The organism is Bdellovibrio sp. HCB2-146 (genome assembly GCF_047345725.1).
In the GTDB taxonomy this organism is placed as follows: Bacteria; Bdellovibrionota; Bdellovibrionia; order Bdellovibrionales; family Bdellovibrionaceae; genus Bdellovibrio.
In genome coordinates this window covers 740,626-798,296 of sequence record NZ_JBLEQP010000001.1, presented here as the reverse complement: position 1 = coordinate 798,296, position 57,671 = coordinate 740,626, and the positions used below count along the sequence as shown (strand labels likewise).

The following is a 57,671-nucleotide window of genomic DNA, read 5'->3' as shown; positions in this document are numbered from 1 at the left end:
CGTTTGTTTTCAGAGCCATCGAGTAGTCGGCAACGCAGGTAACCTTCGCCCAGTTGCTCGCGGAACCTATTTTTGTCAGGGAGGATCTGTTTGTATAATCAGATTGTCCAAGTTGCCCATAGAGGTTTTGTCCAGCTGACCACATGGTGCCGTCTGACTTGATGGCCAAGAAATGCGTCGAACAACCTGCAATATCAATCCAGGTATCCGTTCCATATTGAACAGGCGTTGAGGAATAAGTTGGTTGAACTATATTTCCATATGGAGTTGATCCCCAGAACCAAAGGTCTCCATTTGATTTGAGTCCCGCATAATAATAATTGCTCGAGGCTCCAGCTACGGAAATGCGAGACCAATCGGTGTGGGAGCCAACCTGAACAGGAGTTGAGTAAGAGCCAGAACCATTACGAGCTCCCCAGATCCAAAGTGTCCCATCACTTCGTATTCCTGCATTGCTACGCCCAGATGAGCAAATACTTAACCAAGTCGTTGTGCCCACTCGAATCGGAGATTTTGTTCCAATGGATTGGCCGATACCCACGCTACCCAGATACTGATTATAGTAGCAGTTGTACCCCCACGCCCACAGACTGCCGTCTGTTTTGATTGCGCAAGCAACGCCATCGGAAAGAGAAATTTTGCTCCAATCGGTTCCAGAGACCACTTGAATAGGTGATGAAACTTGTGAGCGCATTGAAAAATTGTCGTTGTATCCGAAGAAGGCCAGTTTGTTGCTGGTACTCATCCCAAGGATGCCGATATGAAAACTTCCGTTTGCATTCCGGGTGGCGCAAACTTTTTGCCACGGATACCCTGATGTTAAGAGGACGGGTGTCGAAACGCCGCTACTGAATGGACGGCCGGTCGTCATACCATAATTGTATCCACACCAATACATATCGCCATTCGTTTTTAAAAAGACCGTACTTGAGGACGCGAAAGCGACCGATGCCCAATCGCTGGCTGTTCCAATTTGAGTAGGCGTTGAAATGGGATTCGTTGTATTGCCGATTCCCATCGCTCCATAAGAGTTTGAGGTTCCCCAGACACGAAGTGTTCCGTCGGTCATTCTGGCAAAAACATTTCCTTCATAAAAGTCCGAAAATAGTTCAGACCATGTGGTGAGCGCACCGACTTGCACCGGACTGATTGCGGGCTTGTTTGCGTTTATCATAAGAGGGCCACCCCAATGCCAGAGTGTTCCGTCATTTTTGATGCCGAAGAACTGTGATTGTGAAGAGACGTGAATGCTTTTCCAGGTGCTTGCGGCGCTCACCAGAGTCGGTGAAGAGATCGTACAGCTAATACCGAGACCCAAATTTCCATAGTTGCTGAGTCCCCACGACCACATGCTGCCGTCATTACGAATTGCGAAGTAGGAACCGTTGGAGCCAGACAGACTGCTCCAGGTATTAACGGATCCGATTTGAACGGGGCTTGAGTATTCAGTGACGGCGAGTGTTCCGGCTATTCCTAAATCATTGCGTCCCCATGTCCAAAGAGTTCCATCGGGCTTTAATGCGTGAACACAGCCAACGCCACCATAGTCTGAGCTTTCTGTGGTGTTGAAAGAGCAAACTGTTGTCCAATTTGCCGACCCTTGCTGAACAGGTGACGAATACGAAGTGGCATTGTAAGTCGGATTTCCCGAGTACCGAAAGACACCGTTGTATCCTGCAAAATAAACTTCACCCGTAATGGTCTTCATAAAAACGTTATCGGCACCCGCAAAAACACGAGCCCAATAAGTGGCGGATCCAATTTTTACGGGCGTACTTCGCGTGAGCGACTGTGAAGTTCTTCCGCGATCAGAAGTTCCCCAGCTCCAGAGAGTTCCATCGCTTTGAATTGCAAATGAACTGTAACCGCCGGCCGAGATATCCGTCCAAGTTGTGCCGACGCCAATTTGAGTGGGTAGGGAGACGTTGTTCGTGTTGCCGTGCCCGAGTGGATAGTTGTATCCATATCCCCATGACCATATCGTACCGTTCGACTGAAGTCCCAGTGCGTGCGACAGGCCCATACTAATTTTTGTCCAAGTCGTATCTGATCCGAATTGAACGGGAGTACTTTTGCCGTCCCAATCATCGATGTAAGTTCCATATCCCCAGCGCCACAACGTCCCGTTTGTTTTGAGTGCAATGGCACTTCCGCTCGAACTGCACTGCACGTCCATCCAATCTGTGTCTGTGCCAACTTGAACAAACGTCGAGCGATGAATGTTGTCTCCAACTCCCAGTTGCCCTTGGAAATTTTGGCCGGTGGCGTAAAGTGCGCCAGTCGTACTAATTGCAAGTGTGAAGTTTGGTCCACCAGAAGAAACTTTGCTCCAAGTTATTCCTCCCGGAACAAGGGTAGGACTGCTGACGTGATAATTGGGCCAGCTGTAACCAGAGAAGGTGCCCGATGCGTAGAGAGATCCATCGTCACGAAGGGCATAAAATTGCTCCATCCCTTGCCCACGAGTTAAAATACTTTTCCAACCACCAAAATTGAAAATCTGAACAGGAGTTGAAACTTTTGTTGGGAGGCCCGACTTTCCGAGTCCTCCGGAGTAATTTTCGCCCCATCCCCAAAGTGTGCCGTCTGACTTTTGAGCATGACAGATCTGTGATGAGCCAAAGATTTTTGTCCAAGTAGTCCCAGGAATTTGCACCGGAGTCGAAAGAATCGTACTGGATGAATATCCAAGACCTAACTCCGCACCGCCGGTTCCCCACGACCACAACGTCGAGTCTGATTTCAGAGCCACATGATTATTGCTGTAACTCGATTCATTCGAATAGACATCAAGCCAGGTTTCTGTGGAAATTTCTGTTGCTGATTCGGCAAACGATGCAATAGGAAGGCGAAGTTGGCCATTCCAATCTTGTCCCCATCCCCAAATCGTACCGTCTTGTTTGAGGGCTAAAGCCGTCTCGGCTTGGCCCGCAATAACATTGATGGAAGACCATGTGGTGTCGGTTCCGATACGTGTCGGGTTGAGTACGCTTGAAGTGTGGCCCTGCCCAAGAACTCCATCAGTATTTAATCCCCAAGAGTAAAGACCCGGAGGAAGAGTTGAAATTTTTCGTTTGGATAAGCGCGCTCGTAAAAAACCCCAAGCGGATTGAGTTACTAAAAGCTGATTGGTCACGGCTGATGCAGTGAATAGAGAAATTGCCCTCAAAAACGTGCGACGTGGAATGGGTTTTGACATTGAGAAATTTTCTCAAAATTCAAAGACTAACCAAAACAAAATTTAAATTAGGTGGACTGAATATTTTTAAAAAGTGTTCCCCAAAAAATGTGTTTAGGGACTTATCTCGCGCAAAATAAAAAAGACGGCCATTACAGCCGTCAGAATACTTGATTACGGTCTCTGTTCTGGTCTTTGTTCGGCGACCCTTGTTTGTTGGGGACCTTGTTGTGGAATTCTTAAACTCTGTCCTGGATAGATTTTGTCTGGATGAGAAAGCATCGGGCGGTTGGCTTCAAAAATTTCGGGATATCTTTGGGAATCGCCATAAAATTTCAAAGCAATTTTTGAAAGTGTGTCGCCGTTTTGAACAGTATAGTATTGCGACGGCGGGGTTGGAGTATTCACGGTCAAGCGGTCATCGACGCCTGAGACTCCGTAGATGTTACCGCAACAAAGAATCAGTTTTTCTTTTGTCGCCTGATCAGGAACCGTGCCGGCAATAGTGATTCGATTGGATTTCGGATCGTATTGCAGATCAAGTCCTTTTGTCGAGAGACCCTGTTTCTCAATGTATTTTTTAATGTCGTCCACGCTTGGGTTGTGACCAAAAAGTTTTTCGCCGGCATCTTTAAAAAAATCCATCAGTCCCATAAATGCATCCTTTCGTGTGATTTCGTCTAGGAACTCATAGACTACTGCGACAGCAGAAAGAAGGGGCTGGACCTCGTAAAAAAACAAGGGGTCGCGGATGACAGGAATCGTCTACCTCAAATGTTTTTTGCCTATAAAGGTGGGACAGGAACGAACGTACTTCGCTCCGGGGCGGCTTCTTTTTTGCAAGTTCATGGATGTTACACATCAAAACCCAAGGAGAATTATGAAAAGCGCCTTTTTTGTGACAGTAGCGTGTTTAGTGTGCCTGTCTGCATTTGCAGGAAATGTCGAAATTCAGGGAGAAGGCCTTATGGATTTGGTTACCAACGAAAAGCTGGGCAGCCTTATTGCTGTTCACGATCTCCAATTCGAGCACCTTGCTGCAGACTGTACAGCTGAAGAGATGAAATCGGCGGCCTCAACGTCTGTGCTTGGTTGTCAAAAGTCGAATATCGACGCGATAGGTATCGAAAGCGTTGGCTTTGATCAGGTTCGATTAAGTTTAGAGTACGGCAGGACTCAGGCCGGCGAGATGATCCAAGAAGGATATATGGTCACAGTAGGCGCAACCTGCCAGGTGGAAGAGTTTGTGGAAACTTCTTTGTCGGGTTTTGTGAAATACGTTTTTACTTCCGAAATCGCAATGTCTAAGAAATTAGTCTGTCGTATTCGGGAAAATGGCAGCGGAACGGTTGAGTTTAAGATCCTCGAATAGAAGTGAATTGATTTAGTCTCTTTCTAGGCCAATGATCGTTCGCTGAAATAAAAAACCCGCTGCTCGTAAAAACAGCGGGTTCTCAAAAAACATTTTAAAAGCAAAAACTATTGGAAGTTTTGAACTTGCGCGATGTACGGAAGGTTGCGGTAGTAGCCTTGGTAGTCCAAGCCGTAACCCACTACGAAGTCATTTGGAATTTTGAAACCAACGTGATCCAACTGGCATTCAACTTTCAATGCTTCTGGTTTTTCCAAAAGCGCGATTGTCGTCAAGCTTTTCGGATTACGAGATAGGATCGAACCTTTTAGGTAATTCATTGTCAAACCTGTATCGACAATGTCTTCGACAAGAACGACATGCTTGCCTTCAACTGGGCTTGCAAGGTCCAAAGTCACTTTCACTTCGCCAGATGAAGAAGTTCCACCGTGATAACTTGCTACACCGAAGAATTCGCAAGTGATGTCAGCGTCGATTGCGCGAACAAGGTCAGAATAAAACATAAAAGAACCTTTAAGCACACAAACCGCGACAACTTTTTCGCCTTTAAACTTTTTCGTCAAAGTTTGGCCAAGCTCTTTAACTTTTTGTTGGATCTGTTCTTCAGAGATATAAGGTTTCAAACTAAGGTTTGTCATGGCGGTTCCTTTCAAAAAAACACGAGCCAAAAGTTACACAAAAGAGTTGTTCATGATCTCTCCGAAACCACCACCACCGGGTACGATGTAGTGCTTTTCGTTAAGACCCTTTTCCTGATCCCAATACTGTCCTGGTGTTGAATCTAAAACTGCCTGAGAGCTAAGGCCTCGGTCAAGTCTTAAGGCATAGATAACGACCTCTGGATGTGCTTTCAGGACAGCCTTCAAATACTCCGGCGTTACAATAAGATTTAATGCGATAAATTTTTTAGCAGGACCTGCAATATGCTTTTTATAATAATCAATCGCAGTCACCATGGTATTGCCAGTCGCACCCATTGGGTCTGGGAAAATCACATGGGCATCGCGCACATCGCCACCGATTTTCATGCCACCAAACTCAGAACCAGTGACTTTGTCTTTGCTGTCTGTCACGCGCGCCGAAAAAATATGGTCCTGGCGAACGTTTTGATAAGGCAATGAAAAGTGGAGGAAGTTGTAGCAGATATGACTCGGATAAGTTCCGGCACGAGCCAGGTTTACGCTCACAGCCTTTTGGTTTGCTGACACACGATGGCCCTTTAAAAGATTATCGGGATGATAATCACTCATGCGGGTTTTTTGTTCGAAGGCTTCAATATCGAACTCATTGTTCATCGCAATTGAAATCAAATGCGTATAGAGAACTTCGACGATGCGATTGATTTCAGGTTGAACGGACTCATGGGAGCACAAGCGAGCAAGCAGGCCTCCCAAAAAAGGACTATCAATAATATGAACTTGAGGACCGTAAAGGTGCCCTAATTCTTGTTGAAATTGTGCCATGGGAAAGTCTTAGTTGGAGTCGCGCGCGAACTCAACAAAAATCACAAATTCGCTCTCGCCACGTTGGAATGCAGTAGAGCGTAAAATCTTAAACACATCGATAGCTGTGAGTTCGTCATCGTTTGGAATATTTGAACGAGGAGGCATGACACCAACCATAAAGAAACCGGTGCGTGGTGTGATCTCGAATTCAGCAGGGAATGAACGGCGCTGGTATTCAAAGCCATTAGGTCCTACTTCTCTCCATCCGCGTTGCACTTCCATCGTCCCACGCAAAGAATTGTCGTTTGGATCTGGATCATTCAATGTCACAAAAGTAGTAAAACCAATTTCAGCGGGACTGCGCGGGTCTTTAAGACCTTGGAACCATTGTAAAGTTTTCGTACCACTGAGGCTGCGAGTTTCTTTGTGGAGAACTGTCATTTTGAAATTCCCGGAATTCAAGCGATCACGCAATCCCGGCAAAAGACCCGCTGAGTACATATTAAAACTCATGTAGTTGCCGCCAGAATGAGTGGCATCAATCAGAGTTTGGAGAGCTGCTTGCGGAACTTCCGCATATGTCACAACCAAGGACGGACCCGAGGCAGATGCAACTTTACGCTTTTCTTCGCCACCTGTCGTTTCCGTGAGGGCTGCGGCAGGAGCCGCGATATCTGCACGAGTCGCAAGCTCGTTTGAAGCCGCGTCAGTTTGTTGCGCTTGTATATCAGCTTGAACAGGCTCCATTTCTGTTTCGACATTTGCTGAAGCAGGGGCTGGCGCGCCTGTATCTTTATTAATTTGCACAAGAGATCGCGAGTTTCCGCTTTGTTCAGCAAGTTTGGGTGTGCGTGAGCTGTAAAGGTAGGTGCCTACGCCGCCGGCAATAACGGCAAGGAGTCCTAACTGGACAAGGTAGTTGCCGAAAATGCGTTGGAAAAGCGGCGGTGTCGCTGGCTTAAATGTCTCCATATCCACGCCACACTGAGCGCAGTATTTGTCTTTAGGTTGTTGAAAACCACATTTGGGACAGTTAATCAGCATTCAAATTCTCATCCTAAAAAGTATTTGAGGAGGCCTTAAAAATAGACTAAGGCAAAGGAACTTGACGCTCAATAGAATTGTTTTTAAGTTGAGTTTTTTATATAGCAAGGTAGGCCTCGCAAATGGTCCAGTCTCCTCTGGAATTTTCCCCTGAACATTACCCGGTTATGCTGAATGAAGTGCTCGAAGCCTTCGCTCCTTACAAGGAAAAAGCAGCTGTACGTTACTTTGATGGAACTTTTGGTCGCGGCGGTCATTATCTCGCAATCAAGCATCACATTCCGCAGATGAAAGCCGTGGTCATGGACCAAGATCTAGTTGCGATTGATTACGCTAAGACGCGCTTCCAGACTGAAGTCCAGAGTGGTGATCTTGAGATAATTCATGGTAATTTCTCGCAGTTTTCAGAACACAATCTGCAAAACTTTGATATGATGCTCTTAGATCTAGGAGTGAGCTCTCCGCAGTTAGACCAGGCAGACCGAGGCTTTAGTTTTTATAACGATGGTCCACTGGATATGCGGATGAATCAGCAACAAGGATTGACGGCTGAGATGATTGTAAATACGGCATCAGAGAATGACCTCATTCGAATCTTTAAGGAATATGGCGAAGTCCATAGTCCTTTCCGTGTCGTTCGCGCGATCGTTCACGATCGCAAAACCAAAGCATATCAATCAACAAAAGAACTCGCGGGCCTTATTGAGCGCGTGGATGGTTGGAGACAAAAAGGTCATCATCCAGCGACGAAGTATTTCATGGCTTTGCGTTTGGCGGTGAATTCAGAATTGGAAGTTGTGTCAGCGGCATTGTTGCCAATGATGAAAGCCCTGAACCCAGGCGGACGCTTGGCGGTTATTAGCTTCCATTCTCTCGAAGACCGCATCGTTAAAAATATTTTTAGAGATCATAAGGATCTGGGTCGTCAGACTCACAAAAAAGTTATTGTGCCCACTCAGGAAGAGTGTGACAGAAACTCTCGCTCGCGTAGTGCGAAGATGAGAGTCTTTGAGAAAGGTGCTCAGGATGAGCTCGGAGAATCTTAGACAGTTAAAACCATTTTTTAGCATCTTGCTAATTATCCTGACGTTGTTCTCCATCGTGTTTTTACAGATGGAGGAACGCCGTATCGGTTACTCCGTTTTAAAACTCACACGCCAACATAAAAAAGTTCTAGAAGAAAAAAGAGCCAAGGAAATCGCGTTGGCGAAAATCACGCGGCCGCAACTCTTAGAGTCCGTGGCGCAACAAAAGTTCACACTTAAAAAAGTTCAAGCCAATCAGATCATTCATCTGACGGGCCCATTGCCAGAAGATCTTCAGAAAGCTGTCGCGAAAAGCGGAACTGATAAAAAGGAACTTTGATTGAAATCACGTATTGTTGCAATTTTTGTAGGTATTCTGATTTTGTGGTCATGCTTGATCTTGCGCGCGGGTTATCTTCAGTTCTTACCGAACGATCGTTTGAACTCTCTGCAAAATCGTCAGTTCCAAACTAAGGTGACGTTGCAAGCGCGCCGTGGTGCGATTGTCGATCGTGAAGGTCGTGATCTGGCGATGTCAGCAACAGCCTACTCTTTGTATGCCGATCCAAAAATTTTGGAAAACCGCAAAGTCGTGGCAAAAAAATTGGCGAAGGTCTTAAATCAATCCTATGAATCCGTTTACGCGAAGATCAAAGACGGCAATCGTCGTTTCGTGTGGATTCAGCGTATGCTTGATCAAGCTAAAGCTGACGAAATTAAATCTTGGGATTTGCGTGGATTGTCATTCGTAGAAGAATGGCGCCGTGTTTATCCAAATGAAACTTTGCTGGCGCAGACTTTAGGTTTTATGGGCAGCGAAGGCCAAGGCCTTGAGGGATTAGAGCTTGCTTACGAACAAGCGATGGTCGGAAATCCCAAAAAGGTCATGGTGAAGCGTGATGCTCGCGGTCGCCCTCTTATTAATGACGGCTTGATGTTCACAGAAAATCCAGATGGTAATGAGCTTCGTCTGACGGTTGATTCTGATATTCAGTATAACTTGGAAAGTGAACTGGCGAATGCCGTCACGACATTCGAAGCTGATCACGCCGTAGGAGTTGTCTTAGATGCAAAAACATCTGCCATTGTGGCTTTGGCCTCGGCTCCAACCTTTGACGTGAATAAGGCGATGAAGACACCTGCAGAGTTCCGCCGCAATAAAGTGGTGACGGATGCTTTTGAGCCGGGTTCGACGTTGAAAACTTTTGTGATCGCATCCGCACTCCGCGAACAAATGGTTCAACCGAATACAAAATTTTTCTGTGAATACGGAAGCTTTAAGGTCGGCGATCGAATCATTAAGGAAGCGGAGACAAGAGAGAAATTCGGCGACATGACAGTGGCGCAGATTTTGGCCGTGTCGTCAAACGTTGGAACTACGAAGATTGCTTTCAAGATGGGTTCTGAAAAATTGCGCCAAGGTCTTTTGGATTTTGGTTTTGGTCAACGTGCGGGTGTAGATCTTCCGGGTGAAGCGCGCGGCATGGTGCAAGCTCTGCCTTGGCGTCAGCACTTACTCAGTAATATTTCTTTCGGTCATGGTATCTCCTCGACACCGATCCAAATGGCGAATGCTTATGCGGCCATTGCCAATGGGGGTGTTTTGAATACTCCTTATATCGTGGAGTCTGTTCGCGACTCGGAAACAGGTCAGTTGACAGAAACTCAAGTGAAACCGATCCGTCGTGTTTTGACTCCTGAGCAAGCCGCGCAAATGCGTGCGATGCTGGTAGGTGTAACAACTCAAGGAATCGGGACAGGTGTGAATGCACGTGTCGAAGGTTTCATGGTGGGGGGAAAAACGGGAACAGCGCAAAAAGTTAATCCAAACGGTCGTGGATATCTAAAAGGTGCCTACGTTTCTAGCTTTGCTGGATTTATTCCTGCGAATGATCCAAAGTTTGTGATCTATATCGCTCTCGATTCTCCGAAAAAATCTTACTACGGTGGTGCAGTGGCAGCTCCGATCTTCTCGCGAGTGGCTTCATACGCTGTTCGTAAAGCGGGAATTGCGCCATTACCATTAGCAAGCGATGTTGTGCCGACGAAATCTCGTAAGATGGCTTCATTAGAAAAAATCTTAGAGAAAGTCGATACAACCCCGGCACTCGATACGACAACAGTGCCTGACTTAATGAATTTAAGCACACGTGAAGTTTTACGCCGCCTTCGTGGCCATGACTTAAATGTGAAATTCGTCGGTCAAGGAATGGTATCCGAGATCATTCCATCAGTAGGCTCTGAATTGCCAGCTGATAAAAATATCACAGTCATTCTTCGTTAATTCGCGGGTCGGACATCGGCCCGCTTCTTTGACTTATTTATCTTCAATGACGACGGCATAGAAATTCCAGGCCGTCGTTCTCATGGAATATCAAAATATCAAAAAGACGCGATGTTGTCATCGCTTGTACGAACTTCTCGTGCGGAGATCGGAACAACCGCTTATTGGAGAGCCTTGGTTTCGATTCGTTTCGGGAGGCTTATACTTTAGCTCTCGAACGAAATCCGAAATGGTTGCGAATTTAGAAATCGGGAAGCGCGGATTGGATAACTATCTCGTATTGAATCCTATTGTCGAAACTTCGGACTATGCTCCGATAAAAAATGTGTTGTTTGAAGAGGATAGGAATCTAGGAACGAAAGATTTGTCGAAAAAGCAAAAAGACATAATTTTATGTCGAATCTTAGGAGACTTTTTTCGTCTGCATTACCAAAAGTTGGGTTAGCTTTTCGATCGCTCGAGCAGCTTCTTTTGGTGTTGGAAATACGACTTTGGATCGTTCCCATTCAAGAACGATATCACGATAAGCAAGGCGTTCCCATTTACCGTCTACCATGTGTTCGATAGCTATTAAATAGCCTGAATCAATTTGCACTTTGTGCGGGCGCTTGTCGCACAAGTGAATGAGCAAGCGAGGACCTGGGAATGGAATTTCGTAAAGGGCTTCGTCCATCGTTTGAGCGTCGTCGAACTTAATAAATCGTTCGTAACGAAACACCAGGGGCATTTTCTGCTCGACGTACTCGACAAAGTAAAAGCCATCTTCGAGATCAAATTCTTGATCGCGCAGGCTCAGGAGGAGATCCCACATCTCCAGCTCTTCGAAGAAAACCTTGTCCTTAAAGTACTTTTCCATTGGGGATTTATCGGTCATTTCCGAGGCTTAGTTGAGATCCAGCGACGTCTAGACCTGTCTAAATTGCTGACATTAGGGGAGCTTTTTCAAAACGTGTCAGGGTTTGACACGTTTTGTTTCAAAAAACTGGACCCTTCGGGGGGCGGGTGGTACCACCTTTACCCGATGGAACCCAGCCGCGATCGCCGCAAAATCACCACAGCTACAAGTTTTAGACGCCTCCTTCAAGAGGAGCTAGTCGAGCGTTGTCGGGCAAATCCTAATTATTCTTTGCGCTCCTTTGCACGTTCACTGCAAGTCGAGCCTTCCGCGCTCTCTCAGATGATCAATGGCAAGCGTCCGATCACGGAAAAAATGAAGCTGCGTTTGGGATCGGCATTAGGTCTTTCCACAGATCAATTGCACCGCTTGCCAACAACGGATGAAGTCGCCGGAGCGACCAGCAACTTAAAGCAAATTCAAGCTCTGACACTTGATACCTTTGCGGTCATTTCCGATTGGTATCACTACGCGATCTTAGAGCTCACTCATGTTCAAGGCTTTCAATCGGATGCTCTATGGATCAGCCAACGCCTCGGAATTACGAAATCAGAAGCCAACATTGCCATTGAACGTCTGTTGCGCTTGGAGCTTTTAAAGAAAAACGCACAAGGCAAATTGATCGATGCTTCCGAAGCGGGGGAGCTCACAAGCTTAGAGCCGCAGACATCTTCAGATGCCGCTCGTAAATACCAAGTTCAACTGCTTGAGCTTTCCAAAAAAGCAGTGCAAGAGATTCCGCTGGAAAGCCGCAATCACACATCCGCGACGATGTGTTTTGAACCAGAGGATTTGCCTCAGGCGATTGCTCGAATCACCGAATTCCGTCGTGCCTTTGCTCGGGATTTCCAACCGCGCAAGGCTAAAGAAGTTTATCAAATGCAGATTAGTTTTTTTCCTCTATCTAAAACGAAAGGTTAATGTATGAACAAAAGATTTATTTTTTCATTTCTCTTTGCTTCTTTGTTCTTGTCTCAAGCAAGCTTTGCGGGTTTCAAAGAGGCGGGTGGCGATGATTCACTTGTTTTCAAATGCAAAAACGCTTCATCATCTGTGGTGATTTCGGGTTATCAAAGCCTGTATGAGAGTTTGATGGAAGTTTTCATCGAAGCAAATGGGCAAGTGGTGGGTGAAGATATCGGTGTGTTGTCAGAAACTCAGTACGAGGGCGACCAAATCACTCTGGCTTTCACGGAAGGTGAGGGTAAAGTCGTCTCTTCTTCATTTAAGAAATTGCGTAACGAGAAATTTGAGTGCTCGTTTTCTTCTGAATATACGTTCTAATTCCTCACGCTACATTTTGCGTATCCCAAGCTGCTGACCCACAAGGTCGGCAGTTTTTTTATCTGTGCCTTCATCTTGCTAAGTTGAAATATTGTAGAAATCTCCTGTGTCTTTGCCTGACACACTTCGTGTCAAAATAGCTGGCCTTTTAAAATTTGTCGCGATATCAAGGTCTCAATTCGAACGAATGAATTTTTAAACAAAAACAAAAAGGAGAGAGATATGAAAATGAAAACGATGATCGCAACAGCAGCTTTGGTTATCTTGGCGGGTTCACAAGGAATGGCGCAAGACGAATCAAACGTTATTTTTTCTTGCAACAGTTTGCCAAACGTTGATTCTTCATTGAGCGTTGTGGGCGTAGCTGATGAGCAAACAGGTCAAATGAATGTTTTGGTTTACATTGCTGGCCAATTGATGGCTCAAGACCAAGGCGCTTTTGTTGAAGGCACGACAAGCTGGGATGGTTCTATCTTCAGAATTGATTTCGATCAGGTTTCAACAATCACTGCGAAATCTGAAAACCCAGTGTTGAGTGTGGGTCAAGCGGACTCTTTGATCTGCCAATACCCAGGCGCTCAATAGTCTATTAAGTTCAATGTTTCTTGCATAAAAAAGGCGCCACGAAGGCGCCTTTTTTTATTTAGAGAAGTCCTGGTTGAACAATTTCAACCCAATAATTATCGGGATCCTTGATAAAGGCAATGTTCTTCATCCCACCTTCACCTAAGCGTTTTTGAAATGGCACTTGCAGCTTTTCAAAACGTGCGCAGGCTTCTTGGATATTTGGAACCGAAACGCAGATATGGCCAAAGCCACGCGGTTCGGTATTGCCATTGTGATACGGAGTTTTTTCTTCGGTTTCAGTGCCCCAGTTGTGGGTGAGTTCTAAAACGGATTCACGATTATTGGTGTAGCGCGCATTCTCTCCATTTTCAGTTGGCACAATTGTGCCGTCTGGAACGTAAGCCAGAAAGTATAAAGAAAATTTCCACTCGGCGAAATCCACCTTGCGAATCAAACGCATTCCAAGAACACGTGTATAAAAATCTAATGACACCGCTGGATCTTTAATTCGCAACATCGTGTGATTAAAAATATATTTTTGTGTTTCTGAGTCCGGCTGGGTGCAGACGCCCTTGATGTTATTCATAAATAAAATCCTTACTTATCAAAGCTCAACGAATCGAGATACTGGCCGATCTTAGTCATCACGACAGGCGGAATCTCGTGTCCTCCGCGGAAGCCGACGAGCGAACCCTTCATGCCATTTTGATTTAAAAGTGTTTCGAGCTTTTGTGCTTGTTTAAACCCTAAAATTGTATCGGCTTCCCCGTGGCTCTGGAAAAATCTTTCACCCGCGCGAGCTGGTACTAATTTTTTCCATTCTTCTTGGTGCAAAAGAGTTCCTGACATGATGACCAGGCCTGCGGGTTTATGTGGAGCGCGCAGATATAGTTCTGTCGCCAACATAGCTCCTTGGCTAAAGCCACCGAGCACGATTTTGTTCCAAGGCACTTTCAGCTGATTGATCATCTCCATGGTTTTGTCGAAAGCTTTATCGAGGCCTTTGGGCGTGTCATTGCTAAAGTCGCGGTGTTCGCCGCGCTCCATGGCGCGTTGAACTTCCATCATGTCGATTGTCCACCAAGCGCGTCCAGTCCAAGCAGGTCCAATAGGAACTTCTAGGGGGCCGTTGGGGAAAAGCCAGTTGAAAGTTTTCTTAGTAGAAATCATTTCTCCGAGGGAAAAGAGATCGTTACAGTCCGCGCCGAAGCCGTGGAAAAAGATGACCCAGGGCGCATCGTCGTCGTGATTTATTTCTTGGCAATGTATCTTTCCGAGTTGTCTCATGGATTTAATCTACGCTATCCTGACACTCTAGTACAGCGTACGAGTCAATGGCACTGGGCGGAATATGAATTTACAATCCCTTTTATCTGTCATCCCTGGAATTCCAGATACCATCTACTCCTCAGAAGAGGTGACGGGACTTTTTAATGATGCCCGTCGTGTAATTCCGAATTCTATTTTTGTTGCGATTCGTGGGACTCAACACGATGGTCATAAATTTATTCCTGATGCTATTGCGAAAGGGGCTCTGGTTCTTGTGGTTGAAGACAAGACTCAGGTGCCAACGGACTTCAAAGGTCTTGTTCTAAATGTTCCGAACACACGCGAGATTTTAGACACTTTGGCTTGCCGTTATTATCTCAATCCTGGCCAAGAGCTTTTCTGTGTCGGCGTTACAGGAACAAATGGAAAAACCTCTGTCACGTATATGACGGAGTCGATTCTTAATGCGGGTCATATTCCCACTGGCGTGATTGGAACCGTCAATCATCATCTTGGCGACAAAGTGTGGCCCTCGGAAATGACAACTCCAGATCCACTTTTTTTACAAAAACGTCTGCGTGAATTTCGTGATGAAGGTGCGCTTGCTGTGGCGATTGAAGTTTCGTCGCATGCCTTAGATCAGCGTCGTGTGGACAGCGTTCCATTTAATGCGGCAATTTTCACAAACCTTACCCGGGATCATTTGGATTATCATCAAACCATGGAAAGCTATTTCGCTGCCAAGCAAAGACTGTTCACGGATTTGATGTGGAAGACAGAGAAGACTCCAAGCTTTGCGATTATCAATACAGCAGACAAATGGGGACGCCGCTTAAGGGTGGCCGATCCGACAGTACTTTGGACGTACGGTGCAAAGGATTCTGATTTTGCTTACGAAATTCAAAAAATGGATTTTGCCCTGACGCAATTCAAAGTGCGCACGCCTTTCGGTGATACTGAAGTTTCGTTGCCGATGTCAGGTGTGCATAATGTAATGAACTCTTTAGCTGCGATGGCAGCAGGGCTCGCGGCGGGGATGCCGCTTCCATTGGTCGTAGAAGCTCTGAATAAATTCACCGGGGTACCAGGACGCTTGCAGTCTGTGCCGAACAGTGAAGAGCTTTCGGTGTTTGTGGATTATGCGCATTCTCCCGATGCCTTGGAAAATGTTTTAACAGCATTGAATCGTGTGCGAGAGAATTTGAAATCCTCGGCACGTATTTGGACGGTGTTCGGTTGCGGTGGAGATCGTGACAAGGGCAAACGTCCTTTGATGGCGCAAATGGCATTGAAATTTTCTGACGAAGTCGTCGTAACTTCAGACAATCCTCGCACCGAAGACGCCAATGCCATCATCAACGACATTATGAGCGGTGTTTCGAGTGCGGAAAAAAATCGCGTGCAAATTTTCGTCGACCGCAAAGAAGCCATTTTATCGACTATTCAAAAAGCCAAAACCGGCGATGTGATTTTGATCGCAGGTAAAGGTCATGAAGATTATCAAATTATCGGAACACAGAAGTTCCCATTTAGTGACGTGAAAGTTGCCGAAGAGGCCTTAAAGGGGAGAGCTTAAAGATGCGCGCAATGGATTTGCAAACAATCGAAAAAATCACGGGAGCTCAGGTTCTTTCTAAACAAGAAACTCAGTTTAAAGGAATTGGTACCGACACGCGCGTGAATTTGACAGGTCAATTGTTCATTGCACTCAAAGGCGAAGCTTTTGACGCCCACGATTTTTTGGATAAGGCCGTCGCACAAGGTGCCGCAGCTATAATGATCCATCAGGAAAATGCGCAAGTAGAAAAGCTCAAGGGACAAGTCACTATTATCAAAGTTGCTGACACTCTGAAGGCTTTACAGAAAATGGGCAACTGGGCCCGTCATCAATCGCAGGCTAAAGTTCTGGCCATCACGGGTTCAAACGGTAAAACAACGACGAAAGAATTCACGGCGGCTCTTATTGGAACCGCAATGGATGTTCACTATAACAAAGGTAGTTTTAATAATCATTGGGGTGTGCCATTTACGTTGTTGCAACTCGCACCTGAAAAACAAATTGCCGTTGTTGAGATGGGTATGAACCACGCCGGAGAAATTACGGAGTTGGTGCATATCGCGGATCCCGATGTTGTGGTGTGCACAATGGTCGGCCGCGCGCACGTCGAATTTTTTGGGAGCATTGAAAAAATCGCGGAAGCCAAAGAAGAGATTTACAACGCGGCTTCTGAGAAAGCGTTGCGGGTTTTCAACCTCGATAATCCGCAAACTCACAACATGTATGTGAATGCGAAAGAAAAAAATCCGGCGGGAACTTTTTTGACGTTCTCTTCTGAAGATCCGCGTGCGGATGTGCACTTGATGATCGGCGAAATGAACATGCGAGAGATTTATTTGAAGGGCCATATCGGTGGTGTCAGTGGTTCGGCGCGTGTTGAAGTTTTCGGTTCACAAAATTTAACAAACTTAATGGCGGCGGCGACTCTTGGTTTGGCAGCAGGCATGACTCCTGCGCAAATCTGGGCAGGGCTTCCGGAGTGCAAAACAACTTGGGGACGTAATCAGCTGGTGCACTTGAAAACCGGTGCTGAGATGATCTTTGATGCTTATAACGCTAATCCTGACAGCATGAAGGCGTTGATTGATAACGTCAGTCTATTAAAAGTTCCGGGGCGCAAAGTCGGCGTGTTTGGACAAATGCGTGAAATGGGTTCCGCTTCCGCAAGCTTGCACGAAGAGATTGCGACATACGCCGGTAAAGCAGGTTTTGATCGTATTTATTTTATCGGCGACGACGCCCAGGCATTCCGCAGCGGTCTTGAAAAAGCAGGCTACAAAAATCCTGCCTTGATCGAAGGCGACTACACCGAAGCAATGGGTCAAGATCTCGCGGGCTTCTTGCAAAAAGGCGACATCGCAGTCGTCAAAGCATCACGCGGAACAAAACTCGAACGTTTCGTCTTCCCATGCAACCCCCTCGACTTCGCCGAAAAGCAATAGTTCAAAAAGGTGCCAGGGAGTTTTCTGCATTTTTGTTTAAAAAAGCCCCTGGGACCTTTTCTCTTGGAATGTTTATTTTCTTTATAAAGCCTAATGATTACATATACTTAACAAGTTTTGCTTGCTTTTGAAGATGGCTTTGTGCTAAATCCTTAGAGTTTCTACGAAATTTCAAAAATTGGTCATCTAAGAGGGGATCATCACAGCATGCTTTATCAATGGCTTTATTCAATGGCAGACGAGTTTTCTCCATTGAATGTTTTCCGTTACATCACGGTTCGTACATTCATTTCATTCTTCACTTCATTCTTGCTTTGCTGGATGTGGGGACCTCACTTCATCAAACGTTTGCAGTTGAAACATTTCGGTCAAGCGATTCGCGATGACGGTCCTCAATCTCACAAGAAAAAAGCCGGTACACCAACAATGGGTGGTGGGTTGATTCTTCTTTCGACTTTGATTCCGTGCTTGTTATGGGTCGACATGATGAACCCGCTTGTGTGGGCAGTCCTCATCATCACTTGGGGCTTTGGCTTTATCGGTTATATGGATGACTGGCTCAAAGTTTCAAAGAAAAACTCCAAAGGTCTCTCTGGTAAAATCCGTTTGCTCGGTGAATTCCTGATTAGCGGTGGTGTGATTTGGTATCTGGTGCAATTCCATAACTTGAGCACAGCTGTGACAATTCCATTTGCGAAGTCAGTTGCATGGGATCTTGGTTATCTCTATGTCGTGTTCGGTGCCCTTGTTGTTGTTGGAACTGCAAATGCCGTGAATCTTACGGATGGTTTGGATGGCCTCGCCATTGTTCCGGTGATGATTTCGGCTGCGACTTTGGGTCTTTTTGCTTATGTCACAGGTCACTTTCAGATCGCAGGTTATTTGCAAATCCCTCACGTGGTTGGAGCTGGTGAATTAACTCCAGTTGCCGCAACGATTGTTGCTGCGGGAATGGGATTTTTGTGGTTTAACGCATACCCCGCACAAGTTTTTATGGGAGACGTGGGAAGCTTGTCCCTGGGCGGTTTCCTGGGTTCCATGGCCGTGATCACACAAAATGAACTTTTGATGGTGATCCTCGGTGGCGTGTTCGTGGTTGAAGCCTTGTCTGTTATCACGCAAGTGATTTCATTTAAAATGACGGGTAAAAGGATCTTTAAAATGGCTCCGATCCATCACCACTTCGAACTGGGTGGATTAACAGAGACAAAGATCATCGTGCGTTTTTGGATTATTTCTATTTTATTAGCTGTTTTGAGTCTCGCGACTTTGAAGTTGAGGTAAGTTTATGTACAGAGAGTTAAGCGAATTAAAAGATAAAAAGATCCTTGTTGTTGGATTGGGTAAAACAGGCGTGGCCTTGGCTCAATTCCTGGTGCAACAAGGTGCTCAAGTAACTGTGACAGATCACAAATCAAAACCAGAGCTTTCAACTCAGTTGGAACAATTGGGTGATTTGCCGATTAAATACGAATTGGGTGGTCACAGTCCGAAAACTTTCATCGCGCAAGATCTTGTGATCTTGTCTCCGGGCGTTCCAAGCAATTTGAAAATCTTTGATTACGCTCGTTCTCAAGGAATCAAAATCACAGGTGAGTTTGAATTCTCAACTGGTTTTATCAAAGAACCTATCATCGGTCTGACAGGTACGAACGGTAAAACAACTGTGGCGCGTATCACAGAAGCGATTTTAAAAGAATCAGGCGTAAAAACTTGGGTAGGTGGTGCGAATGAACGTCCATTGGTTGAATACCTTCGCGGCGGAGAAAAAGCGCAAGTCGTGATCGCTGAAGTTTCAAGCTTCATGCTTGAACACTGTGACAGCTTCAACCCAATGAACATCGTGTTCACCAACTTGGCTGAAAATCATTTGGACCGTTATCGTTCCATGGAAGAATACGTAAACGCAAAACGCCGTATTTTTAAAAACACAAACCAAGCGACTACAAGTATCTTGAATGCAGATGACAACGCTGTTGTTGAGTTGGCGCGTGATCCAGCGGTTCAACGTGGACGTATTTTCTACTTCTCTCGTAAACCAGCTTTGGAGCCACAAATCATGAACATCGGGGGTGCTGTGAATATCGGTGACGAGATTCGCGTGCGCACGGGTCCAGAGATCGAAAGCTTCTCTATCAAAAACATGAAAATGCGCGGTAAGCACTCTGTAGAAAACATCATGGCGGCGATCTTAGCATCACGCGAACATGGTGCCACTCGTGAAGCTGTTCAAAAAGTGATTGAGACTTTCACAGGTCTTCCTCACCGTATTGAATATGTTCGCAAAGTGGGTGGAGTTTTGTTCTACAACGATTCAAAAGCTACGAACGTTCACGCTGTTTTGCGTGCGCTTGATACTTTTGATGAAAATGTGATCTTGATCGCTGGTGGTAAAGATACCAATCTGAACTACGAACCACTTCGCAATGTGGTGAAACGTAAAGTCAAAACCTTGATCTTGGTCGGGGAAGCCAAAGAGCGCATCAACCGCGACCTAGGTGATTTCTCTGAAACCTTCTTGATTGGTACTTTTGAAGAAGCAGTCTTGATTGCTTACCAAAAGTCGAGAATTGGCGACGTTGTTCTGCTCTCACCTGGATGTTCAAGTTTTGACATGTTTGACAGTTTTGAAGAACGCGGCGATTATTTTAAAGAGATCGTGAGAAAGTTTCATTGATTTGAAACAAAAAAAAGCCTCCACGATGGAGGCTTTTTTTATGTCTGAAAAATGTGCCAGGAGGGCCTGTGTTCCGAGTCGTCGTGTTATCTGTCATGTCCGCATTAATGATGTCTGCATGTGCTTCATCAAAATTCAAAGAACGCCAAGCGCAAAGAGAAAAAATGGCAAGCAGTGCAGGATTGTACTGTGAGTTCGTTAGCGGTGATGTTTATCCCGATCTCGATGTTGAATTGAACATGAAGATGGCCCAACGCTGTGATGCGAATCGCAGTTTCTCCATCACGAACTATAAAAATGTGTCTGATCAAAACGGTGTGATGTACTGCTGTGCAATGCCTTCCAAAGAAGAGCCGCGCCGCGCTTCCGCTCCAGTTCAACAGGCACCTGTTCAACGTGCGGCTCGCCCAGCTCCGGCAGTTAAAGAAGCTCCAGCCGCTTCCGCACAAGCAACAGCTTCGGCAACGACGACAACAGTCAATCCAGCTCCCAAAAGTGGCGCTTCTGAAGACGATGTTTTGAGTGAGGACGCAGAGTAATTCTGCGGCCTTTGCCAGGTCTAGTTTTTATCCAGCCATAGACGCTTTCAGGACTTCTGATTAAAATAACACGCAGGAGTCCATCATTATGTTGAGATATCTCTCTAGCAGCTTGTTTTTGGCCATCATTGCACTTCTCGGTATTGGATTGGTGCAAGTTTATTCTTCCAGCTTTATCTTTGCGACGGAGTCCTACGGCGACGGTTTGTTTTTCTTTAAACGCCAGTTGGCGTTCGCACTTCTTTCATTCGCAGTTTTGGTTGGTACCATTCATATTCCGTTCCGCTATATCGAAAAGTACGGTTGGGCGCTGTGGTTTATGGCGACTCTGGGAGTTCTTGCGACTTTTGTTCCAGGGCTTGGTGTCCGTGTCGGCGGTGCGCTTCGTTGGATTCAATTGCCGATGGGTTTACGTTTTGAACCTGCCGAACTTCTTAAAATTTCCTTCAGTGTTTGGTTTGCAAGCCTCTTGTGTCGTCGCGAAAACTCTTTGAACAGCATGAAATGGTACTGGCTGGTTCTGGCGACAATCACTCCGATGGTTTTGATGTTGAAACAACCTGACTTTGGAAGTTTCGCCATTGTCACAATGGTCGCTGTCACTTTGCTTTTTGCTTTTGGTTTGCAGTGGAAATATATCACGGCGGCTTTTGCGATTATCATTCCCGCATTCTATTTCCTAGTGATGAATGTTCCGTATCGTCGCGCTCGTGTTTTGGCATTTTTAGATCCGTGGGCTGATCCCGCGCAAAAAGGCTTCCAAGTGATTCAAAGTATGTTGAGTTTCCACTCCGGTGGATTGACAGGGGCGGGGTTAGGACAAGGACAAGGAAAATTATTTTTCTTGCCTGAGGCTCATACCGATTTTACCTTGGCCGTCCTTGGTGAAGAGATGGGTTTCATCGGTTTCGTTGCGGTTCTGGCTTTGTATGCATTTGTTGTATTCAGAGGAATCCAGGTCGCTGTAAAAACTGAAGAACCCTTTAAACGTGCTCTTGCTTTAGGACTGTCAGTGACATTTGCATTGAGTGTGTTTATCAATGCCGGTGTTGTGATGGGATTGTTGCCAACAAAGGGTTTAACTTTGCCGTTTCTCAGTTATGGCGGAAGTTCGCTTCTGACGTTGGCATTTATGTTTGGTTTGATTTTAAATATTGAAAATACTTTTGAAGAAGATCGCTTTTCGAAACGATTCAGCGGGCAGCGCTGGAACTCCGCAAAGGCGAAGTCATAAAGGTTAGTTAATGAGTACGAAACGTGTCATTATCGCTGGTGGTGGAACGGGTGGACATATTTACCCGGGGATTGCCATCGCCCGCGCTCTGCAAAAGATGGATCCCACAGTTGAAGTTCATTTTGTGGGAACGTCCCAAGGTTTAGAAAAAAAGATTGTTCCTCGCGAAGGATTTCCTCTTCACCTTATCGAATCAGGCAAACTCAACGTTCCTAGTCTTTCTCGCAAAATTAAAACTCTCTTTAAAATTCCAGTGGGATTGTGGCAGTCGGTGCGATTGTTGTGGCAGTTGAAGCCGCTTTATGTGATTGGAGTTGGTGGTTATGCTTCCGGTCCGTTCGTGTTGGCAGCCAGCATTATCGGCTTTAATACGGCCGTGTGGGAACCGAATGCGATGCCTGGAATGGCCAACCGTTTGCTCTCCCGATTCGTCGATAAGTGCTTTGTTGTCTTTAATGAAGCTCGTCAATTTTTAAAAAGCGACAATATTATTCAAACCGGAATGCCAGTTCGTGAAGAGATCGAAAAAGGTGGGCATCGAACTGATAGCGATGGATTGTTCCATGTCTTAGCGTTCGGGGGCAGTCAGGGAGCACGCGCTATTAATTATTGCCTACGTGACGCTTTGAACGGCGGCGGTGAATGGACGAAGGATATCTCAGTTGTCCATCAATTGGGTTCTTTGGATTTTGCGGAAGTGTCTGCAAAATATAAAAACGCTCCATTTAAAGTCGAAGCACATGAGTTTATCTTTGATATGCCAAAATACTATCAGTGGGCTGACATAATAATATGTAGAGGCGGAGCGAGTTCTTTGGCAGAAGCCGCCGCTTTCGGCATTATTCCCATCGTCATTCCTTTGCCGGCTGCGGATGACCATCAGCAGAAAAATGCTGAAAGTCTCGTAGCTCGCAACGCTGGTCGTATGATCTTGCAAAAAGACCTCACTCCAGAGCGTTTGATTTCAGAAGTCCAATCTTTGCGCCACGATAAAGCTTTGCGTGATCAGATGGTTCAGAATATAAAGAGCTTTTACATCCCTCAGGCGGCGACAACGATTGCCAAGGAAATATTGCAATGAAATTACAACACGCCAAATTCCATTTCGTAGGTGTCGGCGGTATCGGTATGTGCGGGCTCGCGGAGCTTTTGCATAATATCGGCGCGAAAGTCAGCGGCAGCGACATCTCTGAAAACGCGAATACAGAACGACTTAAAGAGCTCGGAGTTAAAATTTATAAAGGCCATGCTTCTTCCAATGTGGGTGAAGCTGATGTGGTCGTTTATTCCAGTGCGATTCAATACGGAAATCCCGAGATTTCTGAAGCACGCGCTCGTCAAATTCCATTGATCCCTCGTGCGGAAGCATTGGCAGAGATCATGCGTTTGAAGCGTGGGGTTGCTGTTGCCGGAACGCACGGTAAGACAACGACAACTTCCATGACGTCTGCGATTTTCTTGCAGGGTAATTTAAGTCCTACAATTGTTGTTGGTGGTCGTTTTGAATTGATCAAATCAACAGCGATGTTGGGGTCAGGTGAGTGGTTGGTCGCAGAAGCAGATGAGTCTGACGGAAGTTTCAACAAACTTTCTCCGGAAGTGGCGATCATCACCAATGTCGACTCGGATCACTTGGATCACTACAAAACATACGAGAACTTGCAAAAGGCTTTCTATGATTTTGCGTTGAAAGTTCCATTCTATGGAAAAGTCATTGCTTGCGGTGATGATCCAACAGTTCGTCAAATTTACGAAAATTTCCCGAAACGAATTTTATACTACGGTTTTGATGACAAGAATGATTTGGTCGTGAGTGGTGCAGAAGGAAAGTATTCTCTGTATCGTAACGACCGTTTGATGGGAACTCGTCATTATATCGGTGATTTTGAGTTGAAAGTTCCAGGACGTCATAATGCCTTAAATGCCGTGGCTGCGATTTCTTCAGGTATGGCTGCGGGTATTCCGTTTGCGGTTTGCGCGGCGGGCTTGCAAAGATTTGAAGGTGTGGATCGTCGTTTCCACTTTAAAGGTGAGAAGTCCGGTATCAAAGTTTACGACGATTACGGACATCATCCGACAGAAGTGCGTGCGGTGTTGCAGGCCTTCCGTGAAAAGTATCCTAAGAATCGTCTTGTCGTGTTCTTCCAACCGCATCGTTATTCACGTACGCAACATTGTTGGCATGATTTTACGACAGCCTTTATGGAAGCAGATGAAGTGTTGCTGACGGATATTTATCCAGCGGGTGAAGCGCCAATTCCAGGGATCACTTCAGAGAAACTGTCTCAAGAAATGAAACACGAACACACGCAATACTTCCAGCGCGACGATAAGTCGGCGCTGAAAATCGTTTCTATGCTTAAACAAGGGGATGTCTTTGTCACCCTGGGAGCGGGGGACGGCTGGAAACTCGGTCTCGACGTTCTTCAGAAACTCTAGCTTCGATGCGGGAATTTGGAGAGGGCTATGCTACTCCGAATTTCCGCGGCACGCATCCTTGCTCAGTTGCCGCTCGCCTGCGGCGAGTTCGCGCCATCGTGGCGCCGGCAAAGGCCGCTCCAATTCGAAGTAGCATAGCCCTCTCCAAATTCTTGCTCGCAACTTAATTCCTTTACGTTGTAACACCAAAGTCTAGTGGGCTTTCGAAATACGAGCTTTGTAAGTAAACTGAATTTAGGCGGTCTTTTTTTCTGCTTAAATGGGGAATGCTTTGAGGCAAATACTTTTTATCGCGTTCGTACTTTCAGTTTCAAATTTGGCGTTGGGTGCCCCATCTTCTGTTCAAATTATTTCTAAAAAACAGGTTCGTGATTTGTTTGTTCAGAAAACGGGGTTGGAGTTGGGGGATTTAGTTTCTGCTATTAAAGGAGAGACGAGTGCTCGTAAGAAGATTCAGAAGTTTTCGCTGACGCAAAATCCTGATGCGGTTCTGGCTTCGTTTGATAAACAAATCGAAAAAATGAAAGCGGATTGTTCCAAGTCGTCTTCGTCGCCTACATTGTGTGGTGAGCAGGCGGCGGAAATCTCAAAAGGTGTTGCTGCTTTAAAGGGACATTCTCATAAAGCGCTGGCAGGGGATTTAACCCCTAAAGCACTTCAATGGCATTTGGCGGTCGTAAGTCATGTCGTCGATGAACAAGTTTTAGTACCACTGATGAAAACTTGGGAAGTGGCATGTGATAAATCGGGAAAATTAAATACACCTGAGTGCAAGGCCTCATTTGAAAATATCGGACGCCTTCAGGAACTCATGTCGGATTTGCTGAGCTGGAACGTTAAATACTATGCAAGTGCTCATGCTCCAAAGATCAGTGAGTCGACAGTTGTAGAGGTGGTAAAAGCCTATGAGAAATAAGCTGCTTCTGACGTTACTTCTCACTTTTCCGATATCATATTCTTTTGCGCAAGAAAACACCCCGATGGGTATGATGATCTCGAATGGGATTCAATTTCCCATGCCCGCAAAAAAATACCCCCTTCCTGTGAATGCCCACTATTGTCGGGAGCAGGAAAAAAGATGTGCTGACCAGAAAATGGAAGAAGCTGATATTTGTCTTATTGGACCTAACACTCTGGATGGGGTGTCGACGAAAATGTCGGTGTACCGCTGGTGCGGCTACAACTCTGATAAGTATCCGATTCAGTCGCAAGAAGATCTTCGTAAAGTATTTGATTCACTCTTAAAAAAATGCGTGAAAATTAAAGATCTCCGGATATTTGCGCACGGGGCACCGGGAATTGCGCAAGTTATCGAAAATTCAAATTTAGATCTCAATACAACTCGCGAGCAGTTTGCGAGCTACAGCTGTCTGATGGCTCCCAACGCCAATATTGCCCTGATGTCTTGTAATACGGGACGAGGGTGTCGCGGTGAGGATTTTATGGCGAACTTTGCCCAGACGATGTTGCCAAAAGGTGGTACGTTTACGGCGAACACCAATTACGCGCTCTACGGCAGCATTTTTGCGATTACGTCGCCGATTGTAATTAACCTGACGCAAAAGCAAGTGACCTACAAGCCAAACAGTTGGCCTCGATTTGAATGGAATTATTTGGGTCAGGTCAGTGGAATTAAAGATAGCTTTAAGCAAGATACTAAAACTTGCGTTGATGAATTAAAAAAAGCCATTGATCAGTTTAAAGAGAGCTCCAAAGATGCTGAAGATCAGAATTGCGCCGGGATGTTTAAATCCAAATTGAGAGATGCTGAAGTTTTATTGGCAAAACTCTCGAAACCGCAAATTGAAGATTACCGTAATTCGAAAAAATATTTTAAGAAGGATGCGCCTCAATATGCGGAGGTTTTGGATTCGTTGGAGAACACGGCACGCTTTTTATATCAAGGGCATTGCGACAAGCAGGACACTCCAACTCCGGGCAATACACCGTCTGAGTGGAAAAACGGTGTATTCGAATAACTACAAGAGCACCGCGCTATGAGGCGCGTTTGTCTGCGCCTGAAATAATACTATTCAAATCATGGACGGCTTGACTCATCACTCCGGCTTGGCGGTTGAGTTCGCCTGAGGCGTCTGCGCATTCTTGAGCAGATTCCGCGTTGGCTTGGGTGATTTTGTCCATGTCTGTGAGTGCGCGATTGATTTGGACGATGCCTTGTTCTTGTTCATTACTTGCCGTTGAGATTTCAGCATTCAATGTTGAAAGGTCTTCGATTGTTTTTACAATTTCTTTTAGTGAAGCCTCACTTGATTTTACCACTTCGTGACCTTGGTGAATCTTCTCAACGGAGTCCGTGATCAAGTTTGAAATTTCTTTAGCAGACGTTGCACTTCTTTGCGCAAGACTGCGAACGGCATCGGCTACGACAGCAAAGCCTTTTCCGTGTTCTCCAGCGCGGGCAGCTTCGACGGACGCGTTCAATGCTAGAAGATTTGTTTGGAAGGCGATGTCGTCAATCACGGTGATGATTTCTTCGATTTTTTTCGAACTCGTTGAAATCGCATCCATGGATGTTGTGAGCTTGCGCACTTCCTGTTCGCCACGGCGGGCTTTTTCTTGTGCTTGTTGGGCAAGGTCGCGAGCTTTTTCTGTATGTTGCGAGTTGATTTTCACCATACTTGAAACTTCTTCAGTGGAAGCTGATGTCTCCTCGATCGAAGCAGCAGCCTTCACGGCTGATTGGCTTAAGTGTTGGCTTGATGACATAATGCCTGTGCTTGTTTCTGTAACTTGTTGACCGGCTTTATTGAGCTCTTCAATTCCTTCCAGCAAAGCGCGCATAGGGCGACGAACGAAGTAATAAGAAACTGCTAAGATGAAGAGTGAAATCAAAGATGCCCACATCAAAATAGATATCGATGTATTTGTGGCGGCCTTCGTCACTCGCTCTGTTGATGACGTGACGGCGAACACACCGTGCAGTTTTCCGTCTTTCCAGTTTTCCATGGGGAAGCCTAAAATATCTTTGCCGTTCTTCCACGGACTAGTTTCGGGCGCTCCATGGCAGAGCAAACAGCCTTGGCTCGCAGAAAGGCGGACGGGGCGATAAACGACGACATGAGCATCTTTTTCTTCGGCGATTTGTTTTAAGTTAGGATCGGCTTCAAAGCGCTTCAAAATTTCCATTTCGCTCGCAGTTGCCAGGTTACCTTGGCGGCGAGGAGCATCTGAAAAAACGCGGAAATTGTAACCATCTTTTTCTGACTCTTCGAAACCAACTTTGATGGAAGCAAAGATAGGGACTTTACGAAGTAAAATATCGCGTTCGCTCTCAGGAAGATTTCCATCCGGATGTTTCGCAACAGCTGCATTGATGCTTTCACCAAGATCGCCTTGAGTGGCGATGTAAGAGCGAATGGCTTCAAGTCGTGAAAGGATGGCTTCTGATTTTTCAATCAACTGATCGCGACCTTGTCTATGGACTTTAGACGAGGATATTGCCACGGCTGCCAGAGTACAGATCAAACATGATGCTGCGATATTGATAATGATCTTGCTACTAAGACGCATAGACGTTCCTTTACTGAAAATTCACAACTGCTATCGGGACAAGGCACGGGCGACTATATGACATAGAAGTCACATTATTACTTATTTTCAACAATCTAGACCTTCCGCTGGTTGAAAGACTAAGGTCTTGTTTTGAGGACAGGAATTCTCGTCCTTCTTCTTTATTGATACTCTGAAATTCACGACAGCATGGGGAAACTCTCAGTGAGAAAACTTGTTCTCAAATTCATATTCGGTTTTGTGATTCTTCCGCTCTCAATTGCAGGAACACTTTACTATTTAAATGGTCGTGGTTTTTTCAATATTCAACAAATCGAAGTCGTGCTCGTGGACCCCGTTGAAGGTCAGCGTGCGTACTTAAAACCTCTCGTCGAACAATTGCAAACGTCACTTAAGCCTTATGAAGGTGTTTCTCTTTGGAACATCAATTTGAAAACTGTCGTGCGCACAGTGAAAGGTAATGAGTGGGTGAATCGTGTGGCGCTCAAACGTGCGTGGCCAACGACTTTACAAGTTCACGTGCAAGCGCACGAAGTAAAATTATTGTATCTAGGAAAAAATGGGAAACTTCTACCGGTGATCGGCGATGGAACATTTTTAGATCCGGTAGAGGCGCCCCAAGCTCCTGACGTAGCAGTGCTTGATGGAGAAGTTTTTACCAAGCAATCCGCGCTGAGAAAAAAAGCAGTCGATGTGATTGAGGAGCTTCCTGCTGAAGGATCGTTCAGCAGAAAAACAGTTTCTGAAATTCGCTATGACAGTAAAGAAGGTTTTTGGATGACACTGATCAAGACCGGAATTCAGGTGAAAATCGGGGAAGATCAAGTGGCGTTGAAGGCCGCTCGAGTTGGAAAAGTTGTTGATTATCTTGAAAGTCGTCAGTTTGACGCGCGCGTCATCGACGCGAATCTGTCAAAGAAAGTCCTTGTCAGGTTGCGTAAGGATCCCTAAGCTTAAGTCTGGAGGACCGATCAAAGTCGGGTTTATTCCGATACTTGAACCCTTTAAAATGATTTTTTTGGGCGAGTTCTCCGAGACTTACTTATAGATTAAGCACCCGTGAGGACTTAGGGATGAGCACATCAAAACCGAAAATGCCACTATTGGCTGGTCTGGATATTGGTTCAACCAAGGTTTGTCTAGTTATCGGGACCGTAAATCCAGATGGAAAAATCGAAATCGTAGGCGTCGGCACAGCACCTAATACAGGTATCCGCCAAGGCGTTGTCGTTAATATCGAAGCTACGACTGAATCAATCAAAAAAGCAAAAGAAGAAGCAGAACTCATGTCAGGTTATTCAATCTCTGAAGCCTGGGTGGGGGTTGCTGGTACGCACATCACATCTTTTGATTCTAAGGGCATGGTTGCCATTAAAAATCGCGAAGTCACAGCATCAGAAATCGAGCGTGTGATTGAAGCGGCTAAGGCTGTTAATGTTCCAGCAGATCGCGCTGTTTTGCACGTTTTGCCTCGTGAATTCAAAGTTGATGGCCAAGATGGAATCACCGATCCAATTGGCATGTCGGGTGTTCGTTTGGAAGCAAACGTTCATATTGTGACTGGCAGCCAAAGTGCACTTAATAATTCAATCAAATGTGTCGAAAAAGCCGGCCTCAAAATCTCGGGTCTGGTTTTGAGCCAACTCGCTTCTGCAACATCTGTTATTTCAAATGACGAAAAAAATCTCGGTGTTTGCGTAGTCGATATGGGTGGCGGTGCATGTAACGCTCTTTACTTAGTAAACGGCAGCGTTGCGCACTCTTCGACAATTCCAGTGGGTGGACAACACTTCACTCATGACGTGGCGATTGGACTTCGCACGCCACAATTCGCGGCAGAAGACTTGAAGAAGAAACATGGCTGTGCCATGGCTTCAATGGTTTCTGATGCGGAAACGGTCGAAGTTGAAGGAGTCGGCGGTCGCAAGGCGCGTGTGATTCCTCGTAAAGATTTAGCAGATGTTATTGAAGCTCGTGCTGAAGAGACAATGAACCTTATTGCCAACGACATCCGTATGAGCGGATTGGTTCCAATGTTGGGATCTGGAATTGTTTTAACAGGTGGAGCAAGTCAATTAGATGGTTTGACCGAGATGGGCGAGTTTATCTTTGATATTCCAGTTCGTCGCGGGGTCCCTCGTGAGATCGGTGGGCTAACAGATGTCGTGAAGACTGGAGAATTCGCGGTAGCTGTTGGGTTGTTGCAATATGGTTTGGCACAAAGAAAAGATTTAGTTCAGCACACGCAACAGCACGAAGTGAACCTGGGTGAGTCGATTGATGGACTTACTCGTAAGATCAAAGACTTTTTTGGACAGGTTTTTTAAATTTATTTCTGTGGGGGCTGGAGGCCCCTGTTTCGTGGGGAGGATCGAATGTTTGAATTAGAGGAAAATATCAATATCGGTGCGAATATTAAAGTTGTCGGCGTAGGCGGCGGCGGAAGTAACGCAGTATCCACGATGATCGAGTCAGGAATGACTGGTGTAGAATTCATCGTAGCTAATACAGATATCCAAGCTTTGAATGCAAATAAATCGCCAAATAAAATTCAACTCGGCCTTGATTTGACTAAAGGTTTGGGAGCAGGCGCGAACCCAGATGTGGGTCGTCGTGCGGCGATTGAGTCATATAATGAAATCGTAGAAAAATTAGAAGGTTCAGACATGGTTTTCGTCACCGCGGGTATGGGTGGCGGAACAGGAACGGGCGGAGCTCCTATCGTTGCAAAGATCGCTAGAGAATTAGGCGCTTTGACTATCGGTGTGGTGACGAAGCCGTTCTTGTTCGAAGGTAAAAAACGTGGAAAGCATGCTGAGGGTGGTCTTTCAGAGCTTAAAGAAAACGTTGATACTTTGATCGTTATTCCGAACCAAAAACTTCTTTCGATCGCAGCAGAAAGAACTCCACTTCTTGAAACATTCAAGAAAGCGGACGAAGTTCTTCTTCAAGCAGTTAAAGGTATCTCTGACTTGATCAACATCCGTGGTTTGATCAACTTGGACTTCGCTGACATCCGTACAGTTATGTCGGCAAAAGGTATCGCGATCATGGGAACAGGTGCAGCTCGCGGTGACAACCGTGCAGTTGAAGCAGCAACTGCGGCGATCTCTTCTCCTCTTCTTGAAAATGTTAAAATCGATGGCGCAACTGGTATCATCATCAACGTTACGGGTGGTCCAGAGTTGTCATTGCATGAAGTAAATGAAGCTTCTACTTTGATTACAGAAGCAGCTCACGAAGACGCGGAAATCATCTTCGGTGCGGTTATCGATGAATCAATGGGTGACGAAGTTCGTGTCACAGTTATCGCAACTGGTTTTGATGCGCACGAAGTGAAACTTGTGAACGACATGTCTCAAGTGAACCAAATGCAAAACTTCTTGAACCAACAAGCGATGCAAATGCCGGGCATGAATATGAACATGATGCCGCAAATGCCACAGATGCCGACAATGGCTTCTATGCCGCAAATGCCTCAGATGCCACAAATGCCGGTTATGCCACAGATGCCTCAGATGCCGCAAATGCCTGTGATGCCTCAGTACGCACAAATGCCGCAAGTAGAACTTCCACCGATTGCAACTGTTCAGTCTCAAGTGATGACTTTCGCTCAACCTGAACAACACGTAACTGAGCATGTCACTGTTCCACCAGTTCCCGCTGTGACTCCGCAAATGGCACAACAAGCAGCTCAAAACGTAGCTCCTCAAATGCCAGTGCAACAGCCAGTTCCACAACCGGTTCAACAAGAAGTTGCGACTCCAATCCAACCAACTGCAGAAGCGTCTATCTCTTCTCGCGATATGTTGTTGGCAAAAGCTCGCGCTTTTAAAGAGAGCCAAGAATTGAAAGCTCGTCATCACAACCCAGAGCAATTGTCTATGAACGTCGACCAAGAACAACAAAGCTTGGAAGAAGCTCGTCGCATGGCTCGTGAAGTGTTGAGTTCTCCATTCTCTAGCCAAAACCTTGAAGTTCCTGCTTTCATCAGAAAAAAACAGGGCTTTGATTTGAAACAAGACTAGTGGAAGCCTGGTTTCTTTCAGACATTCACTTAAAAAACGCAGAAGAGCGCAACGGACAAATCCTGTTGCGCTTTTTGCGTTCTTTGCGCGAGAAAAATCCGCGCGAAGTTCATCTCTTTCTTCTGGGTGATATCTTCGATCTTTGGGTTGGGGGACATCAGTACTTCGCTGACAAGTTCAAAGACCTTACAGAAATTCTTGGTGAGCTTCGCAAGTCAGGGATGAAAATTACCTATATCGAAGGTAATCACGATGTCCATGTTGAAGGTTATTTTCAGAAAAAACTCGGCATCGAAGTCTTCGTTGAAGCGCAATTCTATGAGATTGATGGTCTTAGAATCCGCTTAGAGCACGGGGATTTGATCAATCTGCAAGATTACGAATATCTTCGTTATCGCAGTATTATCCGCAATCCTAAAATCAAACCTCTGGGCAATATTGTTCCGGGCTTTGTGTGGAGCTACCTTGGCAATCGCGCCAGTAAAAAAAGCCGCGCTCGCAGCGGTCACTACCGCGCCAAAAATGAATCCAATCTGGTGACGATGATTCGCGCCCATGCCGAACGCGTATATGATGAAAAACCTTTTGATGTGATCATCTCCGGCCACATGCATGTCTTTGACGATCATACCTTTAAAATCAAAGGGCACGATGTTCGCAGCGTGAATCTGGGCTCTTGGTTTGAGGAAAAAGTTCGAGTTTTCCGCCTGAAAGATGGCGAAGGTTCTTGGGTGACGATCGACTAGTGTGAACTAGCCGTTCGAAGCGATTTTCTTTTGTAAATTCGTGATATGTAAAAGCTGCTTGAGGGCGATGAATGCGGGTTTATTAAAGGGCTGACCCATTCCGAACTCGATAAAGTGAATTGCCTCTTCCGGAGTTCTTTGTTCACCTTCGCGACGAGGATCATACATCAAATCCACAAAACAATCAGCCACCGCCACGATACGAGCCAATGGATTTGTTTTGATATCGCGCAGACGGCGAGGGAAGCCTAAGCCCAAAGCGTTTTCATGGTGCTCAAGTACGATGGCGAGCACGTCAGCTGGGATTTCTTTCATGTCTCTCAAAATCTCAACTCCACGAAGAGTATGAGATTCATAATAAAGTACCTCATCTTCAGTCCACTCCATGCGTGGTTTTTCTAAAAGGGCACGAGGGATTTCTTTCATGCCAATATCGTGAAGAAGGGCACCCATTGCGACTTTTTCCAAAGTCGCTTTCATTGTGATATTCATCTGTTCACAGATGAGCATCGAAATGACAGTTGTCGCCAAGCTGTGAGTCACAAGATCACCAGGAAGTTTATTGAAGGTTTCTAAAAACTTATTGAAATCTTGAATTTGGTTTGTTGTGTCTTGGATAAAGCCTGTGATCTGGCGGCATTTTTCGTAAGAGCCGACAAAAATTCCACGCTCAGTTAAATCAGAGATCGCTGAATCCGTCACTCCACGAATCAAAGAAACTTTGACCTGCGGACTGATGTTTTCATTTTTAACTGTCTTACCAATAAGATTTAAATTGAAGGCGACAACGTGAGGATAGTCGTCTTTGCGAACAAAGAGATCCGCCTTTTTCTCTGCCACCATATGAAGAGTGGCAAGATTGCTGGCGTCACCTTTTCTGCCGATGCAAAGATATTGTCCGGAAGGAAGACGAGTGAACACGTCAGCGGAAAGTGGAATGCCATCGGTGAAAAGTTCCCGACTTACTTTCATCATTTCTGCTTCTTTTGCTGCCGTTGTCATATGGTCCCTATCGGACAGCTGAGGAATATTCTTAAAACAAAAATCCCGACCTAGGGCCGGGATTAATATAAAAATACAAAATAGTTTATGAAATCAGGACTTCTTAGAAGTTCATCGTGTAACCAACTAGACCTTGGACTCCCGACATCGTCGTTTGAAGGTCTTTGTTGTTACGCTCCAGTTCGCTTCCGTTTGTACACTGAGATGTACCCGGAAGAGTTGTACAGTTTCCGCTGGTGACTTTGTTTCTTTCGATTGGCAAGTAACGGATATTACCTTCGATTGTTAAGCAATGTGCATCGGTAAAGCAGAAATCCACACCGATACCACCCATGGCACCAAAAGCACTGCCTTCAAAGCCGAGATTGCTAGCGCCGGCATCGATTTGACCTTTAAGGCTGCCGTAGCCAAGACCACCTTGCATGAAGAACTTAATAAATGAATTTTCAAGAGGGTACATACGGAAGATGGGGAACACTGTGAAACCAGTGAGGCTCACGTCGTAGCTCCCGCCAGTTCCTGAACCTTCGGATTTTTGTGTGAAGTAAGAAGGGCGGAATACAAAGGCATACATGGTACGATCAAAACGATAAATCCAGTTCGCTGTGATTTCCCAAGCGCTGCCCAAATCTTTTGTATCAGCGAGTGTTGAGCCATCCGTGTGAAGATCGTCAATAACGCCATTTAAGTCATCTTGGCCAGCATTCACTGTTGAGATCGCAATACCAATGGAGTGGGAACCTGTTGGAAGTGCGGAACCTCCGCCTCTGCGGCTTTGTGCGAAAGCATCTTGCACAGTTAGGGTCGAGAACAAAACAACCGTCGACAAAAAAAGACCCGTTTTACGGACTGCTTTCATATGTGATCCTCCCTGATCAAATGAAGTATGTTGGGCAACTGTATTAGAATCTTTTAATATTGTTTTTCCATCAATGGTATTAGGACCTCTTATAGACAAAGGGCGGGTGTGTCTGCAATCATAAGTCCTATGAAACATCTCGAAGAAAAGACACTCTCAAGTAAGCAAATTTTCAAAGGGCGATACCTCAAAGTGGAGCAAGATAAAGTTCAGGGGCCCGACGGAAATATCTATACTCGTGAGTACATTCTTCACCCGGGTGCTGCCATGATGATTCCACTTCTACCCAATGGAAATGTGGTGATGGTGCATCAGTATCGTCATGCTGTGAAACAAGTTTTTTTAGAATTTCCTGCCGGTAAAAGAGATCATCAAGAAGAAACAATCAAGACCGCAAAAAGGGAACTGTTAGAAGAAACGGGGTACGAAGCAAGTACCTGGAAATTCCTCACGACAATTCATCCCGTCATTGGTTATTCGAACGAACATATTGATTTGTATTTGGCGCAGGACCTCAAAAAAATTGGACAGCAACTTGATACCGGAGAATTTTTAGAAGTAGTTGAAATTGCTCCTCAAGATCTATTGGCGCGCGTTCAAAGAGGTGAAGTGACAGATGTAAAGACTCAGATCGGTGCATTCTGGCTTGATAAAATTTTGCGAGGGGAGTGGAATTAGGAGGGAGGAAGCCCTCATGCTAGTTCAATCCAAAGACAGTTTTAAAACAAAGTCGACTCTTCAAGTCGGCAACAACACCTACACGATTTTCAACCAGAAAAAGATTTCCCATCCAAATCTTAGTAAGCTGCCAATTTCGTTGCGCGTGCTTTTGGAAAATCTTTTGCGTCACGAAGATGGACTTCATGTTAGTAAAGAAGACATTGATTCTCTTCTTAGTATGGATAAAAAATCTCTTTCTCGAGAAATTTCCTTTTATCCGGCCCGCGTCTTGATGCAAGACTTCACTGGCGTTCCTGCTGTTGTTGATTTGGCGGCGATGCGAGATGCGATGAAAAATTTGGGCGGTGATCCGCACAAGATCAATCCACTCGTGCCGGTAGATCTCGTCATTGATCACTCGGTGATGGTGGACTCATTTGCATCACCAAATTCTTTCGATGAAAACGTCAAAGAAGAATTTCATCGCAATTTTGAGCGCTACGTCTTTCTTAAATGGGGGCAAGGCGCCTTCCGTAATTTCCGTGTCGTTCCCCCAGGAATGGGAATTTGTCATCAGGTGAATCTTGAGTATCTTGGTAAAACTGTTTGGCACAATCGTGTGGGACAGGACAACTGGGCTTACCCAGATACGCTTGTCGGTACTGACAGTCACACAACGATGATCAATGGGCTGGCCGTGTTGGGTTGGGGCGTCGGTGGGATCGAAGCCGAAGCTGTGATGTTAGGTCAACCTTTGAGCATGTTGATTCCTGAAGTGGTGGGCTTCCGCTTATCTGGTCAGCTGCATGAAGGTGTGACGGCAACAGATCTTGTTCTGACTGTGACTCAAATGCTACGCAAACGTGGTGTCGTCGGTAAGTTTGTTGAGTTTTATGGCCCGGGTCTTTCCGCGATGAGTTTGGCAGACCGTGCGACGATCGCCAATATGGCTCCCGAATACGGTGCGACTTGTGGATTTTTCCCTATCGACAACGAAACGATTCGCTATTTGAAGTTATCGGGTCGTCCTGATGAAACTATCGAGCTCGTCGAAAAATACGCGAAAGAAACAGGTCTGTGGCGTACGGATGAAAATGAAAAGCACATGCAATTCCACGATACTTTGGAATTAGATCTTTCAACTGTTGAATCTTCGTTAGCAGGACCGAAAAGACCACAGGATCGCGTGCCACTTCTTGAAGCTGCCGCCGATTTTAAATCGCAATTGATTTCAAGCTTTAAAGCCCCAGACACAAAAGTACCGGTTGAAAATGCAAATTATTCTTTAGAGAACGGGGATGTCGTCATTGCCGCGATCACCAGCTGTACGAACACTTCAAACCCTTCAGTAATGATTGGGGCGGGACTTCTGGCGAAAAAAGCTGTTGAAAAAGGTATGCAAGTCAAACCTTGGGTGAAAACTTCGCTTGCTCCAGGATCACAAGTCGTCACGGACTACTTAGCACGCGCGGGTTTGCAAACTTATTTGGATAAACTTGGGTTCAACTTAGTAGGATATGGTTGCACGACTTGCATTGGAAATTCAGGTCCTCTACCCCCAACAATTGCTTCAGCCGTTGAAAAGGGGAACTTGGTTGTGTGCTCGGTCCTTTCTGGAAATCGTAACTTTGAAGGACGCATCAATCCTCATGTGCGCGCCAACTATTTAGCATCGCCATTGCTTGTTGTGGCCTACGCACTTGCCGGACGCATGCAAAGCGATCTGGCACGAGAGCCAATTGGTAAAGATAAAAATGGCGAGCCGATTTACCTTAAAGATATTTGGCCATCACAAAAAGAAATCCGTGAAGCTGTTGAAAAAAGTGTCGAGAGCAAAATGTTTGCCGATCGCTACGAGAATGTCTTCACTGGGACCGATGACTGGCGCAAACTCAATGCGCGTGCGACGGATACTTATGATTGGGCGGCCAGCACTTATATTAAAAATCCTCCCTACTTCGAAGGGATGGGAAAAGCTCCGGGAACATTAAAAAGTATTTCTGGCGCACATATTTTGGCGGTTCTTGGTGATTCGATAACAACAGACCATATTTCTCCGGCGGGAAGCATTAAGAAAGATTCTCCGGCCGGCCGCTATCTGACTTCACATGGTGTTGATGTGAAAGATTTCAACTCTTACGGATCACGTCGCGGAAATGACGAAGTGATGGTGCGCGGAACTTTTGCTAATATCCGTATCAAAAATGAAATGCTTCAAGGTATTGAAGGTGGAATGACCAAATATGTGCCCTCTGGTGAAACCATGGCTATTTATGATGCCGCGATGAAATACAAAGAGAGCCATACCCCACTCGTTGTTTTTGCAGGTAAAGAGTACGGCACGGGTTCTTCTCGTGACTGGGCTGCCAAAGGAACTTTGCTTTTAGGTGTCCGAGCTGTGATCGCGGAAAGTTTTGAGCGTATTCATCGTTCGAACTTAATTGGTATGGGTGTCTTGCCTTTGCAATTCCACGAAGGCGTGAATCGTCAAACATTGGCGTTGGATGGAACAGAGAAGATTGATATTCATGGAATTGAGAGTGGAATGAAGCCTCAACAAGATATCAAAGTTACCATTACGCGCTCATCAGGCAAGAAAGAGGACTTTATAGCCAGATCACGTATTGATACGGCTGTTGAGCTTGAGTACTACCGAAATGGAGGAATTTTGCAGTACGTTTTAAGAAAACTTTAGTCGCGTAAGAAAAGTTGCCAGTCCTTGAGATTATACCGATTGAGTATTTTCTCAAGCTGGCCTGATTTACGAGCGTCGATAAACCAATCGTTTAGATACTGGGGGAGCCCACCGTAGTCAGAATCCTTGGGCTTGCTGACTAAAACAATGGAATTAAAACCAGTCAGTGAAGTTGGCAAAAGCTGCAAATTGGCTTCTGCTTTTTTAAGAAGCGAATAGCTCAAGACATTGTAATCTCCGAGAGCCAAGTCCACTCTTCGATCATAGATCATTTTCACCATGCGGTCTGGAGCATCCGCGCCGGTCAGTTTTGTCACTCTTGGCGTGTTGACGTGATCAAAAATTCCTTCCGTGCCATCGCCGGCGACTCCGGAAAGGACTAAGCGCTTTTTCGAAATATACTCTTCGTCAATTAAGGTCTCTTTGTTTTCCTGTGGTACCAATGCGCCTACGAACATCACTCCTAAAGAAGGGCCGACGAGGCGTATTTGGGAGAGATAACGAACCATGTCCGCAGGAACAATAATGTAATTCACTCGGTGCATCTGCAACGAGGGAATTTGCCGAGATTGCACGATACTTTCAATCTGCAGTGTGAAGTTATTTTTATTCGCAATGTCTTGAAGAATATCAAAAAGATATCCCCCCCATTTTCCAGGCCCTTGCTCGCACAAATAGGGGCAAAGGGGTGGAACGCCTATTTTAATGATCAGTCGTTCGGTTTCTGAACGTCGCAAAGGTGCAAGGCGGCGCTTGGGAGCTGGCTCTGTTTTCCTTTGGGTTGTTGGTACGCCCATCCAGCCAGGATATTGCGCAAGACTTTTTGATGTAACGGGAAAAGTCGGAATTAGTTTTTTGCTCTCAGTCGGCATTTTTTTTAAATGCGCGATCAGAGAACGCGCGGTTTCGCGCCCCAGTTCTGCGCAAAACTGAGCTGAGTCAATCACAGTTAGTTTCTTTTCCTGAATGTTTTGGACCGAAGCCGGGTCTCCATCAAATGTGGCGTGCACGATTTCCGTTCGAGATTTTGCTACAAGCTGTTTTACAATTGTGATGCCGCCGCCGTCATTAACAGTGAGAATTAAATCGACACTGCCTTTTGCTGGAAAATCTTTGAGAAAGTTTTTAACGGCGATTGCACCAGACGTGGGATCCACGGCCTCGTAAGTTTTAAGAACGGTAAAGCGTCGGTCTTGTTTGCGAAGGGCATCGAAAAAGCCATCAACGCGTTCGGTGGTGGAGGAAACTCGAGGATATTCAAAGACGACAATACGAAGATTTTTTTTCGCATCAAAAAGAGAGTTGATATAAATGCCGTTGTCCCAACCGGCCTGATAATTATCACTCGTCACATAAGACAGAATCGAGCCGTTGACGATGTATTGATCGTATGTGATCACCGGGATTTTTTTGCGGTTGGCCTCTTGTAGTCCAAGGGCAAGGGCCGAGTTATCTGTCGGTTGAATAACGAGAGCTGGGGGATTGCTTTGGAGAGTTCGTTCTAATTGAGAAATTTGATTCAGGACACCTTTGCGTCCTTCGCCGGCCACAAATGCTTGAATGTGAATTTCGTCTTTACCAGAGCTGTTGAATTTAGCGATCTCCTCTTCAAAACCCTTTCGCATGGCGACCTGACCCTCAATTTTCATGCTCCAGAAAAGAACGGGAACTTTCCAGGTCGCGGCCCGAGCTTGTGCTGTAGTAAGAAGCAAACAGAGGTAGAAGAAGAAAATGAATTTCACTTCGTCAGTATAACGGCTGGCTTTAAGGGAGCCAAACCCGGAAACGCGATTTTGCTTCTTGTATAGAAGAATAGGAAACACTGTCAGCCGTTAGGGTTTACCTTTTTACCTGTCAAAATATTCGACATGAGTGCCAACAAACAAGGTGTGGTATGCTCCAGCGGTTTAATAAGGAGAAACCAATGAAAGTGAAAGCACTCATCAGTTCCGTGGTTGTTCTTGCGATGGCGCAAACGGCGTCTGCTTCCTTCTGGGGTAAAGTAAAAAACGTATTTCATGACTGTAAATACGAAGAAATCGATCGTCCTTTGATCGAATTTGAAAAAGCCAACACACCTAAATTGGCCGATAACATCGTGGGCGGGTTTTCATTGGACCAAGTTCACGAAAAACCTTGGATCCGTGATTTCCGTTACGTGATCGTTGTCAATAAAGCTGAAAGAGGCCCAACAGCGCAAACAATGCGCGTTTATGAAAATGGGTATCTCATCATCAATACCAAAATTTCAACGGGCCGTGAAGGCTTCGAGTTGAAACGTAAAACTCAAGCTTGCACAGGCGCACCTCCAGCATCTTATTGGTCAAACACTCCAACGGGATATTACACGCCAAAATTCTTGTCTCGTGATCACGAGTCAAGCTCTTGGGACAGTGACATGCCGTTCGCGGTTTTCTTTGACGTTGAAAACGGATTGGCTTTGCACCAAGTTTATCCGAAGTATGCGAAGTATCTGGGAAGCCGTGCTTCTGGCGGATGTATTCGTTTGCCGGAAGGAACTGCGGAAGATGTGTTCAGTCGTGTTGAATTAACCGAAGGAGCGAATACTCCGCTTGTTAACAAAGACGGAACGCCGGTACTTGATGCTCAAGGCAACATCGTTTACTCGACTTCACAAACTTGGGTGAACCCTAAGAACCAAAAAGTGAAGAAGTTCAAAAACTACAGCGCTCTTATTATCGTAGAAGACGTTTCTAACTAACCTCAAAAAAAGCCCGGTTCGACCGGGCTTTTTTTATTTCGCTTTTTGATCGACTTCCAAGATGAAAGCAAATTCCGTGGCTTTTTCTTTAAGCTGGTCGAATCGACCGGATGCTCCGCCGTGGCCAGCCTCTAGATCTGTTTTTAATAGAATCATTGTTGAAGCTTTATTGTGATCACGCAGTTTTGCGACCCATTTTGCCGGTTCCCAATACTGAACTTGCGAGTCATGGAAACCTGTGGTGACCAAAACGTTTGGATATTTTTTGTCTGTGACGTTGTCGTAGGGCGAATACGATTTGATATAGTCGTAGGCGGCCTTTTCGTTTGGATTTCCCCACTCGTCGTATTCTGACGTTGTTAATGGAATTGTATCATCCAGCATTGTTGTAATCACGTCGACGAATGGAACTTGCGCCACCATACCGTTATAGAGGTCAGGGCGTTCGTTCATAACCGCCCCCATCAACAGTCCGCCCGCGCTTCCACCCATGGCGTAAATACGATGACGGTTGGCGTATTTCAGTTTAACAAGTCCTTCTGTGCAATCGATGAAATCGTAGAAGGTGTTTTTCTTATTCATGGTTCTGCCGTTGTCGTACCATTCACGTCCCATTTCCGAGCCGCCACGAATGTGGGCAATCGCATAGACAAAGCCACGATTTACCAAGCTGAAAGCTGAGGAGCTGAACCAAGGGTCCATGTTGGCTCCGTAAGATCCATAGCCATAAACCAGCATCGGTGCTGTCCCATCTAATGGAAGATCTTTTTTCATCACGAGTGAAACAGGGACCTCAGCGCCGTCGCGCACCTTAATAAACAGTCTTTCAGTGCGGTAGAGTTCCGGATCATAGTTAGGAACCTCTTTTTGTTTTTTGAGTTCCTGCGCATGCGTTTTTAGATGCAAATCATAAACCGACGGTGGCTGGCGCATGGATTCGTATTCAAAACGCAGAAGATCTGTGTCAAATTCGCGGTTGTCGCCGACTGAAACCAAATACGCGGAATCTTTAAACGGAATCACGTAAGGATTTTGTCCTTTGTGATCGTAAATAGAAATGCGAGCTAAGCCTTTAGTGCGCTCGTCTAAGACCAGATAATTTTTGAAGACAGTGATATTTTCCACGTACACGTCGGGACGGTGAGGGATGAGTTCTTTCCAGTGCTTCTCATCAGTATGATCAAGGTCCGTCACCATTACTTTGTGATTTTTTGCATTTCGGTTCGACACAATAAAGAACTGTTTCCCATTATCATCGACGGAATATTCATGTTCTCTTTGGCGCGGAGTGAAGATTTTGAATGTCCCATGGGGATGGTCCGCACTCAGGTATTGCACTTCAGATGTTAAAGTACTTCCTGATACAAGATAGATAAATTTATCCGACAAGGATTTGCCAACTCCGACAGAGAAAGTTTCATCCTTTTCAAAATATATCAGTTCGCTTTTATGAGTTTTTAAGCTGTAGCGAAAAACTTTTTCCGTTCTCAAAGTTTCAGGATTGTGTTGTGTATAGAAAATCGTTTCGTTGTCATTGCCCCACGCAACTCCCGGTCGCACGTTTTCGATTTTATCTGGCAACATTTTTCCGGTGCGCAGGTCCTTAAAATAAATTGTATAGAATCGGCGACCCACAGTATCCACGGCGTAGGCCATAATATCGTGGGATGGACTCATCATCGGCCCTGATGATTCGAAGTACGAGTGGTTCTTGGCCAATTCTGGCTCATTTAAAATGATTTCTTCTGGAGCAGTCGGGGATCCCTTGTGGCGAACGTACAACGGATATTGGGCTCCCATTTCGTAGCGGGCGGCATAATAGTAATTGCCGTCTTTTACCGGGACTGTGGAGTCATCTTCTTTCACACGAGATTTTAATTCTGTGAAAAGCTCTTTTTCCAATTTTGCGACCGGCTTCATCATGAGAGCTGTATAGTCATTTTCAGCTTTCAAATGTTTCACGACTTCCGGATTTTCTCTTTCACGCATCCAGAAATATGGATCCACACGCTGATCATCGTGTTTCGAAAGAGCGTGATTTAATTTTTTCGGTTGTGGATATTCGCGTGAACCAGCATGCATACAAGAAACTCCTAGTAGAACAAATAGATAACAGGTGTGTTTCATCTTTATCATTTCAAAATGTTACTGCTTTCTTGAATCAGATAGAAACAAAAAAGGGTCCGACTTAGGTCGATTCGAGTTTATTAAGGAAAACAGCGTCTTAGGGGAGTGCATTAAAAAATATTTTGGCATCGCCTTGACAAGAATAAATTCGAAAACATCTTTTACTCAGAATGATGAACCTATAGAGGAGGTTTGCAATGAGAATTCTAACACCTTATTGGACGCATGAACCTGTGACGACAAATTTTTTCGACGAAGTAGATCGCGTGTTTGCTGATTTAGCAAAGACAAGCCCTGCTGCACGCGTCTCAAGGAACTTCAATCTGGCTGGAGAAATCGCAGAGAGTGCCGAGCACTATCTTATGAGTTTTGATCTGCCGGGAATGAAGAAAGAAGATATTAAAATTGAGATGAAGGAAAATATCTTAACTATTTCGGGAGAGCGAAAACAAGAAGCGAGACCTGAAGGAACGAAGAACGTTCAAAGTTTTGAACGAGTCTACGGCGCTTTCAAGAAAAGCTTTTCACTCCCAACAACTGTGGATGAAGACAAGATTGAAGCGCAATACGAGAACGGTGTTCTCAGCCTTTACTTGCCGAAAACTCCAGTTGCACAAGCTAAAACAATTGAAATCAACTCCGAGAAAGGAAACTTTTTTGGAAAATCTCTAGCGGACTCAACCGCTGCCCACTAACCCTTCCCTAGAGTCTGGTGGTTGAGGTTCTCTTGATCACCAGAACTCCCGAAACCGGTTTGATTCCCCATCAAGCCGGTTTCACCATCATTTTGTAAATGACCAACGAAAGAAGGCCACATACGGCCATAGTTCCACACATTGGCAAAATGGTGCCGTCATGAAGTTTGCTGACAATTGCCGAGAAGCAGGCAGAAATCGTAAATTGCAAAGTTCCCAAAAGAGCAGAGGCACTTCCGGCACTCTGTTTTTGTGTCGCCATTGCACCAGCACTGGAATTTGGAAAGCTCATCCCAAGGCTTGCCACAAATAAAAACACAGGAATTGCAACACCCCAAAAGTTCCAGTTGGAAAATCCCGCAACAGCAAGCACGACTCCCATGCCAGCAAGCCACCAATAGATTTTTCCAAGGATATCTTCATATCCCCAGCGCATCAGCAGGCGACCATTAATTTGGGATGAAATAATAAGTCCCAAAGCATTTGTACCAAAAATCCATCCAAACTTTTCTGCCGGTACACCAAAATGATTGATAAACACAAACGGTGAACCTGTGATGTAAGCAAACATACCGGCTTGAGCGGCACCACCAGAAATCGCAAAACCCAAGAAACGACGATCTTTAAAAATCTTGCCATAAATTTTAAATGAATCCTGAATACGCACACGCGCATCGGGTTTATGTGTTTCGGGGAGGAAAAAGAGAACTGCAAACAAGCAAGCTGCACTTAGTATTGCTAGTAGCAAGAATATGGCGCGCCATCCAAACGTAGTGGAAATATATCCACCTAGAAGAGGAGCCAAAATCGGCGCAATTCCCGTGATCAACATTAACAGTGAAAAGACTTTCGCTGTGTCTTGCTGTGAAAATAAATCGCGAACAGCCGCCCGCGAGATCACCACGCCTGAACAGGATCCCAAAGCTTGCAAAAAGCGAAAGGCAATTAACATCTCAACGTTTTTAGTGAAAGCACAAACCAAAGAGGCCAATGTGTAAATGCCCATTCCCAAATACAGCGGTGGCTTACGACCAAAGCGATCCGTGAGAGGCCCATAAAAAATCTGTCCCAAAGCCAAGCCAATAAAAAATGCTGCTAACGAAAGCTGAACCGAAGAAAGAGACGCATGGAGGTCTTCCGCAATTGCGGGAAACGAAGGCAGATACATATCGATGGACAGGGGGCCAAAAGCGGTGAGGCTTCCGAGTACGAGGAGAACTTGATTGAATCGGACTTCGTTGGTTTGAACTTGAGCTTGTATAGACATAAAACTGTTATACCAAAGAAGTCCGTTGTTTGTTACTGCCTTCAGGAGTGCTTATTAAATATGAGCATCCCTGCTTGGAGGCGTGCGATGAGTAATGTCTGTTGTCATCGCTTTTCGATACGCATCCAAGAATGTCGTACGAGCAAACTCCTCAATAGATGTAGCCGTCGTATTAACTTTGTCACGGCTGACTGTCGCGTTGATAGTTCCATTTGCCAGTGCAGCTTCCATTTCCAGCAGTGAATCGGCCCAATCTTCGCTCATGCCGGCTCCGATATAGTAATTGCGCATTTCTTGTGGCGGCACTTCGACATATTCCAAATCCGGTTTTTGAATTGTATTACCGAGAATGCCAATCGCTTCGTTGAATGTGAGTTCTCGTTCACCTAAGAGATATTCCACATTGTGCGAGGTGAAGTTTGGATTCATCAGCAAGAATGCCGCTCGGGCGGCGATATCGCGAGTGGCGATCATGTGTAGCGGCACATCACCCGGCGTTGTTCCGAAAAAGCGATTCATACTGATAATAGACGGTATTCCAGCCAATAAGTTTTCCATAAAGAAAGTAGGTCGCAAATGCACGATATCAGCATGAGTGATTTCATTGAGTCGCTCTTCTTGATCGTGCAAACCTAAAATCGGTCCTGTGCCGGCTTCCAGCTCCGCGCCGACGCTACTGAGGTTGACGACTTTTTTTAATCCGACTTCTTCGATGGCTTCGGCGATCACTTCACCGATTTTATTTTGATAGAAGCGAACTTCGGTGGCTTTCATATCGGGCGGAATCATAATGAAGGCCGCCGTACAACCGCGCATGGCATCTGCGAGGAACGCAACATGGTTGATATCTCCAATGGCGAACTCAGCCCCGCGGAAAAGTTCTTTGTTGGGGAATTTCCGAGCAACACAGCGTACTTGCTGTCCATTGGCTAAAAGATGAGTGACGATTTTTGAGCCAATCTGTCCTGTGGCTCCAATTACGAGAATCATAGCAGCCTCCCCTGTCCCTCTCAGTTTCATGCAAGAGCAGGGGAGAACAAAGTTACTGAAAAGAAAGTCTAGGCGTGGGCCTCTGTCAAAAGTTGTTCGGCGTGAGCCAGAGAAGTTTTTGAAATCTTCTCACCGGAAATCAAACGCGCCAATTCTTGAACACGGTCCTTTTTCTTGAGTTCTGACACAAGCATCGCCACCGAATCTGTTTGCGGAGACTTTTGGATAAAGAAGTGAGAATCACCAAATGCTGCCACTTGTGGCAAGTGAGTGACACAGATCACCTGTTGTCCTTTAGCAATGGTCTTCAGTTTACGTCCCACTTTCTCTGCCGTTTCGCCAGAAACTCCCGTATCCACTTCATCAAAAAGATAAGTGCGGGGTTGGTGGCTCGAGCCGACAACGCGTTTCAAAGACAACAAGATACGTGACAGTTCACCACCCGAAGCAAACTTCGCCAATGGACGTTTCACGTCTTTAGCGGATGTTTGACTCATAAATTCCGCATCCGTTAAACCCGTCGCGGAAAGCTCTTTCAAAGCTTCCAGATTTACGTGGAAAGTAACGCCCTTCATGTTCAGATCCAAAAGTTCTTCATTCACGCTTGCCGCAAGAAGCTCGGCTCCTTTTACGCGACGTTTGTGAAGATCTGCACCCAGAGCTTCCAATTCTTTACGAATCGCTGAAGCTTCTTTTTTTAGGCTTTCAATCTTGCTCTCTGAATTTTGTAAATTCGAGATTTCGATTTCCATTTCCATCAGGGCTTTTAAGATATCGTCAACGCTGGAGCCGTATTTCTTTTGCAACTTACGCAAGTCACTCAAGCGGCTTTCAACCTCTTCCAGGCGTTGTGGGTCAGCATCAATCTTAGAAGAGTACTGGCGGAGTTCGTAGACACTTTCATCAATCAAGGCTTTGGCTTGCTCAAGATTCTCAAGCTTAGAGGCGATTTGCGGATCCAAGCTTGCAAGTTCCAATCCCTTTTTGAGCACTGTATTTAAGCGCGTGATGGCTGAATCATCGTCTGTGTAAAGAGCTGCCTCAGCTTGATCCACGAAATTGCCGATGCGGCTGGAGTTCTTAAGTTTTTTAACTTCGATTTCAAGTTCTTGGTCTTCACCTGGCGATAGATCTAAATTTGCAATCTCATCACGTTGATAAACCAAGAAATCCAGGCGCTGGGCTTTTTGTTTAGCATCGCTTTCAAGTTTTGTGATTTCCTCAAAAATCGCGTTGTAGCGCGCGTATTTTTCACTGAAAAGTAAGCGTTTATCCCAGGTACCTGCATACTGATCCAAAAGATCCAAGTGGTAAGCTTTCGACATCAAGTTGCGATTTTCGTGCTGGCCTGTCATTTCAATCAAAGGAGCCGCATGACCTGCGAGTTCTACAAGGGGAGCGACTGTATCACGAAGGCTGTTTAATGTGCTCAAAGAGCCATTCAGGTAAACTTTCGATTTATCACCAGCGCTCAACACGCGGCGAACAATCAAAGTGTCCTCGTCAGTTTCAATGCCCATGGCCTGAAGATTTGCGACGATATCAGGACGTTTACTTAAATCAAAAGAACCTTCAATTGTTGCTTGGGAAGCGCCCGTGCGAATTGTATCGCTTGAAGACTTGCCACCCATAAGCAGCGCCAAGCTTTTTAAGAGCACGGATTTTCCAGCACCTGTTTCACCACTTAAAATGTTCAAACCATTTTTAAACGAGATATGCAGGTTCTCGATAATTGCGAAATTAGAAACTTTCAATTCTAGTAACATCGTATCCCCCTCCGGGCCGAATAAAACTAATTGCGATCGCCGAATTTCAACTTTTCACGTAGTAGGTGGAAAAAGTTGTGATCTGGCTGGCGAACCATCCAATGATCATAACAAGAACGTGTTAGCACGACTTCATCATCGGCTGTAATTTCCGTCATTTTTTGTCCGTCCACGATAAAATGCGCCTTCTGCGTTTTACCGTCCAATTTAAACGACAATTCTTTATTGTCTGGGAAAATCAGCGGACGGGACGTCAAGCTGTGAGGTGCGACTGGCGTCACCACAAATACCGGCGACTCCGGATGCAGAATGGGTCCTCCCGCAGCCAAGTTGTACGCCGTAGAGCCTGAAGGACTGGCGACGATAAAACCATCGGCCTTCACTTCGCTCACTAAAAACTTTTCAGAATAAATCGCTGTGTTGATCAATTGAGACATGGAGCCTCTTTCAATCACTACGTCATTCAGCGCATGGTACTCGTTTCGCACTTTTCCTTTACGCAAGATTTTTGCAAAGATCATCGAGCGTGGGCGCAAGTCCATTTTCCCTTTAAGAGTCGCATCAATGGTCGCAAACACTGAATCAACTGGATGCGCTGTCAGGAAACCCAACGAGCCCATGTTAAAACCTAAAATCGGAACGCTACGGCCTTCCAAATTACGAACGGCACGCAAATAAGTTCCATCACCACCTAAAACAATCACCAAACCGACTTTGTCGAGTTGGCGTGCACCTTTGATGGCTTTTGTTCCTGGAATTAATTTTTGATCAGGAGCCGTCATAACATCGTGACCTTGATCTTTCAGGTACTCCGCCACTTTCTTAGCGAGAGAAACCGCCTGAGCTGTTTCCAGACGGTATACGATCGCAATGCTATGATCCGGATTTAACGTCCATTTGCTTTTAGGTTTCGCGTTCGCTGTCATCTTAGATCAATCCATCTCTTCTCAAAAGTGCGTTTGGATCTGGCTCACGTCCACGGAAACGTTTGTAAAGTTCCATCGGATGTTCCGTACCGCCACGGCTCAAGATATTGTCTTTAAACTTCTGAGCGACTTCTTGGTTAAAGAGGCCTTTTTCTTTGAAGTATTCAAAGGCATCGGCATCCAAAACTTCCGCCCATTTGTAAGAATAATATCCGGCAGAGTAGCCCCCTGCAAAGATGTGACTAAAGCTGCATGAGTTATTTGTGCCTTCGAGCTTAGGGAAGAGACGAGTTTCGGCCGTTGCTTGTTCTTCGAACGCATCCACGTCCGTGATTGATTTCGGATCCGCCGTGTGCCATGCCATGTCCATCATACCAAACTGCAATTGACGGCAGCTCATCCAACCAGCTTGGAATTTTTGCGACTTCTTCAATTTCTCGATTAAGTCTGCTGGCATTGGAGCGTTTGTTTCATAGTGACGAGCAAAAAGGTCCAAGCCTTCTTTTTCGCCCACCCAGTTTTCCATGATCTGAGAAGGAAGTTCGACGAAGTCCCAGTAAACATTCGTTCCCGACAATGAACGGTAGTGGCAATCAGACAACATGCCGTGCAAAGCATGACCGAATTCATGGAACAACGTGCGCACTTCATCGTAAGTCAAAAGTGACGGCTTCGTTGGAGTCGGTTGAGTGAAGTTACATACGATGCTGACGTGTGGACGACGCATTTTTCCGCCCAAGTAGCCTTGGCCACGGAATTCCGTCATCCAAGCGCCGCCTTTTTTAGTCTCGCGTGGGAAGAAGTCTGTGTAGAACAATCCAACATACTTGCCAGATTTTTCTTCGTAGATCTCGTAAGCTTTTACTTCGGGGTGATAAACTGGAATCGAAGAATTTTCTTTAAACGTCAAACCGTAAAGCTTCTTTGCGTGAGCAAAAACACCTTCCACGACGTTTTCAAGTTTGAAGTACGGACGAAGATCTTCTTCATTAAATGCGTACTTTTCTTCTTTCAACTTTTCAGAGTAATAAGCAAAGTCCCAAGGTTTGATATCTGTAAGGCCGTCGATCTTTTTTGCAAAGTCTGCAACTTCGTTCAAATCACGTTTGCCGGCATCCTTAGATGCCTTCAAAAGTTTATTCAAGAATTCGCGAACCGTGTGAGGGTCTTTAGCCATGCGTTCAGCTAAAACAAAATCAGCATGAGTCGCAAAACCCAAAAGTTTCGCACGACGATCACGAAGTGTGACGATTTGTTTAACGATGTCTTGGTTGTCAAATTCGCCTTTGTAAGAACGAGAAGCATAAGCTCTCCACAATTTCTCACGAAGTGTTCTGTTTTTAGCGTAAGTCAAAAACGGCAAGTAACTTGGGATTTGCAAGTTAAAGAGCCATTTGCCTGGCTGACCTTTAGCTTCCGCCATGGCAGCAGCACCTTCAAGAGCGCCCTCAGGCAAACCTTCAACGTCAGCCTTGTCTGACAAAATCATTTCAAACGAATTTGTCGACTTCAAAACGTTCTCAGAAAATTTAGGTCCAAGAACAGACAACTCTTGATCGATCTGACGAAGAGTTTCTTTGTCTTGACCTGTTAACAAGGCCCCATTGCGAGTGAATGACAAATAAGTTTTCTCAAGCAAGCGTGCTTGTTCTTTGTCCAACTTCAAATTCGCGCGGTCATCATAAACGGCTTTCACGCGTTTAAAGATTTCTTCATCTAATGCAATATCAGAAGAAAGAGCTGTCAGTTTTGGATAGATTTCTTTAGCCAAGGCTTGCAGAGCTTCATCGGCGTTTGCGACTTCCAAGTTGCCATAAATGCCTGCCACGCGATCTGAAAGCTCAGACGCTGCTTCCAAAGCAACGATTGTGTTTTCAAAATCAGGTTTTGCCGTATTTGCTTTTAAAGCAGCGATATTTTTTTTCGCTTGAGCGATCGACTCGTCAACAGCCGGAAGGAAATGCTCAACTTTGATCTTATCAAATGGCACGGCTTCATCGAAGGCTGTAAAGGGATTTAAGAAGGGATTGCTGGTATTAGACATGTGTTTCTCCCGTGTTAGAATTCATCTTCTTTTCTTTCACGAGACAGAGGGAAAATAAAGGAAAAACGGGAGAGTTTTACAGAGCGGAATTGAAGGTATCAAAGAGTGAGCTGTGATGCGGCATTTCTGAGGCGAAAACCCCACTAAAATCCGCACTGGTCGCGTCAAAAATGGATCGGGCCCTTGGTGGTTTGATCCGTCCAAAGGCCCTGTAAATTGCGGCGTAAAAGTCGAAAGAGGGGCGCCGCACCCACTCTAGTAATTTACTAAAATTATTGAGTACAGATACCGAGGTTTGAGTTTGCAGCCGTTGGACGGCAAACAAGACCACCACCGCAACTATTTGGAACATTCAAATAGCAAGATTGCGCCAAGTTCTGAGTGCAAGAAGGACCTTGATAAGCATTCACGTTTGAAAATTGTGGGTAGTTGTTCGGGTAGTTGTAACCAGGGTATGTGTATGTGTTGTAGTATGGGTAACCACCAGCACCACCCCATGCGCCTGCATAGATGTTACCGAAGTTCCAGTAGAAGTAAGCGCCTACATAAGGTTGGATGTATGTGTTACGAACGCAACCCAAACCCATTGTTCCGTTATAAGCAGGAATCGAACCGTATGGGCAGTTACAGAAACCATTTTGTGCAAAATAGTTCACGTAGTTGTAACCGTTGTTATAGGCATAAGGATATGCCGACCAACCTGGATACTGATTGTAACCGTTATTCGGGCAGTTCGCTTGACCATTGATACATTGAAGTTCCAAAGGGCTCACAGCAGTTTGACCACCGCCACCACCATCATCACCACATGCAACTAAAGCCAGAGTCGTTAGCATCACGCAAAATAGCTTTTTCATAGGATAAGCTCCTTAAAAATTAATTCCGGTATTTACCATTCCAAGTTCTGTGCCTTTTTGAGACTCTGTGAAACCCTTGTAATTTTGAGATGAGGGCACCTTTTTTCAGTTTGGGTGACAAAAGCGGTCACCCTGCGCCGCAAAAGGCTCCGCAAAACCAAAAAGTGAGCAGAACTTTCTGGCCAGTTTTGCTATTCGATGGCAGGCTTAAATGGATAAATCGAAAGGAGTCGATCATGAAATACATCGGATGTGTTTTGGTCCTTCTGTGCGGATCTTTGGCAATGGCCGCTATCCCGGCAAAAAAGGCAGCACCTAAGGTAAATAGAATTCTCTCTGGCGAAGGTTCCACATTTGGCGGATTGGCCGGAGCCGGTTTCACCCTTTTGGATGTGCGCCGTACTGCCGACACAAAAAAGAAACTTGAACGTTTGGTTATTGATGTTGGTGACCAAAACGGGGCTCCTCAAAAAGGTTGGCCAGGTTATTACTTCGCAGAGCTTAAGAAAAATCCACAACGCTTGGTCTTGGATTTTGCGCAGATGCCGAAATCAAAACTGAACGAACATCAGATCGCAGCTCGTATGAAAAACTCTCTGGCAGTTCGCGGAACTTCGTTGAGCATGGATCCAATCGACAACTCTTTACTTTTGAGCTTTGACTTGAAACCGAAATCAAAAGTTCGTGTTTATCAAGTGGCTGGTAAAAAAAGTACGAGCAAAGTCGTTATTGATATCGTGGCGGAATAGTCGTGAAATTTTCGCTCTGGCTTATTCTTTTCTTAATTCCCTTTTCTGCTGAGGCAAGAGTCTTTAACTTCGGTAAAGAAAGCTTTGCTGCGTATTTCGGTGGAACGGCTGGACAAACCGGTCTGGGTAAAGGAGCTGTCGAAGGGGAGAGTGGAGCGAATATTACTTTCTCGGGCGAATCCAAAACGGCTTACTCGGGAGAGTTTGGATTTGTCTATTCTCGACCGCAAGTGAGTTTTCGTTTCGGCTTTGAGATGTTAAGTCCTGCCAAACTTGATGGCAGCACAGCCAACAACGGAACGACAGATCTTTATTCGGTTGATTCAGATGTCTTGGGATATTTACCCAAGCTTGCCGTCGATGTGAATCTTCGTGGCACGGGCAGCAGCCGCAGTTATATCTCAGTCGCTGTGGGTTCTGCATCAGTGACGATGAAAAACGATTACACCTTCACAGCAGCAGGTTCGGGCGCGTTCCCAGGCAGTGAGACGGCCACGGAAGCAAAGGGAACTGCTATCATGTATTCCGCAGCCTTTGGTCACGAGGCTTTGATGACGGATACCACGACGGTTCTTTGTGAGCTTGGCTATCGCAGTTTGAAGATCGATAACTTGGCTTACTCAAAAGACGTCACGATTTTCAATCAATCGCACACCAGTGGCGATAAGGTCACGGATTCTTCTGGATCACAGAGATCCCTTGATCTTTCGGGCCTTTTTATTGGCCTGAGCTTCCGCTTTTATCTCTAGTTTAATTACACCTCAGCAAGAAGCCTGCAAAAGTGGGCTTTTCGCGTGCAGATTCTTCATAATCCGCTACATTTTTTGTCCGACCGGACGCCTTTGTGCTAGAAGAACGCCCATTAAGAAGTCATAAATGGGGAGTCAAAGGCTATGAAAAAACGCTTACTTTTTTGGGTCACCTTTCTTGTTTTCGCACTAAGATTTGAAACAGTTCATGCTTACTTGGTGGCGTTTGAGCCGGCTAAGCTTCGTGAAGGTGTTCAAACGGACGTTTTTGTTGCTGGTTTTGGTGACAATCAAGGAACCCAATTTCTAAAGGCCGCGATCTTGGCTGCGAAAGTTTCACGCGATCGCTTCCCACAACGTCAACGTGTTATTATCAGTGCCTTGAATGGTTCGATGGGAACTGAAACTTCCATGCTGAAAAACGCAGGTATGACAGTTCGTCGGGCTGATGAAGATGATCTCAATAAAAGCCGTCTTGTTCGCTCTCTCCAAAATCTATCCGTTCCAGTTTCTTCATTGCAGTTCTTTGGCCACGCGAACACTTACAACGGTTTTCGCCTGCAAGAAAGATCAGATCGCATTTCTCAAGAAGATGAAGAATTCAGAGCCATTGGTTCTGTGCTTGCGAAAAACGCGATCGTCGTTTTCCACTCTTGCAACTCGGGTTGGTTGATTGCGCCAGCGGGTGCACGCATGTGGAATCGCCCGGTGTTTGGTTCGATGACAGGGTCTAATTTTCAAGAAATGATGAGTGACGGTCGCTGGTATTTCCATGATGAAGGCGACTATCCTTCCAACTTACGCCGTATTGGCTCTACATCAACTGTTGTGCGCGAATCAACAGATTGCAGAACAGGTAATTGCTTGCGCTTAAAGCCAGGTAATAAGCCTTATTCTGACAGCTTCGGTGAATTCAGTCGTGGTCTTGGATTCTATCGCGGATTTACAACGGCTGCCACTGCGCACCTGTTGCCACAAGCGATGGTGCATTTGACATTGCTCACTCCAAGTGAGTCACCATTGTCGTTGCAATCTTCTCGTGATGAATATGTAAAAGCTCTTGCTGATTGGATGTGTCCTCAGGATAAGAGCAACGACAAGCGCGAAGCTTGTACGGCTGCGATTCAAACACGCGCCTTTGAAATAAACCCCCACTTAAGTTTCTTCCGCGGAACTGCAGTGGCTTGCACGAATGATCGTTGCGGCACCCGCGTGAAGTGTACGATCTGGAAAAAAGTTTTGGGCCTTGTTCCGTGTTATACCGAAGACGTGTCAAGTGCACGTTCGACGGTATTCAGCGATCAATTGAAAGCCGCATTCAAAGGTTTTGATATGTTAGAAAAAGGACAGCTCTCTCTTTAGTGAGCACAGGCATTCCCCACGCGTTTGCTCAGGGAGCATATCGTGGGGAGCGCTCTTGACCAATCTTGTGTGTCTCGAAATACTCAAAGGCCAATTGCAAAGGAGTGCTTGTGAAACAAGCTATTTTTTCGTTCTTGGCAGCGAGTTTTTTAACTTTACCGGCAGTTGCTTCAACTTGTTTTAAGTTTGATGAAAACAAATCAGACAAAGTTCCGTCTTACATCTGGATCGTGAAGGAAATTTGTTTCGATAGTCACATGATTGTTTCAGATGAGCATCAAACCTACGTCACCATAAAGGGCCGATACGAGGTTCGTACTTCGCCAGTGAATTATCCCGACTTCATCCGAAGAGAATTCAATGGAAGTACCACTTACCCGAATGCTTACTTAAAATCCCTTCGTATCTGGAATCTTGATATGAGGGACAGTCTTTCTCGTAACCACTATTGGAAAAACAATACGATGGTAGTTGTGACCGGCGACCTTGCGAATCCCCAGTTAGGAATTTATGCCGAGGTCTTAGAGTTCAATCGTAGCAATTCGCAACGATATCAGGTTGTGTATTCTGTCTTAAAATAGTTTTAGTTATAAAGGCTGTCGATCTTCTCTTTGAAGCGTTGGTCGACGACTTTTCTTTTGACCTTCATGGAAGGTGTCAGCTCGCCACCTTCAACGGTGAATTCATTTGGAAGAACCGCGTATTTTTTAATGCTCTCAAAACTTGCGAGTTGAGAGTTGGCGTCTGAGACTGCTTTACGCATTAAATTTTGTACAAACGAAGATTCGACCAATTGTTCCCAGCTGTCGTAAGGAACATTGTTGTCTTTTGCTAGAGCTTCAACACTGGGACGGTCCAATGTTAGCAATGCGACGATGTACTTTTTTTGATCGCCGTGGATGTGAACTTGCGCGATGTACGGAGAAAGTTTTAGAAAACCTTCTAGGCGCTGTGGCGCTACGTATTTTCCACCGGCTGTTTTGATGAGATCTTTTTTGCGATCGGTGATTTTAAGATCACCACTTTGCAAGATCTCGCCGATGTCGCCCGTGTGGAACCAACCATCCGTCATAACTTCTTTCGTTGCTTCTGGATTGTTGTAGTATTCCTTCATGACCTTATCGCTCTTCACAAGGATCTCGCCATCTTCTGCGATTTTCAATTGCACTTCGCCAATCGGGCGACCTACGGAGCCGAAACGATAGTTGAAGGGTGTGTTCACTGTAATCGCCGCTGTTGTTTCTGTCAGGCCGTAACCTTCAAGAACCAAAATTCCAGCGGAATGGAAAAACAGAGCAATGTCTTTTGAAATCGGCGCGCCACCACTGATGGCAAACTTCAAACGCCCCCCGAAAGCGTCAGTGATTTTGCTCAAGACAAGCTTACGGGCAAGTTCATATTTAACTAGCAAATCTAATGGGAGTACCTGGCCGCTTAATTTGTATTCGCCGACTTCTTTACCCACACTTAAAGCCCATTCAAAAAGTTTGAGTTTCAGTTTTTGAGTTTGAATTTGTGCCCAGATCGCTGCATAGATTTTTTCAAAAATACGAGGAACTGACACCAAAATAGTCGGGCGGATGTCGACAAGGTTTGAACGAATTTTTTCCAAGTTTTCCGCAAATGCCATTGTGAAGCCGATATAGGTATGGCCCCAATGTTCAATGCGACCCAAGATATGTGCGTAAGGTAAAAAGCTTAGTGACGTATCGTCAGGGCTGACTCCACACAAAGGAAAAGCTTCCGAAACTTCGCTATAAGCTTGCAGATGAGTGAGAATCACACCTTTGGGACGACCTGTTGTCCCTGATGTGTAAAGAATGGTTGCCGTGTCAGAGGGGTTAAGCGAGGAACATAATTCTTTGAATTGGGCAGAATGACCTTTGCGGTAAGCTTCGCCCATTTCTTTGAGTTGCTTCCAGGAAACAACATTTTCATTCGGAGAAGTTTCTTCGAACACCAATGTTTTTTCAACTTTTGGGCATTTGCTTTTAACGCTTTCAAAAGTTTTAAAAGAGCCACGGCTTTCACAAAAGAGGAATTTTGCTTCTGAGTTGTTCAGAATATATTCCACGTCTTCTGCCGTGTTGTTTTGATAGATGGGAATAGTGATGGCTTTAATACCAAAGATTGCAAGATCTGTAATAGCCCACTCGTAACGAGTGTTTGCCATAATCGCTATGCGATCACCAGGACGGACTCCAAGTGATAATAGCGCAAATCCAATTGTTTCAATATCGTGATAGTATTCTTGCCATGACTTGGAAATCCAAGAGTCTTTCACCTTGAACTTAACAGCCACTCTGTGCGCATCACGTTGAGGAAAAGCAAGGATAGATTGTCCAAGAGTGGCGGTTTTTGACATGTGGAGAACTTTCTAATTACTTCAAAAGAAGTTCAATATTTTTCTTTTGATTCGCTGAGATATTCACTGTTGCTTCGGCTCTTAAACCAGTTGTCTTATTCACGACCTGAATCGTCACAGGAACGCCAGCTTGAATCGGGTAGTACTCACTGTCTCTTTTGATTTGCACAGGTGTTCCACCAATGCGCAACTCAGGATTAGCACCACCGTTAACAATGCGAATAAACAAATATCCAGTCGACTTCAAACGGCTGAGACTTCCTGTAAATGTGTAAGCCTCATATGTTGGAGTCACTGTACCTGTGAATTGTTCATAACCTTCAAGAACCAAACGAACTGAAGCCGGTGTGTTGGCTTTCAAAGTTGTACGGTAAGGTGTGTTTTCGCCAGTGTCTTGACCGTCGATATAAACACGCGCTTTATCCGGTTGACTGTAGATCGTCACCGCATAAGAAGGTGCTGTTGCTGCCATATCCACAGTATCTTGCGGAGGTGCTTGTTCTGGAGCCGTTGGCGCTGTCGTTGGTGCCAGACCTACATTTGGAGATGTCGGTCTGCGTGAAGGTCCTTGTGAAGTTGGCATGTAGTTTTCATAGGCCCACCAGGCACCAACACCGACAAGCATCAAAATCACAGAGCGCATTGCAAAGCTTGCGACTCGTTCCAATACGGACGGGCCCATTGCAACTCGATGCATCGGGTTTGGCGTGCGCGTATTTCCTGGGGCTGTTTTTGTATGCCCTTGAGTATGCGTGATAACGGATTCAGTACGGATACGAGACATCTTTGGTCTATTTGGATCTTTTAAGCTATCCAAATTTACGCGAATGTCTGTTGAAGTATCTAATTGCAGATTTTCTTCTCCATCGTTGGCTTCACCAGAAGCAGACGGAGGAGTGTAAATCATAGTTTTTTGAGTGCTGCCGCCGCGAACATCAGTCTGCGTAACAACAGTTTTATCGTCAGTGCTATTGTTTTGGCCCAAAGCTTGAATTTTTGCAAATTCCACAAGCTTTCTTTTTTGTTCCAAATAGACTGCTGCGAAAGCATTTTTCATGAACACGCTAAAGTCGTGCGGAGAGAATTCCGGATACTGTGTATTCAAGAAACGATTCAAATCACGGTGAAGAGCTGCCGCCGTTTGATAACGGAGGCTGCGGTCTTTCGCGAGTGCTTTATTAACGATGCGCTCAAGTTCCGGCGGAACGCTTGGATTGATTTTGCGAATCGCTGGAATTTGGCAATCACGAATTTTGCGCAAGATCGCAGCTTCACTGTT

Annotated in this window: 50 protein-coding genes (2 of these 50 only partly in view); 29 read left to right on the top strand and 21 right to left on the bottom strand. The window is 45.5% G+C overall.

The features are described 5' to 3' along the window. Both ACLWOR_RS03900 and lysM read right to left on the bottom strand, forming a co-directional pair. Window positions 1–3,199, bottom strand: partial view of an RCC1 domain-containing protein gene (locus tag ACLWOR_RS03900; protein ID WP_413939359.1) — the 5' portion only. Its footprint begins 107 nt before the window's first position; only the first 3,199 of its 3,306 coding nucleotides appear in the window; its start codon is at window positions 3,197–3,199; its stop codon lies off the left edge, out of view. A 153-nt stretch (window positions 3,200–3,352) separates the two neighbouring features. After that, window positions 3,353–3,832 (bottom strand): peptidoglycan-binding protein LysM, encoded by a 480-nt coding sequence (gene lysM / locus ACLWOR_RS03895; protein ID WP_413939358.1) that lies wholly within the window; start codon window positions 3,830–3,832, stop codon window positions 3,353–3,355. A 226-nt stretch (window positions 3,833–4,058) separates the two neighbouring features. Here lysM and ACLWOR_RS03890 point away from each other — a divergent pair, with 226 nt between their 5' ends. Further along, window positions 4,059–4,550 carry a hypothetical protein gene (locus ACLWOR_RS03890; RefSeq protein WP_413939357.1) on the top strand — a complete coding sequence of 164 codons (492 nt, stop codon included), beginning with the start codon at window positions 4,059–4,061 and terminating at the stop codon, window positions 4,548–4,550. A gap of 107 nt (window positions 4,551–4,657) precedes the next feature. On the opposite strand, the gene hpt is transcribed toward ACLWOR_RS03890, so the two are convergent. Genes hpt through ACLWOR_RS03875 form a run of 3 tightly spaced genes read right to left on the bottom strand, consistent with a single transcriptional unit; the run spans window position 4,658 to window position 7,039 of the window. Next, window positions 4,658–5,188, bottom strand: a complete 531-nt coding sequence (hpt, locus tag ACLWOR_RS03885) for a hypoxanthine phosphoribosyltransferase (protein ID WP_413939356.1) — start codon at window positions 5,186–5,188, stop codon at window positions 4,658–4,660. A gap of 33 nt (window positions 5,189–5,221) precedes the next feature. Further along, window positions 5,222–6,013: a uracil phosphoribosyltransferase gene (locus ACLWOR_RS03880; RefSeq protein WP_413939355.1), complete on the bottom strand. Its 792-nt coding sequence runs from the start codon at window positions 6,011–6,013 to the stop codon at window positions 5,222–5,224. 9 nt (window positions 6,014–6,022) lie between these two features. Then, window positions 6,023–7,039: a hypothetical protein gene (locus ACLWOR_RS03875; RefSeq protein WP_413939354.1), complete on the bottom strand. Its 1,017-nt coding sequence runs from the start codon at window positions 7,037–7,039 to the stop codon at window positions 6,023–6,025. Between the two features lie 122 nt (window positions 7,040–7,161). Here ACLWOR_RS03875 and rsmH point away from each other — a divergent pair, with 122 nt between their 5' ends. The 3 genes from rsmH to ACLWOR_RS03860 are packed head-to-tail and all read left to right on the top strand — an operon-like array spanning window position 7,162 to window position 10,348. Beyond that, window positions 7,162–8,085 carry a 16S rRNA (cytosine(1402)-N(4))-methyltransferase RsmH gene (rsmH, locus tag ACLWOR_RS03870; RefSeq protein ID WP_413939353.1) on the top strand — a complete coding sequence of 308 codons (924 nt, stop codon included), beginning with the start codon at window positions 7,162–7,164 and terminating at the stop codon, window positions 8,083–8,085. A gap of 25 nt (window positions 8,086–8,110) precedes the next feature. Next, a complete protein-coding gene (locus ACLWOR_RS03865) occupies window positions 8,111–8,404 on the top strand; it encodes a histidine kinase (protein WP_413939352.1) in 294 nt (97 codons plus the stop codon). Beyond that, window positions 8,405–10,348: a penicillin-binding transpeptidase domain-containing protein gene (locus ACLWOR_RS03860; RefSeq protein ID WP_413939351.1), complete on the top strand. Its 1,944-nt coding sequence runs from the start codon at window positions 8,405–8,407 to the stop codon at window positions 10,346–10,348. Between the two features lie 403 nt (window positions 10,349–10,751). Here ACLWOR_RS03860 and ACLWOR_RS03855 read toward each other — a convergent pair whose 3' ends face one another. Further along, complete coding sequence (locus ACLWOR_RS03855) at window positions 10,752–11,204, bottom strand: hypothetical protein (protein ID WP_413939350.1); 453 nt, start codon at window positions 11,202–11,204, stop codon at window positions 10,752–10,754. A gap of 165 nt (window positions 11,205–11,369) precedes the next feature. Here ACLWOR_RS03855 and ACLWOR_RS03850 point away from each other — a divergent pair, with 165 nt between their 5' ends. From ACLWOR_RS03850 to ACLWOR_RS03840, 3 genes are all read left to right on the top strand, one after another. Beyond that, entirely contained in the window at window positions 11,370–12,164 is a 795-nt protein-coding gene (locus tag ACLWOR_RS03850; RefSeq protein ID WP_413939349.1) for a TIGR02147 family protein, read from the top strand. A gap of 3 nt (window positions 12,165–12,167) precedes the next feature. After that, window positions 12,168–12,527: a hypothetical protein gene (locus ACLWOR_RS03845; RefSeq protein ID WP_413939348.1), complete on the top strand. Its 360-nt coding sequence runs from the start codon at window positions 12,168–12,170 to the stop codon at window positions 12,525–12,527. Window positions 12,528–12,749: 222 nt separating this feature from the next. Then, on the top strand, window positions 12,750–13,112 hold the full coding sequence (locus tag ACLWOR_RS03840) for a hypothetical protein (RefSeq protein WP_413939347.1): 363 nt from the start codon (window positions 12,750–12,752) through the stop codon (window positions 13,110–13,112). Between the two features lie 58 nt (window positions 13,113–13,170). Here ACLWOR_RS03840 and gloA read toward each other — a convergent pair whose 3' ends face one another. Then, the gene (gloA, locus tag ACLWOR_RS03835; RefSeq protein WP_413939346.1) at window positions 13,171–13,680 is read right to left on the bottom strand and encodes a lactoylglutathione lyase; all 510 of its coding nucleotides are present in this window, start codon (window positions 13,678–13,680) and stop codon (window positions 13,171–13,173) included. Window positions 13,681–13,691: 11 nt separating this feature from the next. Further along, complete coding sequence (locus ACLWOR_RS03830) at window positions 13,692–14,381, bottom strand: alpha/beta hydrolase (protein ID WP_413939345.1); 690 nt, start codon at window positions 14,379–14,381, stop codon at window positions 13,692–13,694. A 64-nt stretch (window positions 14,382–14,445) separates the two neighbouring features. Between ACLWOR_RS03830 and ACLWOR_RS03825 the strand changes: the two genes are divergently transcribed. From ACLWOR_RS03825 to ACLWOR_RS03780, 10 genes are all read left to right on the top strand, one after another. Continuing rightward, a complete protein-coding gene (locus ACLWOR_RS03825) occupies window positions 14,446–15,939 on the top strand; it encodes a UDP-N-acetylmuramoyl-L-alanyl-D-glutamate--2,6-diaminopimelate ligase (protein WP_413939344.1) in 1,494 nt (497 codons plus the stop codon). Between the two features lie 2 nt (window positions 15,940–15,941). Continuing rightward, window positions 15,942–17,363, top strand: coding sequence for a UDP-N-acetylmuramoyl-tripeptide--D-alanyl-D-alanine ligase (locus ACLWOR_RS03820; RefSeq protein WP_413939343.1), 1,422 nt, complete (start codon window positions 15,942–15,944; stop codon window positions 17,361–17,363). Window positions 17,364–17,570: 207 nt separating this feature from the next. After that, window positions 17,571–18,647, top strand: a complete 1,077-nt coding sequence (gene mraY, locus ACLWOR_RS03815; RefSeq protein ID WP_413939342.1) for a phospho-N-acetylmuramoyl-pentapeptide-transferase — start codon at window positions 17,571–17,573, stop codon at window positions 18,645–18,647. 4 nt (window positions 18,648–18,651) lie between these two features. Beyond that, window positions 18,652–20,040 carry a UDP-N-acetylmuramoyl-L-alanine--D-glutamate ligase gene (murD, locus tag ACLWOR_RS03810; protein ID WP_413939341.1) on the top strand — a complete coding sequence of 463 codons (1,389 nt, stop codon included), beginning with the start codon at window positions 18,652–18,654 and terminating at the stop codon, window positions 20,038–20,040. 68 nt (window positions 20,041–20,108) lie between these two features. Then, window positions 20,109–20,579, top strand: coding sequence for a hypothetical protein (locus ACLWOR_RS03805; protein ID WP_413939340.1), 471 nt, complete (start codon window positions 20,109–20,111; stop codon window positions 20,577–20,579). An 88-nt stretch (window positions 20,580–20,667) separates the two neighbouring features. Next, a complete protein-coding gene (ftsW, locus tag ACLWOR_RS03800) occupies window positions 20,668–21,813 on the top strand; it encodes a putative lipid II flippase FtsW (RefSeq protein ID WP_413939339.1) in 1,146 nt (381 codons plus the stop codon). A gap of 10 nt (window positions 21,814–21,823) precedes the next feature. Next, the gene (murG, locus tag ACLWOR_RS03795) at window positions 21,824–22,894 is read left to right on the top strand and encodes an undecaprenyldiphospho-muramoylpentapeptide beta-N-acetylglucosaminyltransferase (RefSeq protein WP_413939338.1); all 1,071 of its coding nucleotides are present in this window, start codon (window positions 21,824–21,826) and stop codon (window positions 22,892–22,894) included. Beyond that, a complete protein-coding gene (gene murC, locus ACLWOR_RS03790) occupies window positions 22,891–24,252 on the top strand; it encodes a UDP-N-acetylmuramate--L-alanine ligase (protein WP_413939337.1) in 1,362 nt (453 codons plus the stop codon). Before murG ends, murC begins: the two co-directional genes overlap by 4 nt. Window positions 24,253–24,523: 271 nt before the next feature. After that, window positions 24,524–25,168, top strand: coding sequence for a hypothetical protein (locus tag ACLWOR_RS03785; RefSeq protein WP_413939336.1), 645 nt, complete (start codon window positions 24,524–24,526; stop codon window positions 25,166–25,168). Continuing rightward, the gene (locus tag ACLWOR_RS03780; RefSeq protein WP_413939335.1) at window positions 25,158–26,231 is read left to right on the top strand and encodes a DUF4347 domain-containing protein; all 1,074 of its coding nucleotides are present in this window, start codon (window positions 25,158–25,160) and stop codon (window positions 26,229–26,231) included. Before ACLWOR_RS03785 ends, ACLWOR_RS03780 begins: the two co-directional genes overlap by 11 nt. A gap of 16 nt (window positions 26,232–26,247) precedes the next feature. Here ACLWOR_RS03780 and ACLWOR_RS03775 read toward each other — a convergent pair whose 3' ends face one another. Continuing rightward, the gene (locus ACLWOR_RS03775; protein WP_413939334.1) at window positions 26,248–27,783 is read right to left on the bottom strand and encodes a methyl-accepting chemotaxis protein; all 1,536 of its coding nucleotides are present in this window, start codon (window positions 27,781–27,783) and stop codon (window positions 26,248–26,250) included. Between the two features lie 204 nt (window positions 27,784–27,987). Between ACLWOR_RS03775 and ACLWOR_RS03770 the strand changes: the two genes are divergently transcribed. The 4 genes from ACLWOR_RS03770 (at window position 27,988) to ACLWOR_RS03755 (ending at window position 32,557) form a co-directional block, all read left to right on the top strand. After that, window positions 27,988–28,734: a cell division protein FtsQ/DivIB gene (locus ACLWOR_RS03770; protein WP_413939333.1), complete on the top strand. Its 747-nt coding sequence runs from the start codon at window positions 27,988–27,990 to the stop codon at window positions 28,732–28,734. Window positions 28,735–28,856: 122 nt separating this feature from the next. After that, window positions 28,857–30,110, top strand: a complete 1,254-nt coding sequence (gene ftsA / locus ACLWOR_RS03765) for a cell division protein FtsA (protein ID WP_413939332.1) — start codon at window positions 28,857–28,859, stop codon at window positions 30,108–30,110. A 48-nt stretch (window positions 30,111–30,158) separates the two neighbouring features. Then, window positions 30,159–31,811, top strand: a complete 1,653-nt coding sequence (gene ftsZ, locus ACLWOR_RS03760; RefSeq protein ID WP_413939331.1) for a cell division protein FtsZ — start codon at window positions 30,159–30,161, stop codon at window positions 31,809–31,811. Then, entirely contained in the window at window positions 31,811–32,557 is a 747-nt protein-coding gene (locus tag ACLWOR_RS03755) for a UDP-2,3-diacylglucosamine diphosphatase (RefSeq protein WP_413939330.1), read from the top strand. The genes ftsZ and ACLWOR_RS03755 overlap by 1 nt, the downstream gene beginning before the upstream one ends. Window positions 32,558–32,563: 6 nt before the next feature. Here ACLWOR_RS03755 and ACLWOR_RS03750 read toward each other — a convergent pair whose 3' ends face one another. Next, a complete protein-coding gene (locus ACLWOR_RS03750; protein ID WP_413939329.1) occupies window positions 32,564–33,559 on the bottom strand; it encodes an HD-GYP domain-containing protein in 996 nt (331 codons plus the stop codon). A 103-nt stretch (window positions 33,560–33,662) separates the two neighbouring features. Beyond that, window positions 33,663–34,418, bottom strand: a complete 756-nt coding sequence (locus ACLWOR_RS03745; protein WP_413939328.1) for a hypothetical protein — start codon at window positions 34,416–34,418, stop codon at window positions 33,663–33,665. A gap of 129 nt (window positions 34,419–34,547) precedes the next feature. Between ACLWOR_RS03745 and ACLWOR_RS03740 the strand changes: the two genes are divergently transcribed. Both ACLWOR_RS03740 and acnA read left to right on the top strand, forming a co-directional pair. After that, window positions 34,548–35,096, top strand: a complete 549-nt coding sequence (locus tag ACLWOR_RS03740) for an NUDIX domain-containing protein (RefSeq protein ID WP_413939327.1) — start codon at window positions 34,548–34,550, stop codon at window positions 35,094–35,096. A gap of 16 nt (window positions 35,097–35,112) precedes the next feature. Then, a complete protein-coding gene (gene acnA / locus ACLWOR_RS03735) occupies window positions 35,113–37,773 on the top strand; it encodes an aconitate hydratase AcnA (protein WP_413939326.1) in 2,661 nt (886 codons plus the stop codon). On the opposite strand, the gene ACLWOR_RS03730 is transcribed toward acnA, so the two are convergent. Then, window positions 37,770–39,515 carry a substrate-binding domain-containing protein gene (locus ACLWOR_RS03730; RefSeq protein ID WP_413939325.1) on the bottom strand — a complete coding sequence of 582 codons (1,746 nt, stop codon included), beginning with the start codon at window positions 39,513–39,515 and terminating at the stop codon, window positions 37,770–37,772. The two genes, acnA and ACLWOR_RS03730, sit on opposite strands and share 4 nt — an antisense overlap. 182 nt (window positions 39,516–39,697) lie before the next feature. Here ACLWOR_RS03730 and ACLWOR_RS03725 point away from each other — a divergent pair, with 182 nt between their 5' ends. Next, a complete protein-coding gene (locus ACLWOR_RS03725; RefSeq protein ID WP_413939324.1) occupies window positions 39,698–40,495 on the top strand; it encodes a L,D-transpeptidase in 798 nt (265 codons plus the stop codon). Between the two features lie 33 nt (window positions 40,496–40,528). Here the strand turns inward: ACLWOR_RS03725 and ACLWOR_RS03720 are convergent, their stop codons facing one another. Next, on the bottom strand, window positions 40,529–42,577 hold the full coding sequence (locus ACLWOR_RS03720) for a S9 family peptidase (RefSeq protein WP_413939323.1): 2,049 nt from the start codon (window positions 42,575–42,577) through the stop codon (window positions 40,529–40,531). 242 nt (window positions 42,578–42,819) lie between these two features. On the opposite strand from ACLWOR_RS03720, the gene ACLWOR_RS03715 reads away from it, so the two are divergent. Then, window positions 42,820–43,317, top strand: a complete 498-nt coding sequence (locus ACLWOR_RS03715; RefSeq protein WP_413939322.1) for an Hsp20/alpha crystallin family protein — start codon at window positions 42,820–42,822, stop codon at window positions 43,315–43,317. 70 nt (window positions 43,318–43,387) lie between these two features. Here ACLWOR_RS03715 and ACLWOR_RS03710 read toward each other — a convergent pair whose 3' ends face one another. The 6 genes from ACLWOR_RS03710 to ACLWOR_RS03685 all read right to left on the bottom strand — a co-directional run bounded on the left by ACLWOR_RS03710 (window position 43,388) and on the right by ACLWOR_RS03685 (window position 51,167). Continuing rightward, entirely contained in the window at window positions 43,388–44,629 is a 1,242-nt protein-coding gene (locus ACLWOR_RS03710; protein WP_413940748.1) for a Bcr/CflA family multidrug efflux MFS transporter, read from the bottom strand. Window positions 44,630–44,638: 9 nt separating this feature from the next. After that, window positions 44,639–45,574: an NmrA family NAD(P)-binding protein gene (locus ACLWOR_RS03705; RefSeq protein ID WP_413939321.1), complete on the bottom strand. Its 936-nt coding sequence runs from the start codon at window positions 45,572–45,574 to the stop codon at window positions 44,639–44,641. A gap of 68 nt (window positions 45,575–45,642) precedes the next feature. Beyond that, the gene (gene recN / locus ACLWOR_RS03700; RefSeq protein WP_413939320.1) at window positions 45,643–47,340 is read right to left on the bottom strand and encodes a DNA repair protein RecN; all 1,698 of its coding nucleotides are present in this window, start codon (window positions 47,338–47,340) and stop codon (window positions 45,643–45,645) included. Between the two features lie 26 nt (window positions 47,341–47,366). After that, a complete protein-coding gene (locus ACLWOR_RS03695; RefSeq protein ID WP_413939319.1) occupies window positions 47,367–48,266 on the bottom strand; it encodes an NAD(+)/NADH kinase in 900 nt (299 codons plus the stop codon). 1 nt (window position 48,267) lies between these two features. Next, window positions 48,268–50,310 carry a M3 family metallopeptidase gene (locus ACLWOR_RS03690; protein WP_413939318.1) on the bottom strand — a complete coding sequence of 681 codons (2,043 nt, stop codon included), beginning with the start codon at window positions 50,308–50,310 and terminating at the stop codon, window positions 48,268–48,270. 272 nt (window positions 50,311–50,582) lie between these two features. Continuing rightward, on the bottom strand, window positions 50,583–51,167 hold the full coding sequence (locus ACLWOR_RS03685; RefSeq protein WP_413939317.1) for a hypothetical protein: 585 nt from the start codon (window positions 51,165–51,167) through the stop codon (window positions 50,583–50,585). Between the two features lie 236 nt (window positions 51,168–51,403). Between ACLWOR_RS03685 and ACLWOR_RS03680 the strand changes: the two genes are divergently transcribed. The 4 genes from ACLWOR_RS03680 to ACLWOR_RS03665 all read left to right on the top strand — a co-directional run bounded on the left by ACLWOR_RS03680 (window position 51,404) and on the right by ACLWOR_RS03665 (window position 54,608). Further along, on the top strand, window positions 51,404–51,916 hold the full coding sequence (locus ACLWOR_RS03680; protein WP_413939316.1) for a hypothetical protein: 513 nt from the start codon (window positions 51,404–51,406) through the stop codon (window positions 51,914–51,916). A gap of 2 nt (window positions 51,917–51,918) precedes the next feature. Then, window positions 51,919–52,665, top strand: a complete 747-nt coding sequence (locus tag ACLWOR_RS03675; protein WP_413939315.1) for a hypothetical protein — start codon at window positions 51,919–51,921, stop codon at window positions 52,663–52,665. Window positions 52,666–52,809: 144 nt separating this feature from the next. Then, window positions 52,810–54,027: a hypothetical protein gene (locus tag ACLWOR_RS03670; protein WP_413939314.1), complete on the top strand. Its 1,218-nt coding sequence runs from the start codon at window positions 52,810–52,812 to the stop codon at window positions 54,025–54,027. Between the two features lie 110 nt (window positions 54,028–54,137). Continuing rightward, complete coding sequence (locus ACLWOR_RS03665; protein ID WP_413939313.1) at window positions 54,138–54,608, top strand: hypothetical protein; 471 nt, start codon at window positions 54,138–54,140, stop codon at window positions 54,606–54,608. Window positions 54,609–54,610: 2 nt separating this feature from the next. Here the strand turns inward: ACLWOR_RS03665 and ACLWOR_RS03660 are convergent, their stop codons facing one another. Together ACLWOR_RS03660 and ACLWOR_RS03655 are read right to left on the bottom strand one after the other, a co-directional pair. Next, the gene (locus ACLWOR_RS03660; RefSeq protein ID WP_413939312.1) at window positions 54,611–56,392 is read right to left on the bottom strand and encodes an AMP-dependent synthetase/ligase; all 1,782 of its coding nucleotides are present in this window, start codon (window positions 56,390–56,392) and stop codon (window positions 54,611–54,613) included. 16 nt (window positions 56,393–56,408) lie between these two features. Continuing rightward, on the bottom strand, window positions 56,409–57,671 hold the 3' portion of the coding sequence (locus ACLWOR_RS03655) for a protein kinase domain-containing protein (RefSeq protein WP_413939311.1). Its footprint extends 687 nt past the window's final position; 1,263 of the gene's 1,950 nt are visible here — the last part of the coding sequence; the start codon falls outside the window, past its right edge; the stop codon is at window positions 56,409–56,411.

What these genes read in the sequence shown, in the direction of transcription:
- ACLWOR_RS03750 (WP_413939329.1), bottom strand. Translation starts at nt 33,559, where the DNA reads ATGACAACGGCAGCAAAAGAAGCAGAAATGATGAAAGTAAGTCGGGAA.
- murG (WP_413939338.1), top strand. Translation starts at nt 21,824, where the DNA reads ATGAGTACGAAACGTGTCATTATCGCTGGTGGTGGAACGGGTGGACAT.
- acnA (WP_413939326.1), top strand. Translation starts at nt 35,113, where the DNA reads ATGCTAGTTCAATCCAAAGACAGTTTTAAAACAAAGTCGACTCTTCAA.
- gloA (WP_413939346.1), bottom strand. Translation starts at nt 13,680, where the DNA reads ATGAATAACATCAAGGGCGTCTGCACCCAGCCGGACTCAGAAACACAA.
- ACLWOR_RS03745 (WP_413939328.1), bottom strand. Translation starts at nt 34,418, where the DNA reads ATGAAAGCAGTCCGTAAAACGGGTCTTTTTTTGTCGACGGTTGTTTTG.
- ACLWOR_RS03780 (WP_413939335.1), top strand. Translation starts at nt 25,158, where the DNA reads ATGAGAAATAAGCTGCTTCTGACGTTACTTCTCACTTTTCCGATATCA.
- ACLWOR_RS03680 (WP_413939316.1), top strand. Translation starts at nt 51,404, where the DNA reads ATGAAATACATCGGATGTGTTTTGGTCCTTCTGTGCGGATCTTTGGCA.
- ACLWOR_RS03890 (WP_413939357.1), top strand. Translation starts at nt 4,059, where the DNA reads ATGAAAAGCGCCTTTTTTGTGACAGTAGCGTGTTTAGTGTGCCTGTCT.
- lysM (WP_413939358.1), bottom strand. Translation starts at nt 3,832, where the DNA reads ATGGGACTGATGGATTTTTTTAAAGATGCCGGCGAAAAACTTTTTGGT.
- ACLWOR_RS03720 (WP_413939323.1), bottom strand. Translation starts at nt 42,577, where the DNA reads ATGCATGCTGGTTCACGCGAATATCCACAACCGAAAAAATTAAATCAC.
- murC (WP_413939337.1), top strand. Translation starts at nt 22,891, where the DNA reads ATGAAATTACAACACGCCAAATTCCATTTCGTAGGTGTCGGCGGTATC.
- ACLWOR_RS03825 (WP_413939344.1), top strand. Translation starts at nt 14,446, where the DNA reads ATGAATTTACAATCCCTTTTATCTGTCATCCCTGGAATTCCAGATACC.
- ACLWOR_RS03875 (WP_413939354.1), bottom strand. Translation starts at nt 7,039, where the DNA reads ATGCTGATTAACTGTCCCAAATGTGGTTTTCAACAACCTAAAGACAAA.
- ACLWOR_RS03685 (WP_413939317.1), bottom strand. Translation starts at nt 51,167, where the DNA reads ATGAAAAAGCTATTTTGCGTGATGCTAACGACTCTGGCTTTAGTTGCA.
- ACLWOR_RS03855 (WP_413939350.1), bottom strand. Translation starts at nt 11,204, where the DNA reads ATGGAAAAGTACTTTAAGGACAAGGTTTTCTTCGAAGAGCTGGAGATG.
- ACLWOR_RS03695 (WP_413939319.1), bottom strand. Translation starts at nt 48,266, where the DNA reads ATGACAGCGAACGCGAAACCTAAAAGCAAATGGACGTTAAATCCGGAT.
- ACLWOR_RS03845 (WP_413939348.1), top strand. Translation starts at nt 12,168, where the DNA reads ATGAACAAAAGATTTATTTTTTCATTTCTCTTTGCTTCTTTGTTCTTG.
- ACLWOR_RS03715 (WP_413939322.1), top strand. Translation starts at nt 42,820, where the DNA reads ATGAGAATTCTAACACCTTATTGGACGCATGAACCTGTGACGACAAAT.
- murD (WP_413939341.1), top strand. Translation starts at nt 18,652, where the DNA reads ATGTACAGAGAGTTAAGCGAATTAAAAGATAAAAAGATCCTTGTTGTT.
- mraY (WP_413939342.1), top strand. Translation starts at nt 17,571, where the DNA reads ATGCTTTATCAATGGCTTTATTCAATGGCAGACGAGTTTTCTCCATTG.
- ACLWOR_RS03830 (WP_413939345.1), bottom strand. Translation starts at nt 14,381, where the DNA reads ATGAGACAACTCGGAAAGATACATTGCCAAGAAATAAATCACGACGAC.
- ACLWOR_RS03705 (WP_413939321.1), bottom strand. Translation starts at nt 45,574, where the DNA reads ATGATTCTCGTAATTGGAGCCACAGGACAGATTGGCTCAAAAATCGTC.
- ACLWOR_RS03690 (WP_413939318.1), bottom strand. Translation starts at nt 50,310, where the DNA reads ATGTCTAATACCAGCAATCCCTTCTTAAATCCCTTTACAGCCTTCGAT.
- ACLWOR_RS03820 (WP_413939343.1), top strand. Translation starts at nt 15,942, where the DNA reads ATGCGCGCAATGGATTTGCAAACAATCGAAAAAATCACGGGAGCTCAG.
- ACLWOR_RS03880 (WP_413939355.1), bottom strand. Translation starts at nt 6,013, where the DNA reads ATGGCACAATTTCAACAAGAATTAGGGCACCTTTACGGTCCTCAAGTT.
- ftsZ (WP_413939331.1), top strand. Translation starts at nt 30,159, where the DNA reads ATGTTTGAATTAGAGGAAAATATCAATATCGGTGCGAATATTAAAGTT.
- ftsA (WP_413939332.1), top strand. Translation starts at nt 28,857, where the DNA reads ATGAGCACATCAAAACCGAAAATGCCACTATTGGCTGGTCTGGATATT.
- ftsW (WP_413939339.1), top strand. Translation starts at nt 20,668, where the DNA reads ATGTTGAGATATCTCTCTAGCAGCTTGTTTTTGGCCATCATTGCACTT.
- rsmH (WP_413939353.1), top strand. Translation starts at nt 7,162, where the DNA reads ATGGTCCAGTCTCCTCTGGAATTTTCCCCTGAACATTACCCGGTTATG.
- ACLWOR_RS03775 (WP_413939334.1), bottom strand. Translation starts at nt 27,783, where the DNA reads ATGCGTCTTAGTAGCAAGATCATTATCAATATCGCAGCATCATGTTTG.
- ACLWOR_RS03840 (WP_413939347.1), top strand. Translation starts at nt 12,750, where the DNA reads ATGAAAATGAAAACGATGATCGCAACAGCAGCTTTGGTTATCTTGGCG.
- ACLWOR_RS03670 (WP_413939314.1), top strand. Translation starts at nt 52,810, where the DNA reads ATGAAAAAACGCTTACTTTTTTGGGTCACCTTTCTTGTTTTCGCACTA.
- hpt (WP_413939356.1), bottom strand. Translation starts at nt 5,188, where the DNA reads ATGACAAACCTTAGTTTGAAACCTTATATCTCTGAAGAACAGATCCAA.
- ACLWOR_RS03660 (WP_413939312.1), bottom strand. Translation starts at nt 56,392, where the DNA reads ATGTCAAAAACCGCCACTCTTGGACAATCTATCCTTGCTTTTCCTCAA.
- recN (WP_413939320.1), bottom strand. Translation starts at nt 47,340, where the DNA reads ATGTTACTAGAATTGAAAGTTTCTAATTTCGCAATTATCGAGAACCTG.
- ACLWOR_RS03725 (WP_413939324.1), top strand. Translation starts at nt 39,698, where the DNA reads ATGAAAGTGAAAGCACTCATCAGTTCCGTGGTTGTTCTTGCGATGGCG.
- ACLWOR_RS03740 (WP_413939327.1), top strand. Translation starts at nt 34,548, where the DNA reads ATGAAACATCTCGAAGAAAAGACACTCTCAAGTAAGCAAATTTTCAAA.
- ACLWOR_RS03850 (WP_413939349.1), top strand. Translation starts at nt 11,370, where the DNA reads ATGGAACCCAGCCGCGATCGCCGCAAAATCACCACAGCTACAAGTTTT.